Here is a 57671-nt window from a genome sequence, read left to right on the forward strand (position 1 = left end):
GAGTACGCCATCCAGCAGGCGGAGCAGAACTTCACCCGTATCTATGAAGCAGATCCGGACGACTATGTCCATGGCCAGATCGCTGACCTTGCGGAAGTCGCACGCATCCTGCTTCGCACACTCCATCAGAAGCAGGCACTCTTCTCTTCGGATGAGCCATGCATCCTCTATGCGGATGACCTCACACCAAGCGAGACCATTCAGATGGACACGACAAAGATCTTAGGCTTCGTGACGAAGGAAGGCACTCCGACTTCACATACCGCGATCCTCGCCCGTGCGCTCGGCGTCCCTGCGATCGTTGCGACCGGGACGGATGTCGATGCCACCCACGATGGGAAAACCGCTGTCATCGATGGCTTCTCCGGCGTTGTCTATCTCGAACCGACACCGGCTATCCTCTCCGGTATGAAAGAGAAACAGAGCCAGAGCATCCACCTGAAAGAGCTCCTGCAGCAGCTGAAGGGCCTTCCGAGCGAAACGATCGATGGTCACCGCATCGAGGTCGCAGCAAACGTTTCCTCTGCCTCCGACCTTTCTGCCGTCCTCAAGAATGACGCGGAAGGCATCGGTCTCTTCCGCAGCGAATTCATCTACATGGGCCGTGAAACGCTGCCATCAGAGGAAGAGCAGTTTAATATTTATAAACTCGCCATCGAGACCATGGCCGGCAAGCGTGTCATCATCCGTACCCTCGACATCGGCGCAGACAAAGAAGCCTCCGCTTTCCATCTGCCGAAAGAGGATAATCCGGCGCTCGGTCTGCGCGCGATCCGCATCTCCCTGAAGCGTCCTGAGATCTTCAAAGTCCAGCTCCGTGCCATTCTCCGTGCGAGCGCCTATGGCAAAGCGGCCATCATGTTCCCGCTCATTACTTCCGTCTGGGAAGTGTGGAAGGCGAAGGAGATCCTGACGGAAGTCCAGATGGAGCTCGATAAGAAAGGCATCGCTTACGATAAGCAGATGGAGATCGGCATCATGATCGAGACACCGGCTGCTGCACTCATCAGCGACAAGCTCGCGAAAGAAGTCGACTTTTTCTCCATCGGTACGAATGACCTCTCGCAGTACACCTTGGTCGTCGACCGCACCAGCCGCAACCTGACCGATTTCTTCAATCCGCATCATCCTGCCGTCCTGAAGCTCATCCAGATGACGGTAGAAAATGCACACAAAGCCGGCATCTGGGTCGGCATGTGCGGTGAGCTCGGCAGTGATCTCTCCATCACGGAGACCTTCCTTAAAATGGGTGTCGATGAATTCTCCGTCGCCCCCTACTCCGTACTTCCGCTCCGTCAGCAGATCCGCGGGATCGACTTGAGAAAATAGCAGGCACCGGGAACATACGGATCCGATTGGGCTCTGCTATTGGCTCAGTTCCTAGAGACGCAGAGGGCATGGCGCGGCGAAAAAACGCACCGCGAAGATCTCCAATGATCACTTCCGTTCCCTCAACACTTTTTCTCCGTATGCCGCATCAAAAAAGACACACGCGCCAAAATGATATAATCCCCCTAAAGCAGACAAGGTAAATAACCAAACTGCTTTAGGGGGATTTTTTTATGGCCAAATGGTCTGATTTTCGGTATTTGTTTTTCCAAACTTGCTGGCGGCGAACAGCATTTCATGCTGTTTGCGGACGGCAAGTCCACAAGGGATAGACGCACAAGCGTCGCAAGGGGGTGTAGCCACCTTGACGGAACGAAGTGACGAAACATGCTCGATCGAGCAGTTTTCTTCTGCTGACCGGGAATGAAGCTCCGCAGGACGCACTACTCTCGACAGAGAGTATAGAAGTGCGCCCTTTAGTTCCTAAAGGGATTTTATCAGTTCGACAAACTTAAATTTTCAAATTAGTCTTTGCAAATAACCTTTGAACCTTCACCATCAATTACAATTCCCTGACGGTTGTTAATTGGGCATAGATTCAAATCCGAAAACTCAGTCATTATTTTCTCGGTAACTTTTTTAAATGGTGCTGTAAGATAATGCGGAAGAACATAGAAATCAATCAAATCAAGCCCTGCATCATCTTCTTGTGAGTAGTCCTCCGGCTTTTCATCCATTTGTTCAATATATTGGATGGTAGGAGCGCATATAATCGCACCTGCCGATTCACCGATCATCAGTTTCCCCTTTGATAATTCTTTCTTCAACAGCTCATCCGTTCCCGTTTTACGGAGCTGGTCCATAAGGAAGAAAGAATTTCCACCAGTAAAATATATCACGTCCGCATCTTCAAAAACAGATTGTATCGTTGAATAAGCCTCCGTTGAAATATCAATTTCAGTTACGGCTGCTCCCAGTTTATTAAATAGCTTTCGAGCCGAGCCGACATAACCGGTGTAGCCTTCACGAAGCGATGCTGTTGGAATAAATGCGACTTTTTTGTTATCAATTTCTTCTTTTATCAAACTTCCTACACTTGAAAAGTGCGAACATAAAAACAGCTTCATCCATATTCTCCTTTATAAACTTGACAGGGGCTGATCAAAAAGCGAGTGTGTCTTTTTTGATGTATGGAAAATGCTGCGCGGGGAAAGCGCCTGCTGCTTACTTCCCCATCCGTTTCCTGATGTACTCCATCACATAGTACATCGCTTTCTCTGCGGCAGCATAGCGGACACTCTTCCGGGAGCCCAGGAAATGCTCTTCATATACCTCTGTACCATATGCGCCGGAGACGGCGAGGAAGACGGTGCCGGAAGGCTCGCCGCGTTCCCCTCTTCCGGGACCTGCGTAGCCTGTCGTCGAGACTGCAATGTCTGATGCATACAGACGGCGGCTGCCCTCTGCCATCTCTTTTGCCGTTTCTCCGCTGACTGCCGTATAGCGGGAAAGTGTCTCCGAAGAGACCCCCAGCACATTTTCTTTGGCCTCATTCCAGTATGTGACCGCACTTCCTTTGAAATAAGCAGAGCTGCCCGGAAGATCCGTCATCAGCTTTCCGATGAGACCGCCAGTGCAGGACTCGGCAGCGCTTATGGAAAGATGCGTCTTCTCCAGAAGAGCCACGAGGTCTTCCCGCACATGCTGCTCGATGTGATAGTCAGCTACGGGGAGTCGCTTCCTGAGCTCTGTCACCAGCGGCGACATCAGCGCATAGGCCGCCTCTGCCGTTTCCGCTTTCGCCGTCACACGAAGGGCGATATACCCCGGTCGTGCAAGAAGGGCGATGGTGGGATTTTCCTGCGCCAGGATGAGGTCCATGATGGTCTCTTCGATCTCCGCCTCCGTCCTGTCGGGGATCGGCAGGATCATGGAGCGGATCGTCCCCATCTCTCCCAACCGTTTTTTGAGCGAGGGGAGCATGTGTTTTTCTGCCATCCGCTTCATCTCAAAAGGAGGTCCGGGAAGGTGTACCAGAAATTTTCCGTGATGCGAAAGGAGGCAGCCACTGGCAGAGCCGGCTTCATTCCTGAGGAGCTCCGCGCCTTCAGCAAACCACGCCTGGCGCGATAAAGAGGGCAGATAGGGGCGTCCCTTTTCTTTGTAGTACGCGGCAAGACGCACTGCCTCTTCCGGAAAGAGAACATAGGGAAGTCCCAGTACCTCGGCTCCGATCTTTTTCGTGATGTCTCCCTGCGTTGAGCCAAGGCCGCCCGAGGTGATGACAAGATCTGCTCGGGAGAGTGCAGTAGCAAAGGCCGCTCTCATCCGCTCCGGATTATCCCCCACCGTCGTCATAAAGGCAACAGTGAATCCATGTTCATTCATGAGCTCCGCCAGATAACGACTGTTTTCGTTATCAATCTCCCCTAGCAGGAGCTCGGTGCCAGTGGTAATGATTTCAGTGATCATGCATGTTCTCCTTGATGGGCTGCAGGAAGAAAAGGGATCGGGATAAAAGCGACCGGCGGATGGTGACTGGTGGCTTGCATGCTGCTTTCGGGCATCGCCCTGCCTAACTATAGGCGGCGAAGCCGCCACGAGAGCCTTGAACCCATCCACCTGAACCTTGAATCTTTTACTCCTTCACTTCTGCGATCAGATCATACGCATATCCGTCGATGATATGGACATTCACGAAATCGCCCGGCTTGAGATCTCCCGGGTTGTCGATATACACATTCCCATCGACTTCAGGCGCCTGATAGGACGTACGGCCTTTGGCCTGTCTATGTCCCTCGCCATCCTCGATGATTTCCTCGACGAGGACTTCCGCGTCGGTATCAATGAGGCGTTCATTGTTTTCTTCCGAAATTCCGGCCTGGATCGCCATCAGCTGATGATAACGGTCTTCCTTCACCTCTTCATCGATCTGGTCCGTCATGCGCGCCGCAGGCGTACCATCCTGCGGGGAGAATGTAAAGGCCCCCATATCGTCGAATTTGATCTCTCGAATGAAGTCACAGAGCTCCTGAAAATCAGCCTCTGTCTCTCCCGGGAATCCGACCATGAGCGTCGTGCGGATGGTCATGCGCGGTCTGGCAGCGCGGAGCTTCCGAAGAAGAGCATAGATGCTCTCCGAGGAATCGCGGCGGTGCATACGAGTGAGCACGGCATTGCTGATATGCTGCAGCGGGATATCCACGTACTTGCAGATCTTATCTTCGTGCAGGATGACGTCCAGGAGTTCATCATCAAAGTAGGTCGGATAGAGATAGAAAAGACGGATCCACTTCACACCCTCGATCTTGACGAGCTCACGAAGGAGGCTTGCGAGATTCGTCCCGAGGTCGCGTCCGTAGCAGGAAAGATCCTGCGCAATGAGGTTGAATTCACGCACCCCTTCAGCCGCCAGACGTCTCACTTCATGGACGATGGAAGAAATAGGGCGGCTTCTCATCGGCCCGCGTACATAGGGGATGTAGCAGAACGTGCAGCCATTGCTGCAGCCTTCAGCGATCTTCACATAGGCGGTATATTTCGGCGTCAGCGATGCACGCGGGATCAGCTCTTCATTCGCGCAGGGAATGGTGCCGAATTTAAACACCTTTTCTCCGCCATTGGCATAGGATTCATTCACGGCATCCAGAATATCCTGCCAGGAGTCTGTACCGATGAAAATATCGACTTCCGGGATCTCCTTCGCAAGCGCTTCCTTGTACTGCTGTGAGAGGCAGCCGGCAGCCACAAGACGTTCACAGACACCTGTTTTCTTGTATTCCGCTGTTTCCAGAATCGTCTGGATCGACTCTTCCTTGGCCGGATCGATGAATGTGCAGGTATTGATAATGATGACATGCGCTTCTGCCAGATCTTCGGTCAGTTCATAGCCGGCTTTCTCCATGATGCCCACCATCATTTCCGTATCGACCAAGTTCTTCGAGCAGCCCAGGCTGATAAATCCTAATTTCTTCGTCACTTCTTTGTTCCTCCAAATCGTACTTTTTCTCCCCATAGATTCAGCAGATCCTTTCTGCCTTCATCCAGATATCTTTTTTGTAATTCCCAAAAAACGAGTTCATTGCCGGCTGCATCGGGCTCTGCCGCATCATCATTCACATAGATGAAGTAGTTCCCGTTCTTTTCCATGATGCTTTTATATTTCGCCGAGTCCAGAAGCCAGTCTATCAGGCGCTCGCCCCGCTCAGGATGTGCGCTTTCTGCCAGAAGCCCTGTCCCATAGAGGTACCAGGGCGCGCCATCCTCCGGATAAATGATCATGACCGGCATTTTCTCCCGCTTCGTGCGAAGGACTTCATTCAGCCCGGAGATCCCGATGTCGCACTTTCCCATCGCCGCCATACGGGACGGCGTAGAGAGATACTTCCCATATTGTACGAGATGCTGCTGCGCCCTGCCCAAGAGTTCCATCGCATAGTCTGGCCCGAAGTGCTCGATGAGACACATCAGGAGATCCTTCGACATGTCGGCTGCGATGAAGTCCGTCATCGAAAGCTGTGCCTCTTCCCGCGTGAAGACCTCTGCCCACGTATAGGAAAATGGCTTCTGCTTCTTAAGAAAATCCGGATTCACCGCAAACACGATGGGATCCACCCAAAGACCTGTCCAATACGCCTCTTCATCCTTGAAAAGATTCAGCGCGGTATCCGTGCGCGAGGATGAATAGGCTGCGAGCTCTCCGTTCTCTTTCATCCGCATCAGGATATCCTGACTGGTGATCACCACATCCGCTGCCTTTTCCTCAGCGGAGGTCTTCTTTAATAGATCTGCGCCAGATACATAGGAGATCTCTACAGCAAGCCCCTGTTCTTTATAAAAAGCGTCTTTCACCGGATCAAGCACATCCGGTGAAAGATCCGTCAGCACGACGACCTTGCTCACAGGATGCTGTTCCTGGCGCCGCTCTGCTTCCAGATTCTTCGCATAGCAAAGAATCCCCCAAAAAGCACCGCCTGCCAGCAGGAGAAACAGTAAGACGGAGCATAGACGTTTCAAGATGGATCACCTCATTTCGATACAGGCTCTATCAGAGAAGCGGAGGAAACGTGCAGCTGGTCCCCGATCCGCAGTCACAAATATGGCGCTCTTTTCAGAAAACGCCATACTTGTGAAGACCGATTCTCTAGTCCGAAGGCTCTTCCTTCTTCCCGCCTGCAAGAATATCAGAAAGCTGCTCCTTATCGATCAGAATGTCTCTTGGCTTTGCCCCTTCCGCAGGGCCTACGATACCGAGGCGCTCCATGGTATCCATGAGACGGCCGGCCCGGGTATACCCGATGCGGAATCGGCGCTGGAGAGCGGAGACAGAAGCACGCTTCGTATCGAGCACCCATTCCGAAGCCTCCGGCATGAGATCATCCTGCTCTTCGACCATTTCGTCCTCTTTCTCTGTTTTTTCCGGGATAGAAAGATCGATCGGCTCATAGATGACATGGCTTTCCTGACGGATGCATTCCGCCCTGACATAGTTCACCACATCCTCGACCTCTTCGTCCGAGATGAATGCCCCCTGGACACGGACAGTACTGAGCGCTCCCGCCTGCTTGAAGAGCATATCGCCCTTGCCAAGCAGCGATTCTGCACCGCCCTCATCGAGAATGATGCGGGAATTGAGACCCGACTCGACCATGAATGCGATACGGCTCGGAATGTTTGATTTGATCACGCCGGTGATGACATCGGCTGACGGTCTCTGCGTCGCAAGGATCAGATGGATGCCTGCGGCACGCGCCTTCTGCGTCAGACGCTGGATCAGGACTTCGACTTCTTTTGCCGCGACGTTCATGAGGTCGGCAAATTCATCGACGATCAGTAAAATATAGGGCATCTTTTTGTCAGGATACAGCTTATTATACCCTTCGATATTTCGCACCTTCGCCCCGGCAAAGAGCTGGTAACGGGCCTCCATTTCACGGACAGCCCAATTCAATGTGCCCTGCGCCTTCTTCATATCCGTCACGACTTCTGTGCGCAGATGCGGGATGCCATTATAGACAGACAGCTCGACCACCTTTGGGTCGATGAGCATGAGCTTCACCTCATCCGGGCGGCTATGATAAATGATGCTCGTGATGATGGAATTGATGCACACGCTCTTGCCGCTGCCGGTCGAACCTGCGATCAGAAGATGCGGTGCTTTCGCCAGATCGGTCACGACCGTCTTCCCGGTGATGTCCTTGCCCAAGGCCACAAGGATGTGGCCCTTGCCATGCTGAAAGGCATCGCTGGCAAGCACATCATGAAGCGGCACAGAGGCCGCCTTCGTATTCGGGATCTCGATGCCGACCGCAGATTTTCCGGGGATCGGGGCTTCGATGCGGATATGTGTCGCCTCAAGCGCCATGGCGAGCTCATTCGAAAGTCCTTCGATCTTGCTCACACGGACGCCCATTTCCGGCTTGAGCTCGAAACGCGTCACCGTCGGCCCCACGCTGTAGTGAACGACCTTCGCCCGGACTCCGAAGCTGGCAAGCGTCGACTCGATGAGTGCCGCCTTCTGTCCTGCATCGGCCTCTCCCTGTCCCGCATTCGTCCCCGCATGAAGAAGCGAGAGCGGAGGGAACTGATACACCGGCCCCGTTTCCGCAGCTGGTGCGGGATGAGCTGGGTCTGCTGAGACGGGCGCTGGCGGTATCGGGTGAATGTCCTCCTCCGGCTTCTCTTCCCCGGCCAACTCTTCAGCTGGTTCTTCCAGCGGTTCTTCTGCCACTTCATCCTCCGCTTCCGGAAGCGGCGATATCGGCAGCTCTTCCATGTCCTTGACCGGCTCCTCTGGCGTCCACGGCTCTTCCTGTGCTTCTTTATCTGCTTCTGGGGCAGGTTCTTCTATAGGCTCTTCTACGAAAATCGGCGGCTCTTCCGCATCCGGCATCTGCGCAGGGACCGCCATATCTTCTGCCGGCAGTTCCTCATCCGGCGATTCTGCCGCATTTTCTTCATTCTTCTTGTAAATGAACTCCGTCGGCTTATCGTCGAGTACTTCCAGCCTGGCAGCACTTCTCGCAGCATCCAGCGCCGCTTTCTTTTCCCTGAGCCGTGTGGCTGCGGCTTCGATCTTCTCGCCTGTTTTCTTTCCGAGTACCTGCGCCTTCGAGCCCACTTTTTGCGCGCCACGCGAAAGCGACCAGTGCGTCAGCATAAGCACATCGATCACGATGGCCCCGAGGAGCACCAGCGTCGTCCCCCAGTATCCCATCGCATCATGGAAAAAGACGCAGAATCCCGCCCCGACGATCCCGCCATAGGTGAGGATCGACTGGATATCCATTTCTCTTCCAAAAGGAACCAGAAAATGATGCACCGCCATGAAGAGGAGCAGCACCAGCAGGATGACCAGCGCAACGCGCCTGTCCCAGGAAATTCCTTTCGATGTCACGGCATAGCGCCCACCGAAAAACATCATCAAAAGGGCGCAGAAAGGCGCGCCGAATCCGAAGAGGAAATGGCTGCCTTTATTCGTAATATCTCCGAAAAAACCGGTACTGTCGCTAAAAAGACTAAAGAGAATGAAAAGGCCGAAGAGGAAGAGGATCACACCTGTGATCTCATAGCTCTTCTCCTCGCTCTTCTGCACTCTCGTCGTCCGTCTCCGGCTTGCTGTCTTCTTTTTCATGGATAAATGGTTATATCTCCTTTATTAGGTTCAGGGTTAGCCTGTGGGGCGTGCTGCCCTTTGCTTGCATGTGAAAGAGGTTCAGCGGGTTCTGTAGATTCAGAGGGTTCAGCGGGGGTGGTATTTAGTCACCAGTCACTTTAGATTTCTAATCCCTAGCCACTAGCCACTAGTCACTAGCCACTAGTCACTAGTCTACCAGTCACTTACTTCCCTTTCTTCTCGCCCACCAGGCGCGCACCATGTCACCCTCCTGCCCGAGCGGGCGGGGCTTGTAGTACTGGTGTCCTACGAGCTCATCGGGAAGGTACTGCTGCTCTACCCATCCGCCGAAATCGTGAGGATATTTATATCCGATGCCAAGCCCCATCTTCTTCGCTCCGCTGTAGTGCGAGTCCATGAGATGCGCGGGGATGGACCAGTCCTTCCTTGTCTTTTCCTCCCCTTCGGCGGCAAAAATGCCGGAGCAGGCACTATTGCTCTTAGGAGCCAGACAAATATAGAGCACGGCTTCCGCAAGGATGATCTGCGACTCAGGAAAACCGACCATTTCTGCTGCCTGCGCCGCTGATACCGCCACCTGCAGCGCTCGCGGATCTGCCAGACCCACATCTTCCGCTGCGCAGATCATGATGCGCCTTGAAATGAAGGACGTCTTCTCTCCTCCGTCGATCATACGCGCCAGATAGTGCAGCGCTGCATCAGGATCGCTTCCTCGCATGCTCTTAATGAAAGCGGAAACAATATTGTAATGGTAGTCCCCCTGCTTATCATAGCTGGAGATCTGAACACCTGCCACCTCGCCGATCTCCTTCTCTGTCAGAGTGCCTCCATCCGTCAGCATGGATGTCGACTGCTCCAAGAGATTCAGCGCGACGCGCGTATCCCCGGAGGCGTAGGCGGCAATGAGAGCAAGCGCCTCCGGTTTTGCCGTATAGCGATGAATCGCCAGCCCATACTTTTCATCATCGAGCGCACGATGAAGCACCGAGACGATCGCTTCATCAGTAAGTCGCTTCAGATGGATCAGCCGCAGACGGGAGAGCAGCGGCCCGTTGATCTCAAAATAGGGATTCTCCGTCGTCGCACCGATGAGGATGAATGTCCCATCCTCCACATAGGGCAGAAGCACATCCTGCTGCCCCTTATTGAAACGGTGGATTTCATCAATGAAAACGATCGTCCGCCGCTGGTAGTACGAGAGCTCTTCTTTCGCTTTGGAAACAACATCCCGGATCTCTTTGATCCCGCTCGAGGTCGCATTCACCTTGATGAAGCAGCTCTTTGTCATTTCCGCAATGACCGATGCGATCGTCGTCTTCCCACATCCCGGCGGGCCAAAAAGAAGGAGAGATGGGATCGTATCCCGCTCTATCATGCGATAAAGGAAAGACTGCCGTCCAACGGCAGCATCCTGTCCGACGATGTCTTCAAGCCGCCTGGGGCGCATGCGATCCGCCAAGGGGGCATACCGCTTCCCCGCCTCCGGGGACATGTCGAATAAAGAGTCCATATGTATCACATCTTTCAGAATTGAGAGCAGTGAAGCAGCGAAAAGCAGTCAATGCTACCGGTCATCCGTCACTGCTTTCTTGCCAAATCGTATAATACCTTCGCCACCTGATCCGCACTGCCGCTCGGAGCGACGCTGCAGGCATCTGCCATCTTCTTCCGAACGAGCGGGTCACGAAGGATAGCGCGCACCGAGTCTGCAAGTTCTCCCCGCTTCACCCATTCCGCGCAGCCAAGGTTCTTCATATGCATGGCATTCGCACGCTCCTGTCCGGGCAGCGTATTGACCAGCACCATAGGCAGATGCATCACCATCGCCTCTGTACACGTAAGTGCGCCCGGCTTTGTCACAAGGATCTCACTCCTTGCCATCATCTCTGCCACTTTATTTGTATAGCTGTGAAGCTCCACGGGATGCTTTAGCTTCTCGGCAAGAGCAGCCACTTTTTCGTAGAGACTGATATTCTTCCCGGTCACGACGATGAATTTTGAGATCTCTTCCACTTCATCGAGACGAGCGATATTATCCACGACATTGCCGAGCCCGAGACCGCCGCCCATGACGAGTACCGTCCCCTTTTCAAAGGCCTCTCTCTCCTTCGCTTTCTCGTAAAAAGCACGGCGCACCGGGATACCTGTCACACGGATGCGGCTGCCATCGATATCATACGTCTCCAGCAGGTCCTTCAGATCCGGCGTCGCGACACAATACCCGTCAAGATAGCGGTCGATCCAGAGCTGGTGGATATCGAAATCCGTGATCACGCCGAGCAGCGGGATCGAGATCGAGCCCTCCGCCTTCAAAAGGTCTGCTGCCCCTGCCGGGAAAGGATGCGTGAAGATCATCGCATCCGGCTTCGTGGCCATGATGAGATTCTTCATTCTGCGTTTGAAGGAAAGAGACAGCATCTTCTGCGAGAACTGCCCGAAGCGGCTCATCTGCGAATCACTGTAGAGATGGTCATACATCTCCGGAAAGACGTCGATCATTTTGAGATAGCCATCCTTGATGATGTGATCGATGGAGAAAAGATTGCTCGATACGAAGTCAAGGACCTGCACCGAGTCCGATGGATGCGTGCGCTGGATCGCTTCCGCGATGGCACGCGCCGCCTGGCTGTGCCCCGTCCCTATGCTGGCTGTCATGATGTAAAACTTACGAGCGATCTCCATTTCGTCTCTCCCTTTCGTTACTTTTCCACCTTCGATTATAACATAAAAGCGCAAATCAGCGGAGCCGTCACGCATAAGGAAAACCGCTTTCTGACACGCAAAAAGCAATGTGAAATAACGATCATCTCATTTTCGCGTTCCGTCTGCCGCGGGGGACTTGCAGCTCTCATAGGAGTGACCGGGAAACCTTATCCCAGCTGTCTTTCATGCCATAGTCACCCTATCCGCCCCTTTCGGGCACCTTCCCCTAGAGGGGAAGGCTGCGATACGAGAATACCATCATCTAAAAAAGGCGGCGAAGCCGCCACCTCACCCCTGAACCTTGAACCCTGAACCCTGAACCCTGAACCTTGAACCTTGAACCCTAAACCAAATGAAAGCAACGTAAAAAGGAGCTGTGAAGAAATGAGGATTCATTTCTTCACAGCCCCTTCCCGCTATACATATTTCTTGAGCACAGACAAGAGAATGTCTATATGGATCGGTTTTGCCACATGATCATTCATGCCGGCATCCTTTGCCGCCTGCCTGTCTTCTGCGAAAGCATTCGCCGTCATGGCAATGATGGGGATCTGCGATTTCTTCGGATCCTGCAGCTTTCGGATCCGTCTCGTCGCCTCATAGCCATTCATGTGCGGCATCTGGATATCCATAAGAATGAGATCGTAGTATCCGTCTGCTGCCTCGATGAGACGGTCGCAGCAGACCTGTCCGTCTTCTGCACGCTCCACCAAGATCCCCTTCTCTTCCAGAAGCTCGCAGGCGATCTCCGCATTGAGATCATTATCCTCAGCAAGGAGAATGCGTTTCCCAGCCAATGATGCCCCCTGGTCTGACGCCGCCTCTGTTTCTTCCCTTTTGACTTCCGATTCATCGGTCAGATGCAGGGGGAGATCCACGCGGAAGCATGTCCCGCAGCCCTTATGACTCTCGACATGGATCTCGCCTCCCATAAGCTCGATCATGGACTTGACGATGGAAAGTCCCAGTCCGGTCCCGATGACTTGATTCTCTGTAGAAGAGCGCTCTCGAGAAAACTCCTCGAAAATATGAGGCAGGTAATCCTGGCTCATACCGATCCCCGTATCTTGGCAGGTAAAAATATAGCGCGCCCTTTCCGCTTCACTTGGAGTCACTTCGCAAAGCTTGATATGGATCGCCTGCCCTGCCGGCGTATACTTGATGGCATTGCTTACGATGTTTAAGAAGATTTCCTGCACCCTTGTTTTATCGCAAAGGACATAGCGATGCTGGATCTCTACCTCTGATGAAAAATGCAGCTGCTTTTCTTTGATATCCGCCTCAAAGACCGTCTCCACGGACTGCCACATATCCATCAGGTCTTCCGGGGAAAGATTCAGCCGAGCCGTCCCGCTTTCGATACGTGCCATTTCCAGCACCTGATCGATGATCGTCGTCAATAGCGCACTCGACACCTGCATTTTCTTCAGATATTCCCTCGCCTTTTCCGGACGATCCAGATGCTTTTCCAAAAGGCTGGCAAATCCGGCGATGGCATTCATCGGCGTCCGTATGTCGTGGCTCATGTTGAACAAAAAACGAGTTTTTGCCTCATTCGCACTTTTTTCCCGATACGCTGAGCGCTGCAGTTCGGCCGCATGCTCTGTTTCCTGACGTCTTCTCCTCAGAAATTGATAAAAAATCGTAACGATCAAGATGGCGAGAAGCCCTGAGATCCCACCGTCAGCGATCCAGTAGGCGGGCGGAATCCATCCATTCACAGGCATAATGTCAAAATACCATATCGCATTCGGGATCTTGCAAGTCACTGTCAGGCGATCTTTCGGCATACCCGATTGTCCGCTGGCGATTGTCACGGGCTGTCCGTCTTTGTTGTTGTGCGTCCAGATCTCATACAGGAAGGAAGACCTCGATAGTTGGTCCAATCCCGTTTCATTCAAAAATTTCTGCCAGTCAATGACAATGACGACGAATCCCCAAAACGAATGGTGTCCCCTGCCATCCGGGAGGTACACCGGTGTAAAGAGCAGCGCTCCCTGCCCACCCTGCTTCAGCGTATAGGGGCCTCCCAGCGTATACTTCCCGGTCTCCTTTGCCCGAAGTGCATCATAATATCTTTCATGCTGTGTCAAAAGATTCAGCGACAGCGCCTTCTCGTTCCCCTGCATAGGGTAGATATCGTTGACTACCCCATTCGGCGCCAGCTCATAAGCCTTGACCACACCGTCTTCATTGGGAAATGCCTTTGCCGTTTCAGAGAATGCATCCTGATCCGGCTCACCCCCGGCGAGGATCCGATTGGCCATGAAATCGGAGATCTGCACATACTTCTCAAGCTGCATCTCCACACGGCTTGCTGTGATTTTCGCTGTATACATCGCCATATCTTTCTGTTCTTTTTCCATATAACGGAGTATCAGCGAGCCTGCCGCAAAGCAAAAAAGAAAAGAAATCACACCCATGAGCACGCAATAGATTTTGATCCGTGCTTCCGTTTTATGCTTTCCTTTATGCTTTTCCTCATGGTTTTTCTTCATCATTTGACCGTTCCTTTGTAAGATTCTTAACTTCCGTCCTCGATCGCATCAACTTTCTTTTAATTTTACACTTTCAACCGATGACTTTCAATATCATCGGGCGCACCGTCTTGAGGAAAAGCAGCCCGCATATCATCCTTTTTCATTTTTGGATATAACCAACGTCACATATTTTGCAAATCAAAAGGCGATGTGAAATAACGATCATCTCATTTTCGCGTTCCATCTGCCGCAGGGGACTTGCAGCTCTCATAGGAGTGACCGGGAAACCTTATCCCAGCTGTCTTTCATGACATAGTCACCCTATCCGCCCCTGCGGGCACCTTCCCCTAGAGGGGAAGGCTGCGATACGAGAATATCATCTTCTAAAAAAGGCGGCGAAGCTGCCACCTGAACCTTGAACCCTGAACCTTGAACCCTGAACCTTGAACCTTGAACCTTGAACCTTGAACCCTGAACCTTGAACCTTGAACCTTGAACCTTGAACCAAATGAAAGCAAAGTAAAAAGGAGCTGTGAAGAAATGAGGATTCATTTCTTCACAGCTCCTTTTTCTGTACCATCTTATTTCTTAGCTGCTTTCTTAGCTCTGGTCTTTTTAGCCGGTTTTACATTGACTTTTTCTTTCAGCTGTTTGGAAACGCGGAAAGCCGGAGTCTTGGAAGCCGGGATCTTGATGACTTCCTGTGTGGACGGATTATGACCTTCACGAGCTTTACGTTCACGGACTTCGAAAGTACCAAAGCCGATCAGCTGGACCTTTTCACCTTTGGCAAGAGCACCGGATACGACATCGATGACAGCCTTGACTGCTTTTTCGGCATCTTTCTTGGTCATTTCTGCTTCCTGAGCGACAGCAGTGATGAGTTCTGTTTTGTTCATAACTAAACATCCTCCTTTAATAATGATGGCTTTTGCCAACAAAGAAGAGTGGTGCACAGGGCACACCGCTTCTCAGCTCCAATGGGCTAGGGGAGCGCTGATGTATCCGTCTTTCGGCAGAAATCCTGCCACAAGACCTGAGCCTCCTCGGGCGAGATGTCCATCAGGCTCTTCCCTCTCTGGAAAAGGCCCTTTTCAAAGGCTCTCAGCTGATCCATGACATATCTGGCGTAGCGATGGAGAGCCAGTTCAGGTTCTACCCCTTCTGCATGTATTACACGGTCTAACGCAAAAAGGAAACGCCCCACCGAAAGCTCTTTATCAACAGCTCCCTTCCCGTCTATGGCTACCTTGATCTCTTCAGCACAAGACGCAGAAAGTGCGCCATCCTCGAGGGCTTCTGTCAGTCCATGGGAACCAACTTTCCTTTGAATTATACATGCTAAAAGCAGACTTGGCAAGTCTTTTGAGACGCCGGAAAGCAGATATTTTCGGTTTTTTTCCAATCTTTTCCGTGTTTCCCAATCTCCAAGGAGCTTTTTCGTCTCCTCCACCGTGATTTTCTCGAAAACGAAGGGGTGCCGGCGGATCATTTTCTCATTGATGCCGTCCACGACATCCTGCATGGTGAAGAAGCCTTCCTTCTCCGCGAGGCGCGCATGAAAGACGATCTGCAGCAGCACATCGCCCAGCTCCTCTTTCAGGTTCACCATATCATCCTTGTCGATCGCATCGATCACTTCATAGACCTCCTGCAGGAAATAGGTTCGAAGCGATCTATGATCCTGCGCGCGATCCCAGGGACAGCCGCCGGGTGCCAGCAGCATATCCATCGTCTCCTCGAGCGGAGACAGTGTGAACGGCGCAGGTCCCTTCCCTCTCGCTTTGCGGCTGTCGAAAAGGAAGAGGAATGGCTCCTTCCCAAGGTCATGCCGGAATTCATCCATGGTAAGCCTATGAATACGGCCTTCCGAAGAAAGGAGGATGAGTGCGCTCTCCTTCTCATACAGCATAGAAAGCCTCGATGACAGAATGGCCTTCTCCTCTTCTGTCACATCCTTTAAGATGAGAAGATGCGGCAGCGTAAGAGAGATCGATGCGGCCTCTTCCCCGCCTGCTATGGTGAACGCTTCATCCTCATGAAGCAACCCCTTCCTAGAAAGGAACGTGAGTATTTGTTGTATAGTCATTGGCATCACCTCGCTTGTATCTTTGCTGTCATTATAGCATAAAATGACCGGCTCTATTTCGATGGATCAGGAAAGAGGCTTCACAGGGATCCCGTCACTTTTTCCGGTCAAGCGCCCTTCGTCCAAAATAAAAATCCGTCCGTGACAGATCGTCATAGACGGATTTTTATGGATTAAGCGTTTTTAGCTGCTTCGCAGATCTGGGTGAAGCCAGCCGGATCGCTGATAGCGAGTTCGGAGAGCATCTTACGGTTCACTTCGATACCAGCACGGGTCAGGCCAGCGATGAGCTTGCTGTAGGTCAGGCCGTTCTGACGAGCTGCTGCATTGATACGAACGATCCAGAGCTTACGGAATTCTCTCTTCTTGGATCTACGGTCTCTTCTAGCATAGTAGAGAGCCTTCATGACCAGTTCGTTTGCTTTTCTGAACTGGGTGTGACGAGCACCTCTGTAGCCCTTAGCCAGTTTCAGAATCTTCTTATGTCTTGCATGAGCGGTAACGCCGCTTTTTACTCTTGCCATTCTCTTATATCCTCCTTATTAGCCGTTTGGAAGCAATCTTGCTACACGTTTGTAATCAGACTTGGAAACCAGTGCTGCTTTTCTGAAGTTTCTCTTTCTCTTCGGGGACTTCTTTTCGAGAATGTGGCTCTTGAATGCTTTGTTTCTCTTGAACTGACCGGATCCGGTTTCAGTAAAACGTTTTGCCGCAGCGCGACGGGTTTTCATTTTCGGCATTTTGTACTCTCCTTTGTTATGCTTTTGGGGCAACGATCATTGTCATGTTGCGCCCTTCTAATTTCGGTGGCTTTTCGCGAACAACGGTATCACCCAGTTCTTTAGCGAAACGGTCGAGAACATCCTGTCCAAGTTCTGGATGGGTCATTTCTCTGCCACGGAACATGATGGTCACTTTGACTTTGTTTCCATCACCTAAGAAACGCTGCGCATTCTTCAGTTTGACAAAGAAATCATGGTCTTCGATATTTGGACGAAGCTTGACTTCTTTGATCTGGAATACCTTCTGTTTCTTCTTGGCTTCTTTATCACGTTTCTGCTGTTCATATCTGTATTTGCCATAGTTCATGATACGGCATACGGGTGGACGGCCATTGGGCGCCACCTCGACGAGATCAAGTCCTTTTTCTTCCGCCATGCGAATCGCTTCATGGAGCGTCATGATCCCCAATTGTTCATTTGCATCGCTGACAACACGCACCTCTCTGGCGCGGATCTGTTCATTGATGCGAAGTTCCTTACCTATTCTTTTCACCTCCGAAATAGAAATCATTGCAAGTGTAAAGGCGGACAGCATCTGCCGTCCGCCTTGAGTTCATACGTAAACCTTAGTAGCCTGCGCCATGTAAGGTGAGAAGCGGATGACTTCTGCTTGCAATCAATTACAAGGGATATGATACTACAGAAATCGATCCAAGTCAAGAGGAAAAATGCAGAAGAGGAAGAGGGCATGCGGGATCAAAGCCTCTCAGGTGCTTATCACACGCACCCCTCTTTGCCCCATAGCCCCAGCAGAAACTGCCGTGCTTCTTTCGCTGTGAAATCCACGGCCCTCTCTATGGAGCTGCCCGGATCCATTATTTTTTCTTCTTCTCGTCCTTCTTCCGTCCCTTCTCTTTCTTTTCTTTTTCTTTCTTCGGCTTCTTGACCTTATGGTGTACGTCTTTTCCCGCCTTTTCGCCTTTGACATCACCCGCAGCCTCGATGGCCTTTCTGTCTTCTTCGGCTTCTTCGGCGGCAAGACGACCAGACTCTGCATCTGCTGCTTCCTGCTTGGCCGTCATCGCTTCCGCGTGCTCCCGATCCACGTCGCCTTCGCTCATTCTGGGCAGGACGACAGTGACGGTCGTGCCTTCCCCTTCGATGCTTTCGATAGAGAGCATGCCTTTGTGCTTTTCTACGATATGCTTGCAGATAGCAAGTCCCAGTCCGCTGCCGCCGGTCGCTTTGTTCCGGCTCTCTTCGGCGCGGTAGAAGCGCTCAAAGACGCGTCCCTGCTTATCCTTCGGGATACCGATGCCTGTATCCGATACCGTAAGGATCATCTTGTCTTCCCCCTCCGGTGAAAGGCGTGCGTATACATCCCCGCCTTCATGGTTGTATTTCACCGCATTATCCAGGAGATTCATGATAAGCTCAGAGAGAAGCGCTGCATTGCCATAGGTATAAAGCGGGTCTGTATCCACGTGCACCTTGACATGCTTGGCATCTGCCTGTGGAGAAATGAGATCAGCTGCATACCGCACCAAGCTGTCTACAGAGACGGTCTTCCATGTGATGGTGGTCTCTGTCTCCTCGATCTTGGAAAGATGCATGATGGTATCGATCAGTGTCAACATTCGCTGGGATTCATTCACGATGCGGCTGCCGAAGAGCCGCACTTCCTCGGGCTTCTGGTACATGCCATTGGCAATCATTTCTGCGAACCCGCTGATAGAGGTCAGCGGTGTCTTCAGCTCATGCGAAACATTGGCAGAGAATTCGCGGCGCATTTTTTCAGCCATATAAGAAGCCGTCATATCACGAAGTACGATGAGAAGACCGGATTCTCCGTCGGTGAGTACGATCCGATTCATGACCATACGGAAGGGCTTGTCAAAAAGGTACATGGTGTACTCCTGCTTCCCCTCGCTGTGGTAGGCTTTGCCGATGACGCGAAGCCAGTCCTCATCATGATAAAGGCTCGCTATACGGCGGAAGCGCTTGTTTTCGTTCGGATGGAAAATATCTTCGATCGTCTTATTGTAATCGATGATCTCCCGGCTGCCATTCAGAAGGATGATGCCGTCTGTGATGGTATCGACCACGATGCGGATCGTATTTCTTTCCTCTTCGATATCCTCCATATAGTTTTCGATATCATTGTGCTGCTCTTCGACCTTACGGATGAGAGGACGCAGTTCCTTATATTCCGGCGGCAGCTCGTCCACCTTTTCCCCCTTCATGATACGCTGCACGAGATCGCCCAAGAGATGGAAGGGTTTCAAAATGCTTTCTGTCTCCCGTTCCGCAGCAGCCAGACAGCCCACGGTGAAGACCAGGAGGAAGATGAAGATCTCCGGCAAGTAGGAGGAGTAGCCTTTGTAATTCACCATGCGTCCGCTTGAAAGTCTGAGCACTGTACCGTCATCTGCTTTGACGGCATAATAGCTCTTCGGCTTGTCAAAGGAGTCCTTATGCACTTCGTGGCCGCTCCCCGTCGCAAATGCCGCCTTCACTTCGCCGCTTGCCTTGTAATCCTCCTCCTTTTGGTCACTGTCATAGATGACAGTGCCATCGGTATCGAGCCAGACGATGTGAATGGCACGCTCATTGTCTTTGAAGACCCAGTCCAGATACTCGATGCTGCTCTCTTCCTTGTCCTTGGAGATCGCACCGGAAAGCACATGCGCCGTGCGCCCGAGCTCCGCACTGATCTGCTCCTGCATGCCCTGGTAATATAAGATGGCCGAGAGTATGAATGTCACGACCACGGATATAATGCCCATAAAGAGCAAACTTTTATAAATTCTTCCTCTCATGTGTTTCTCCTACGTGAGTTGTATTAGTAGAAATATAAAATAGAGCAGCATAGCCGCCTATGCATGACTCCATAGGTAATAGGTTATAAATCAGGGATTAGGGGATTAGGGATTAGGGATTAGGGGCCTTGAGTGACTTGTGACTGGTGACTAGTGACTGGAATGCCAGCTCATGGCATCGCCATGATTTATACTTCGCGGCGCTTCCATATTTTTATGCGCCGCACCACCATTTCGCATTTCTCATTTCTAATTTCTCATTCAATCGAGGCTTTCATCCGCAATCCAAGGGCGCTCCGCCCCAAGGGCTAACCCCAAGCCTCTTCCCTATTTTCTATCCCCCAGCCTGTAGCCCACGCCACGGACCGTGCGAATGAGAGAGCCTTCCTCCCCAAGCTTCTGACGAAGGCTCATGATGTGCATATCGATGGTACGGCTCTCCATTTCAAAAGGACAATCCCATACCGATTGCATGATCTGATCGCGGGACAGGACGATGCCCTTGTTCAGCAGGAGATAACAGAGTAGGTCGAATTCTTTGAGAGTCAGCTGGACCTCTTTTCCGCCTGCTGTGACGACGTGCTGCTCCTGATCCACGACGATATGACCGTAAGAGAGCAGCTTCTTATTCGGCTCCGTCGATTTTTTGGCTCGGCGAAGGACCGAACGAATCCGCGAGAGCAGCTCCATGATGCCGAAAGGCTTCGTCACATAGTCATCCGCTCCACAGTCAAGCCCTTTTACGATATCGAACTCACTTGTTTTCGCCGTCATCATGATGATCGGGACCGTCTGCATGGCTCCGCTCCCCGGCGCTCTCATTTTCTTCAGAATGGTCAGCCCATCCTCGCCCGGAAGCATGATATCAAGGAGCAGCATATCAGGTATATTTTTCTGCAGCGCATCATACAGCGCATTGGCATCACCAAAGCCTTCGACCTTGTACCCCTGCCCCCGGAGTGCATAACTCACCAACTCGCGAATACTTTCATCATCTTCTACACAGTAAATTAAAGGCATGATTTGTCTCCTGTTTCATGATCGAAAACATTCAATTTTAGCAATAGGCATCAATGAGAAATTAGAAATGCGAAATGAGAAATGGTAGTACGGCGCACAAATTATATAGCGCCGAAACGAATGGAGGAAACACCGATTAAATCGTTGTCTGATTTGGCTCTTGTATTTTCATACAAAGCAAGGAATAGGGGGCGCGAATAGCGAGCTATTTAAGGAGGGTTATGACGAATCATTGCATGAAAATACATACCAAATCAGATTCTGCGATTTAATCAGCGTTTCCTTAATTATCTTACCCCATGCGGCGCCCTATTATTTTTTTGCGCCGCTCCTTCATTTCTCATTTCTCATTTCTAATTATTATGCTATCCAAAAGCCGGCACGCCAGAGACCTTGATCGTCTCTGACCCGCCGGTGAAGTATTCCTTATTATTTTATCATATGAAATCAACCAAAGTTACCGGAAATGTAACGAATCGTTCGTTCTTTCTGCGGATTCTCGAAAATCTGTCTGGTTTCGCCGTATTCGACCATTTCACCAAGATAGAAGAAGGCTGTTTTGTCAGCGATACGCTGTGCCTGCTGCATGTTATGGGTGACCATGATGACCGTGTAGCGTTCCTTGAGCTTGACAGCGAGTTCTTCGATATGCGCTGTAGAGATCGGATCGAGGGCAGAGGTCGCTTCATCCATCAAGAGAACATCCGGCTCTACGGCAAGGGCTCTGGCGATGCAAAGACGCTGCTGCTGACCGCCGGAGAGCCCGAGGGCAGACTTATGCAGGCGATCTTTCAGTTCGTCCCAGATGGCAGCCTGACGCAGGCTGCTTTCTACGATCTCATCCAGATCTGCTTTCTTGGTGATGCCTTTCAGGCGTGGACCATAAGCGACATTATCATAGACGCTCTTCGGGAATGGATTCGGCTGCTGAAAAACCATGCCGACATGACGGCGAAGAACGATCGGATCGATATCTTTGTACGCATCAACACCAGCCAGAAGAATCTCCCCTTCTACGCGACAGGATGGGATGAGGTCATTCATGCGGTTCAGCGAGCGCAGGAACGTCGATTTCCCGCAGCCGGACGGCCCGATGAGTGCGGTGATCTGATTCTTTTCAATGCGAAGATTGATGCCCTTCAGTGCCTGAAAAGAGCCGTAGTACAGATCGACATTTTTGCAGTCGAAGCTGATATTGTTATAGACCGAGATGGCTGTTGAGCCAGCAGGAGCCGGGACAGCGACTGAGTTTCCATTATAATACATTATGCATGTTCTCCTTCTGTTTTCTTGGTAATGTAGTGACTGATGAGGCGGGCGCCTATGCTGAATGAGAGCACCATGAGCATCAAAACAGCAGAAGCTGCAGCTGCCGTATCAGCGGCAGATCCGCCGACGCCCTCGGTGCGGGACGCCCAGACCTGCAGGGACAACGTCTCACCCGGGCGGAATGGATTCAGCGGGCAAACAGGCGAGGTGATATCCCACACCTGCCAGCTGATATCCGTACTCATGCCTGCGGTATAAAGGAGCGCAGCAGCTTCGCCGAAGCCTCGGCCGGCTGCAAGGATAATGCCGGTCACGATCGGTCCGATGGCCGCCGGCAGCATGACCTTCCAGATGGTCTCGAAGTGGGTCGCCCCCAGTGCAAGGCTGCCTTCTTTGAAGCCATGCGGCAGTGCTTTCAGTGCATCGTAGGTGGTCGCAGTGATAAGCGGCAGAGACAGGACGGACACCGCCAAAGCGCCTGCGAAGAGGTTCCACTGGGATCCGACCATGATGATAAAGACCAGGTAGCCAAAAAGGCCAACCACGATCGAAGGGAGAGAGGATAATGTCTCGATGGCGATGCGAAGAGCATGGAGGATGCGGCCTTCCGGTGCATATTCCGCCATGTACACACCGGCAAAGATACCGATCGGTACAGAAATCACAAGAGAGAGGAAAACGAGATAAACGGTGTTGAAAAACTGATTTCCAATGCCGTTTGCATCAAAAGAGAAAATCTCAGGACGGAAGGCTTTGATGCCGCCCCAGACTACATACATCGTGAAGGCAATGAGAAGCAGGACGAAGGCACCGGACACCACATAGAAGACAGCCGTCGCGAGATGATCGGACATATGCGTCCTCTTCAGTGAGCCGCTCACATGGCGAAGCTCATCCGCCGAAAGGGAAGAATTCGAATTCATCAGATTTTCTCCTTTCTGGCAGCGATCAGATGAATGATCAGAATGAAAAGAAGGGAAACGACAAAGAGCAGGAGTGCCATGGACCACAGGGCTGCATTGAACTCGCCGCCGTCCATAGCGCCGCCCATATCGGAGGCGATCGCAGACGTCAGATTGTTCGTCGGGTCAAGCAGGCTCTTCGGGAATGCGCGCATCTTCCCGATGACCATGGAAACAGCGAGTGCTTCGCCAAAAGCTCTGGCCAAGCCGAGTACGATAGCAGTCAGGATGCCCGACATCGCAGCGGGGAGAAGCACTTTATAAATCATCTGCCAGCGGGTAGAGCCAAGACCATAGGCACCTTCGATATACTTCTGATTCACGCTGCGGATGGCATCTGCGGAGACGGAAGTGATCGTCGGATAGATCATGACGGAAAGCACGATCGCTGCCGCCAGCACCGACTGCCCGTGAGAGCGGTCAAATACCTTCTGGATGAGCGGTACCAAAACGACCAGCCCGACCCAGCCGTAAACAACAGACGGAATCCCGACGAAGATCTCTACCGCAGGACGAATGATCTTTTCTCCGATCTTAGGAGAAATCTGTGTCATGAAGATCGCCGTGGAAAGGCTAAAAGGGATGGCAATGACCAGTGCGACCGCGCAGGTCAGGATAGAGCCCCAGATGTAGATCGCCGCACCGATCTGTCCACCGCCGACTTCGGTATCCGTCGGTTTCCAAACCGGAGAGAAGAGAAACTCACTCATAGAGTGATGAAACTGTGTAAACGAAAGCATGCCTTTCGCCAAGAGGAAGCAACCGATGGCGATCGTCAGGACGACCAGGAATCCGCCGCAGAGAGTCGAGAGGCTTTTGCCAAAATATTCTCTTCGAAACATATGCTGGTTCGTACTACTGCCCTCCATATTGACTCCTTTTTCAAAAATCGGGACCATGGATCATTCTCCTTGATAGAAACGGGAAAGGGACTGCTCAAAGCAGCCACTTTCCCCGTCTTCTGTAAGCGTTATTGCAAAATCGCATTTAATTTGTTTGGACAAAGGGCTGAGCTTAGCAGTCAGGCATTGCAGGTGACTGGTGACTAGTGACTAGTGACTGGTAGCTAGGGATTAGTAGCTAGGAATTAGGTTTGCGATACGAGAAAACCGCTAGTTTCAAACCTCCGCGGCGCTTCCATATTTTTATGCGCCGCACCAGCACTCCTCACTCCTCACTCCTCACTCCTAACTGGCGAGCAAAGCTTTCATCCACAATCAGTGGACAAGCCGCCCCACGGGCTACCCCCCCCATTTATTTCTTCATCTTAGAGGAAACTCCGTAGCCCTGTTTTTCGATCTCTACGCCATATTCATCAGAGAGAATGTAGTCGAGGAAGGCTTTGACCGCGCCGGTCGGTTCGCCCTTGGTGTACATATGTTCATAGCCCCAGACTTTGTAAGTGCCATTGTAGGTGTTTTCCAGAGTCGGTGCCACGCCGTCGATCGCAAGAGCTGCTACGTCTTTGTTATTGACAAGGTATGGAAGAGCGACATAGCCGATAGCCCCCTTGGTCTGTGCGACGCTCTGGATCAGTGTACCGCTGTCATCGGTTTCCAGAGATTTGTTGGATGCTTCTTCCTGACCAGCCAGTGCCAGTTCCGTGAAGAGAGCACGGGTGCCGGAGGTGGTCGGACGGGTGACAAGGACGATCGGTTCATCCGGGCCGCCTACCTCTTTCCAGTTGGTGACTTTGGCTGTGAAGACATCCTGCAGCTGCTGGGAGGTCAGGCTCTTCACTTTGTCAGCGATATCTTTATTGATGATGGCAGCAACAGTCATGGTGCAGACCTTATGGTCTACGAGGCCTTTGGCTTTTTCAGCCGGCAGCTTCTTTTCAGCCGGTACATCGGAATTGCCGATGTTGACAGAGCCTTCAGCGACCTGCTTCAGACCCGTACCGGAGCCGCCTGCATTCAGAGTCAGAGATACTTCCGGATTCTTGCTCTTGAACTTAGCAGCTGCATCCTTTACAAGCGGAAGCAGTGCGGAAGAACCGGAAGAAGTGACCTGTCCTGTGACCTTCGCACCGGAAGCAGCACCGCTCTTTGCCGGCTCACTGTTTCCGCCGCAGCCTGCTGCTGCGATCAAAGCGGTAGAAGCCAGTGCCAGTGCCATCATTTTTTTGAGTTTCATTTTGTGTCCTCCTTAGAGACATACCTTTTATTTTTGTTTTCTCTTGCGTTGATAGTTGTAGTCTAAAGGATGGATGTAAAAAGGAAAGGATGAGTGGTGTACAAGTCTAGTTTAGATTGTAAATGGAATGTAAATCCCAAGTTCAACGGGTTCAACGGAGAAGGTGGCGGCTTTCGCCGCATATTTATATGAGGCGATGCCCGAAGGCCGGACGTTTGCATCCCTGTCCACTCTTGCTGAAAACTTTTTTAAAAATCAAAAAACTGTTCAGCATAGTGAAAAGTTTTTCCATTTTGGGAAATTTGTTCACTATACTGAACAGTTTGATCCATCGATCTATTTCTCATCCAATGATTGCATGAGAAGAAAATCTTTGAGTTTCACATGACGCACGGTACTGGTCGAATAATCAAAATCATCATTTGTGATGAGGATTTTTTCTCGCGCATTATCAAGTCCCGCAAACGCCCCCATCTCTCTGTCATACGCTTTCTCTTCCGCCACCGTGTATGCCACCTGGATGAGATACTCCCTCTGCCCTTTGTCTGCGATGAAGTCGATTTCCTGTCCCCTGTTATTATATACATACACTTCATAACCCATATAGATAAGCTCGTTATACACCACATTCTCCAGATTATGCGTCACATCATAGCGTCCAAACGGCTGATGAATCGTATTGAAGGCCACATCTTCATCATATAACTTTTCAAAAAAGTCCAGTTTCTTCTTTGCTTTCAGAGAATACTGTGAGACTTGGCGAATCGCATATGCCTCCTCCAGATACCCCAAGTACTTCATGACCGTGTTGACAGAAATCTGTACTTTCTGACTGCGCAGATATTTTGAAATCGAATTGGCACTGAAGATACGCCCATTCGAAACCATGATGTACTCGACCAACCGCCGGAACACTTCCGCCTTGCGGATTTGATATCGATTCATAATATCATTCAAGACAATCGTCCGGTGCAGATCCTCCAAGTATCGCAGCATGGCTTCTTTCTCCCGAAATTCCAGACGCTTCGGAAATCCTCCATAAATAAGGTACTCACTGATCGGCGCCTCTTCTCCGAGTTCTTTGGCATACGCTGCTATCTCTTTGTACACGAAGGGCCGTATGCAGAACGCCACATATCGCCCCGACAATTCCTTGGTGAATTCTTTCGACAACAATTTGGAATTACTGCCCGTAACAAAGAGCGAAATTTCCTCCAGACGCAGCGTGCGACAGGCTAGATTCCAATCCTTGACCAACTGCACCTCATCCAGAAACACATAGCACTTGCCCTCCTTTCGTCGGACCAGCACATAGGAAATCAAGCTGTCTGCATCAGGAATCTCCCGCAGCAGCCGCGTGTTTTCGAAATTTAGAGAAAGAACCTGCCGTCCCGCTTGCTCCAGCTCCTCTTTGATCTGACTCAATATGACCGATTTCCCGGAGCGGCGAATCCCTGTGATGATCTTGATCAGATCACTGTCATAGAATGGACGGATCTGGGAAATGTAATGTTCTCGTAGTATCATCTGTCTCACCTCTTTTGGTTCATTATACTGAAAAGTTTTCCAAAAATCAAAAAACTGTTCAGTATAGTGAAAGGTTTTTCCATTTTTGGAAATTTGTTCACTATACTGAACAGTTTGAACATGGAGCGGAAAGGATGCACACCTATGCTGCATCCTTAAGGAAACACAGATGAAGCCGCACAATCCGGTGCCATCCGTATTTTCTTACTTCGTTTGTGTTGTCCCCATATAAATGTATTTTCCCCCATGCTCAGCCTTCACTTCCTCGTACCTTTTCTGTGCTTCCTCATAGGTGCTGTAGGTGCCTAATACGTTTGCCGCAGGCTTTTCATATTCGCTCGGTGCCTGCGCTAAAGCATTGTTATTAAAGGCCCAATTTCTACCGATCTGATTCACAAAAGCTCGATTTTCAAGTACGTAGTACTTCTCCGTCAATGGATCATAGCGATAGGAAAGAACGGTTTCCTTGCTATAAGGGTTATTCCCCTCGGCATGCAACTCAGCGGATTTCAGATCTTCCGTCGTCCAATACAATCCGCCACCTTCAGTTCCCAACTTTCCTTGATTTTCGCCATTATAAAATGTCCACATGGTCGCACCCAATTCCGTGGCCAGCTTCCCGATCGTGCTGTCCGTCTTGTCTTCATCCGTGAGCCAACCAGACTGAATCATCCCACGCTTATAACTCATTCCCGATGTCGTATTTCCTGAGTTATAAGCATCCTTGCTTTGCACTTCACGAAGACGCTTCAAGATCTCATCCCAATTCAGGTTCACTCCCTGTTTCTTTGCCGTCTCCATAAGGCTCGATGCATTTCCGAACACATTCTTGATCGAGTCTGCGACTCCTGTCTGGGAGTAGATCCCCCATCCGATACCGATGATGATCGCGAGCATCAGCGCATACTCGACAAGATCCTGCCCCTTCTGCGAATTTTTGTAAAATGTGAACACGGTTTTCATCCTCCTTTATTGTCTATATTTTAGCAAAAAGAGGATAAGAAAATCAATGCGCCCCTAGTTGCTCTCACGATCAAAAACCGCCCTGCTTTGGCAGAGCGGTTTTTTCAAGCGCTATGTATTTATCTTATTCGATAACCATGAGGAGGTCGCCGGATTCGATGCGCTGACCAGCCTTGACATGGATCTCACTCACGATACCATCCATCGGCGCGGTGATGGTGGTTTCCATCTTCATCGCTTCGGTGACGATGACGGGGTCGCCCTTCTTGACAGAGGAGCCTTTTTCGACGAGGAGTTTTACCACGGAGCCGGAGAGTGTCGCACCGACTTCGCCCGGTACGTCCTTGTCCGCTTTTCTAGAGGTATTCGCAGACTCTGCCACATGAGCGTCGTGGATCTTGATCTCGCGCGGCATGCCGTTCAGCTCGAACTGAAGCTCTCTGTTGCCTTCCAAGTCTGGTTTTGTGACATTATCAAGGCGAACAAGGAGCATCTTGCCTTCATCGATGTTGATGCGGATTTCTTCACCGACTTTCATGCCGAAGAAATAGGTCGGCGTATCAAGGAGAGAGAGGTCGCCATACTTATGATAGCGATCCATGTAGTCGGAGAAGACTTTCGGATAGATGCAGTAGGAGGAAACATCTTCTTCGCGGGTCGGGATGTGCTTCTCTTTCATTTCCATCTTGACTTCTTCAAAGTCGACATTCTCCGGCTGGCTTTCGAGGTGCGGCTTCTGTCCGCGCAGGATGATCTGCTGGAGTTTTTCCGGGAAGCCGCCATACGGGATGCCGAGCTTGCCGTCGAAGAAGTCGACAACGGACTGCGGGAAGTCGAGGGTATCTCCCTTTTCATAGATATCCTTCTCGGTCAGATGGTTCTGTACCATGAAGAGGGTCATATCGCCGACGACCTTGGAGGACGGAGTGACCTTGATGATATCGCCGAACATCATATTGACCTTCGCATACATGCGGCAGACTTCCGGCCACTGGGCTCCGAGACCGACAGCCGTTGCCTGCTGGCGCAGGTTCGAGTACTGTCCGCCAGGCATTTCATGCTGGTAAAGGGTCGTATTCGGATTCGTCATCTTGGAGTCGACACCTGCATAGTACGGACGGACACCCTGCCAGTAGCGGTCGATGGTCTCAAGCGCATCGATATCCAGCTGCGGCTGGCGCGGGTTATTCTGCAGTGCGTAGTACATGGAGGTCATGGACGGCTGGCTGGTACCGCCAGAGAGTGCGCCGGTCGCAACGTCTAAGATATCGACGCCTGCATCGACGGCTTTGGCATAGGAGTACAGGGTGCATCCGCCGCCTTCATGGCTATGGAGATGGATCGGGAGATCGACAGCATCTTTCAGCGCAGAGATCAGGGCATAGGCAGCTTCCGGCTTGAGGAGACCTGCCATATCTTTGATGGCGATGATATTCGCACCGGCATCCTGCATCTGTTTCGCAAGGTCGGTGTAGTATTTCAGGGAGTACTTCTGGCGGTTCGGATCCATGATATCGCCGGTGTAGCAGAAGCAGGCTTCAGCGAGCTTTTCTTTCTTGCGGACTTCGTCGATGGTGACGGTCATATGGCTGAGCTGGTTCAGGCAGTCGAAGATACGGAAGACGTCGACACCATTGTCAGCCGCCTGATCGATGAAGTGACGGATCACATTTTCCGGATAGTTGGTATAGCCGACGGTATTCGCACCGCGGGTCAGCATCTGGAAGAGGATGTTCGGTGCGGCTTTTCTCATCTGGCGAAGGCGTTCCCACGGGCTTTCATCAAGGAAACGATAAGCCACGTCGAAGGTCGCGCCGCCCCAGTTCTCGAAGGAGAAGAGCTGCGGGACATGGACCGCCGTATAATGGATGGCATTCATGATGTCATGGGTCCTGACGCGGGTCGCGAGCAGAGACTGGTGCGCATCACGGTACGTGGTATCCATGAACATGACTTCCTTCTGGTCCATGACCCACTTGGAGAATTTCTCCGGTCCCATTTCATCGAGCAGCTGACGGGTACCCTTCGGTGCTTCGATCTTGTCTGCATCGAGCAGCGGAAGCGGATTGAAATCCGGCTTTTCCTGATGGCCGGCGCCGGCATAGCCATTGACGGTGATGTCTCCGATGTAGGAGAGCAGCTTCGTGCCGCGGTCGGAAATCATATCCGGTTCCTGCAGGAGCCACGGGTTTCTGTCGATGTAGTTGACATCGCAGAGCCCTTCCTGGAAATCACGGGTACGAAGCATGTTCTGCAGGAAATAGATATTCGTCTTCACACCGGAAATGCGGAATTCTTCCATGCAGCGGAGCATCTTGTGGATGGTGTCCTTCGGATGAAGGGCATGCGCGGTGACTTTGACGAGGAGAGAATCATAGTACGGGGTGATGACGGCACCGGTGTAAGCCGTGCCGGCATCGAGACGGATGCCAGGTCCGCCGCCGGAACGATAGGCGATGATCTTACCGGTATCCGGCATGAAATTGTTCTGCGGATCTTCCGTGGTGATACGGCACTGGATCGCAACGCCTTTGTACCAGATCTCATCCTGCTGGCCAATGGCGATCTCCGGCCCGTCAAGAGCATAGCCCTCAGCGATGAGGATCTGGCTCTTTACGATATCCACATTGGTGATCATTTCCGTGACGGTGTGTTCGACCTGGACACGCGGATTGACTTCGATGAAATAGAAGTGCTCTTCATCCTGATCGACCAGGAATTCGACCGTGCCGGCATTCACATAGTGGACATTCTTCATCAATTTGACAGCTGCATCGCAGATGTTCTTTCTGAGTGCCTTCGGAAGAGACCACGCCGGCGCCATTTCGATGACCTTCTGGTGACGGCGCTGGATGGAGCAGTCACGTTCGAAGAGATGCACCACATTGCCGTGCTCATCCCCCATGACCTGTACTTCGATATGCTTCGGGTTCATGATGCAGCGTTCGACATAGACCTCATCATCACCGAAAGCCATCTTCGCTTCGGAACGCGCACGGTTGTACGCTTCTTCCAGATCTTCCATGCGGTCGACATTTCTCATGCCGCGTCCGCCGCCGCCGTTGACAGCCTTGATCATGACCGGGAATCCGTAGGTTTCTGCGAAAGCCTTCACTTCATCAAAGCTGTGAACCGCGCCCTTGGTCCCCGGGATCATCGGGATCTGCGCTTTTTCTGCCTGAATGCGGGCATTCACCTTGTCACCGAACATGATGAGATGTTCGACCTTCGGACCGATGAAAATGATGCCTTCTTCTTCGCAGCGCTGAGCGAGCTTCGCATTTTCAGCAAGGAAGCCGTAGCCCGGATGAATGGCATCGACGTCATGCTCCTTACAGATACGGATGATATCTTCGATGTCAAGGTATGCGTCGATCGGCTTATCCCCTTCACCGACCAAGTAGGCTTCGTCCGCACGGTTTCTGTGCAGGGACAGGATATCTTCTTTCGAATAGATAGCTACGGTGCGGATGCCCATTTCACTGCAGGCTCGGAATACGCGGATCGCGATCTCGCCGCGGTTGGCTACCAGTACTTTATGGATTCGTCTCATGAGATTCTCCCTCTCAATAAAATAGAATAAACGCGATGATCGCGTCATTCTGATGCGCTTTTAGCGTTTGATAGTACTATTTTAACCAGTGAAAGGTGCAAAATCAATAGCCTGTATGAATTGGTATCAATCATGGTTTTAATAAATGATATGAATAGATAGGTATTGATACAATATTCATTATGTATCATGCTTATCATAATCGCAGATTTATTGTTTAGGGTTTAGGGGTTCAGGGTTCAGGTTGATGGGTTCAGGGTTGTGGTGGCAGCTTCGCTGCAAAATATATATTTGCGGCGAAGCCGCCACCACCATTTCTAATTTCTCATTTCTCAATCAAACGAGGTTTTCAAATGGAATCAAAGGGCGACCCGCCCCCATGACTACCCCCCCGAACCCTGAACCCTGAACCCCGAACCCATTATCTTCCACAATATTTTCTGAAATCACAGAACCGGCACGCCGTCGGAAGCTCGTTCTTTTTCATTTCACAGCGACGCGCAAAATCACGCGCCAGGATCCGCCTCGACGTCTTGTCGAATTCCTCCATCCGTTTCTCCACGCGTTCTTTGCTCATAGGAAAAACAACGCATGGATCCTTACCATCACTGGTGAAGTACAGGACGAGCTTTTCCACGGAGCGGCCGAGTTTCGTTTCGACGAGGTAGGCATATACCTCGAGCTGGCTCAGGTATTTCTCCATCAGGGGACTGTCCATCGGCGGTTTCTTTCCTGTCTTGAAGTCTATGACCCGTACCTGATCCCCATTTCCCGAGAGAAGATCGATGGTGCCGTTCAGAATGTAGTCATCTTTGACCAGCTCAAGAGGGCATTCGGCAGCAAGCGCATCCTCCCAGTTCCCTTTACGGAAATCCACATATCCACGAATCTCTGAAAAGGCCTGCTTCAGTTTTGCCTCAGGGAGCCAGCTATTTTCTTTATCAGACAGGGAAATGTAATTCGCCATCATCCAGCCGTAGATCACAGAGGGCGTTACGCGATCGGCCTCTCCGCGAAGGGCAGCGCGGTGGATATCCTCGATCGTTTCATGGACAAGCTCGCCGTACATGGCATGGCTCCCCTGCGTGCCTGCGAAACGGTAGACGCGATGCCAGAGATACTTCATCGGACATTCTTCATAAAGGGCGATCTGCGACGTGAAGGCGAAACGCGGCTTACATACATTCCGCCCCACCGGACGGCATCGAAGATGCTGGTAGTCTGCAGTCTCCGCATCGTACTCAGGAAGCTGCTCCATGACAGGACGGAAAACCTCGGATATCTCATTTTTCCCCAGTGGAGACGCGAGGACGAGGAGTGTCTCTGCACGCGAAAAAGCCGTGTAGTATTTCCGCCAGAAGTCGAAGTCCTTCGTATCGTTCAGCGGCTCGCAGGGCTTTCTCCCTGCGGCCGTCTCCACCACACGGGTGATCAGGTCGCTTTCTGCCTGCCAGCGTGGATAGTCCTCGAGCGATGGCACGATCACGACCGGATACTCCAGCCCCTTTGACTGGTGGATGTTCAGAAAAGACACCGAACCGGAAGGCGCATAGCGCTCCTCATCTTCGTACTCATTGACGCCATTTTCAAACCAAAGCCGAAGATAGCGGGAGAAGAAGAGCTGCACATCCGCTATCGTTTCCTCGCCATGCCCATGATTTTCCGGCAGGAAGAATCCGAAGCGCTGGATGAGGCGCGTAATGGCAGAGAGATTTCTTGCCTCATTCGACTCACCCTTCACAGCGCCATCCAAGAGCCCTGAAAAAGGCTCGAATGCAAATATTTGATAAACCAGGTGCAAAAAGGAGAAAGGAAGCTTCTTTTCATAAGAAATGAAGCTTTTCGTCCGGTCGATCCAGTCTTTCAGTGCCTTATGCTCCGGCCGCGCAAGCATCATGTTCGCGACACCCATGCAGGCCATGTACAGCTCGAGAATCCCCTTCGTCTCCTGCATCTCCGTCTCATTTTCCATCGCATCTGTGAACTCAGGAAACAGCAGGAGAAGCGCGCCGATCAGCCACTTCACTTCTTTTCGTTCAAAGAACCTGCCCGCCCTCGGTGCATAAGATGAGATGCCCCTTCGCGAAAGCTGGCTCTGCAGCACGAGGGAATTCGGATTCTTCACCGAGGAGCAGAGCACCGCCACCTGATTGTAGTCGGAGATCTGCCCCCGCTTCTTTAGTCCTTCGATGAAATCAGCGACCCTCGTATAGCACTCCGTCCGGCTTCTTCCCGTGATGCGAAGGACCGGCGTCCCCTTCTCCGCAGAAGCAGCCTTGATCTCCCCTTTCAGATAGCGATAGAAGCGCCCATCGGGCCCCCGCCACTTCGTCTGCCGTTTCATCCATGCGATGCAGAAGCCGACAATTCCCGGATGCGAACGATAATTCGTATCCAGCTTGCATGTATGGCATGTCTCATAGGTCTTCGAAAATCCCAGAATATTTCCGATGGACGCCCCGCGGAAGCGATAAATGCTCTGGTCATCATCCCCCACCACGAAGATCTGCTGCGAAGAGCCTCCCAGAAGACGGATGAGCTGCTCTTGGATGAAATTCGTATCCTGATACTCATCAATCATGATGTACCGGATCCGTTTCTGCAGCTGGTCAATGATCTCCGGATAGGAAGAAAGAAGCGCATATGTCTCCTTCTGCAGGCGGGAGAAATCAATGAAATGCCTTTCCTCTTCGAGGCGCGTGTACTTCATCATCATCCGTGCGAGCACTTCTATGCGTCCGCCCAGTTGATTCCCGCATGTCCGCCGCATCTCTTCCGGCAAGAGCAGCTCCTCGGAGAGACCATTCACATAGCGGCAGATCGTCTGGCACTGGCGCCATGGAGAAATACCGATCAGCTTCCCCTGCTTCAGATAGGAATCCTGTACCACACGGCGGAAATCCGGGATCGCCGCAAATTCCGAAAGATGCTCATACACCAGGTACTGCTGCTCAAACTGGTCCACTGCCAGATAATTCTTCGGAAGATGGGTATACTCCTGAAACTCTTTCAGGATCTTTCGGCAAATGTGATGGAAGGTACCGATGTACATCTCATGCAGATTCACCTCGATGCCCGCCTTCGACAGCACATCCGTGAGACGCGTCGTCAGCTCCTTCGATGCTTTCTGTGTGTACGTGACCAGCATGATCTCTTCCGGCTTCACCCTCTTCTCGCGGATGAGGTAAAGTACGCGCTGAATGATGGTATAGGTCTTTCCCGTCCCTGGTCCCGCAATCAAAAGCGTGGGACCTTCGGAGTGGATAGCAGCTTTTTGTGATTCATTCATAGAGAGGGCTCCTTTGGGAAATAGTGACTGGGGACTAGGGACTAGGGACAACAGGTATAATGGGTTTTAAGGGTTCAGGGTTCAGGGTTCTAAGGGGATAGTGCGGCACATTTCGTCATCCTGAGCGGAGAAAAACGTCGTGTGTTAAGGAAACGCTGTTTCAATCGCAGAATCAGATTTCATATGGATTTTTATACATAGTGTCGTCGACATTCTCCTTACATAGCTCGGTATTCGCGCCCCCTGTCTCCTCGCTCTGTATAAAAATCCAAGAATGAAATCTGATAACGATTTGATCAGTGTTTCCTTAAAAATGGCTTATCTGAAACAGGAGAACTGAGTCGAAGGATCTAAGCGCCGCGGAGTATACTTAGCCTTCCCCTCTAGGGGAAGGTGCCCCGAAGGGGCGGATAGGGTGACTATGGTATGAAAGATCAATGATCGGATATCTAATAGTTCCTAATCCCTAGCTACCAGTCACTAGTCACTCATTCTTGCTCTCAAACTTCAAGGTTAGCCCAAGGGGCGTGCTGTACCTTGATCGGGGATGAAAGAGGGTGGCGGGTTCTAAAGGTTCTCAGGGGATAGTGCGGCGCATTGAACCTCTTGAACCCATCTCCCTTGTCACCCTTCACTTTCACTACGTCCCACCACCGTGAGGATTCCCAGCACGGGCAGGCAGAGGACATAGGCGAAGGAATAGCGGAAAACGGAGGAGGCCGGCGTGGAGAGGAGGAGAGTGGCTGTATTCACTAGAAGCGGCAAAAGCGCCCAGAGATATTCCTTTTTCCCCTGTCTGATCCAGACGAGCCCCAGAAAGAGCGCGACCCAGAGCGAAAGCCCTGTCCCGATGAAATGGCTTCCCTCATACGAGACATTCGCAAGCCCCGCCTTGAGCCAAAGCGGCAAAGGGAAATCCCCTGTCGCCATGCGGTCATTGTCTGCCGGCTTCATGTCTTTCGTATTCTCATCCGAAAGCGCCCAGCCGAAGCGCGACTGCACGTCATACTCGAAGGGATCCAGATTCCAAAGGGCATATGTCTCCGTCAGCCAGCCTTCGACATAAATCCGCGGATTTCTCAAACCGGTATCCACCCATGCCGACAGGAATTCTTTTTTCTGCCCATTCAGCCAGTTTCTATGGAAATGGTCATGCCACTTTACAAAGTCCACGGTATAGGGTGAGTATTCTTTCTTCCACTCTTCTTCGGTGAGAAGATTTTCCATCAGCGTTTTCGTTTCCTCGCTTCGCTCACCGCCAAGTACCATCGTCCGCCCCAGCTGCTGGAGCGGGATCGCCATAGACTCCTGAAAGAGCGGCTCCCAGTGATGGGTGCGCTGGATGACCTGGGCGGGGACGATGGCGATCAACGCAAAAATCATAAAAAAGAAGAGGATCTCCTTCCGCTTCTCCAGAAAAAAGAGAGCAAGGGATACCAACAGCGCGACAAGGAGGCCATTGCTGCGAAGCAGCATCGCAAGAAGCGCCGCAGCAAGGATCCAAAGAGACGCCCTCCCCCAGGGCTCCCCTTCCGCGCGCCGAAGGAAGAGCCATACGAAAAAGAGCAGCCCCAGCGAGAAAAGGCCATCGCGCACTGCCGCGATACTATAATTTCCCACCATCGGAAAAAAGAGAAAGTACCCGTACAGCCCCCATCCGGCAAGATCATGCACACGTCCCTTCACCCAGAAGGCAAAGGCGGTAAGCCCATAGGAGATCAAAAGAAGCTGCAGCAGAGAAAAGAAGAAGATGACCGGCTCCCGACTCCCCAGCACCGCCTTTCCCCAGCCCGCACCATAGCCGTATATCACCGAATACAGCCAGGGAAACTGCACGCTTGCATAGAGAGGATTCTCCATCATGAAGACCGTATCATTCATTCCCGGCGCCGGATAAAACGAGAGAAGGAAGGGCAGCTGCCAAAGCACCATCAGAAGGAATGCAGGAAGAAACCATGTCCGATCTGCTGCTATTCTCCTCGAACAAGAAAAGCCGGAAAGCCGATCGACCACTTTGGGCAGTAAAAGAGAAAAGAACGCCGTCCCCAGAAGAAGGATCGGCACGTCCCAAAAGTCCAGCAGCGCGCGCCCTGCCTCTTTGAGCTCTCCTGCCCGATCCAGACAGTCTATCTTCACCGTGTACCAGAGCGCAGCCGCCAAGAAGAAAGAAAAGCATATATATAGGTAAGAAAAGCGTGTCCGAAACAGTTTCATAAAAAGCTCCTAGATTGTAAACGTGTTCGCTCCGCGGAGCCTCTCCCCATGCATCAAGAAAGAAAGTGTGGCTCGAATGAGGAATGAGTGTCTAGGGATTAGTGGTTAGAAGTCTCAAGTCACTAGTGACTGGTGACTAGTGACTTGAATGTCAGCTCATGGCATCGCCATTATTTATACTCTGCAGCGCTTCTATATTCTTATGCGCCGCACCATCATTTCGCATTTCTCATTTCTAATTTCTCATTCAAGCGAGATTTTCAAATGTAATCAAAGGAACGGCACGCCCCAAGGGCTAACCCTGAACCCGCAGCCATTCCTCTTTTCCCTCATTATATCACGCGACCATTCCGCCTATGCTACAATATGGCGAATCTCATGATTTCTTATACATAAAGAAGACCCTTTATGAATAGAGAAGAACGAGTCAGAGCCGCCCTTGCCGGCAAAGAAGTCGACCGCGTACCGGTCGCTGCCTGGATGCACCTCTCCGCATTCGACCAGGATCCGATCTCCCTTGCCGAGGCAGAAGTCGATCTCACAGAAAAATATGACTTCGACTATATCAAGATGATGACGAAGCTATGTATAAAAATCCATATGGAATCTGATTCTGCGATTGAATCAGCGTTTCCTTAACACACGACGTTTTTCTCCGCTCAGGATGACGAAATGTGCCGCACCCCCCGCTGAACCCTCTGAACCTTGAACCTCACCTAAAAACCGCTGTCCGAAACCATTCGGACAGCGGTTTTTTCTATTCGTGATTCAATTTCCCTTTCAGGTCATGGTCAGTCATCGCGCAGACGCAGGAATCAGACCAGACATTCTCTGCTGTCTCGATCATGTCGATGATCGTATAGATCGGAAGGATGAGCCCCATGATGCCGATCGGTGCGCCGATACCGCTCATGAGGGAAAGCGTCAGGAAGTAGCATCCCATCGGTACGCCTGCATTGCCGACAGCTGCGAGTACTGCGACGATGAGCCATGTGAGCATGGTCGTCATCGAAAGCTCGATCCCCGCATTCTGCATGACGAAGAGCGAAGTGATCAGTATGAAGGCTGCGCATCCGTTCATGTTGATGGTCGTGCAGATCGGAAGTACAAAGCGGGAAACAGCTGGATCCGCTTTGAGATTCTTCTCCGCCGAGGCAAGCGTCACCGGCAGTGTGCCCGCAGAGCTCTTGGTGAAGAGAGCGACTGCAATGGCAGGAGACATTTTCTTGAAAACATCGATCGGATTCAGTCCACGAGCCAGAAGGAAGAGCGGCAGGACAAGGAAGAACTGGATACCGTTACTTGCCATGATGACGAGCGTGTATTTCCCGAGCGCCCCTACGATGACCCCTGCTTCGATCTGGGCGGAGAGCTGCCCTGCAAAAGCCAGAATGCCGACAGGAAGAATGGCGAGAAGCGCTTTGATCAGCGTAAAGAGAAGCTCCTGAAAACCAAGGATGCCCTTCAGGAGGACTTCGCGATTCTCCGTCTTCGGCATGAAGGCAAGCCCGAGGCCAAAGGAAGCTGCGATCAGCATGACAGCAAGTACATTGCCGGACAGGAATGGCTGCAGAATGTTATTCGGAATGACATTCAAGATATGGTCATAGTATGTGACCGTTCCCAGCTTCTGCGGCACGCTCGAAGCTCCTGCACTCGCCAGATCCGTCGGCAGATTTCCCGGTGTCACCCAGAGATACATCGCAAGCCCGATACCTGCCGCAAAGACGGTAGTGAGAAGCGTGTAGACGACCGCGTGTGCAAAAATGCGACCGGTTTCCTTCTTGCCGCCGAGTGCAGCCAGTGTCGTGATGACAGCGAGCGCGATCGTCGGTACCGCGATGAACTGGAACAAACGGGTGAATACCGTCGCGATAAAATTAAAGAGCTCATTCAAAGGCTTGATCCCGAGCCAGCCCAGAGCGGCGCCCACGACCAATGCCAGGATCCAGAGAATAAACTGCCGTCCCTGCTTTTTTGTCTGGTGCTCTTTCAGCACGCTCTGTGCTAAGTTTTTGACATCCTCATTTTTATTCATATCATTTCCTCCTATCATTTCCTACTATTCCTACTATGGCGATCAATAAAAAGAGTTCAGCAGCAGATTCTATGGATGCAGCAAGGCTCGCGAAACATTGCCGCATCGGGCAAGATCTTCATTTCAAACAATAAAAAAAGCCCTTCCTCCCCCATGGGACGAAAGACTCGTGATTCTCACCCAATTTCACCGTTGCGTCACCGCATCGGCCTCTTTAAGTCCAAACAGACTCTGATCCTGTAACGGGAATCCCCGGGAGAGCCTACTTCTTTTCGGTCTCCTGGCTCTGAAACGCACTTCAGCAAAGTTTCTCTGCCCGCTTGCACTGTCCGGACTCGCTAAGAGAAGAAATCCCTGCGTACTCTTTTTCTTCATCGCTTATTGGACATACTATAGCATAGATAAAGGAATGTGTCAAACCTCTGTAAGAAAAATAAGAGAATACAGTGCCCCGGTCTCTATGTCCCCTAACAGGGCAATGCTATTAAGTTAAGCGGCAGAACATTCTTGGCTCCCCATCGGGGGAGCTGCCCGGAGGGCTGAGGGGGCAGCACTACGGTATATTGGGCATTGTTCGATAGCCACTGGCATGCCCCATCTCACTGCGCTCGAAATGGCGTCTCACTGGATTTTAGCGTCGCTTCGCTCCTAAAAATCCAGTTCGCTTGCACATATTGCCTTCGGCACTTCCCCCAAAGGGGGAAGCAAGACGTTACGTAGTTAACGATTTCCTTAACTTAATAGCATTACCCAAAGGGGAAGGCTACGATACGAGAATGCCGCTTTTCTCGCATCGTCAGAGCGAATACAGGATACGTGGAGAAAAACAATATCGACGAAACAAAGCCTTCCCCGCGTGGGGAAGGTGGCGAGCGAAGCGAGCCGGATAGGGTTCTAGCGGTATGAAAAAGAGCGGGAAAGATCGTCTCAAGTCGACGATATACGAAAGCCCCCTATCCACCGCTGACGCGGTCCCCCTTCCCCAATGGGGAAGGCTATTAAGTTAAGCGGCAGAACGTTCTTGGCTCCCCATCGGGGGAGCTGCCCGGAGGGCTGAGGGGGCAGCACTACGGTATACCCAACATTGTTCGATGGCCGCTGGCATGCCCCATCTCGCTGCGCTCGAAATGGCGTCTCACTGGATTTTAGCGTCGCTTCGCTCCTAAAAATCCAGTTCGCTTGCACATATTGCCTTCGGCACTTCCCCCAAAGGGAAAGTCATTACGACGCTAACAATTTCCTTAACTTAATAGCATTACTCGGCAGATGCGCTCTTTTTTCGATCTGCCATTTTATACTCTTCCCAACTTTCCTCCACTTGTGGTAAGATATGAAAAATAATTTCTTTATTTTTTAGAAAGGAGACGTTCCCTCATGGGTATGCTCAAAGAATTCAAAGACTTTGCTCTCCGCGGCAATGTAGTAGACATGGCAGTCGGTGTAGTCATCGGCGCTGCATTCGGAAAGATCGTTTCTTCTCTGGTCAGCCATGTCATCATGCCTCCTCTGGGCTACCTTCTGGGTGGTATCGATTTCTCCAACCTTTTCATCCCTCTGAGCGATACCCCGGTCTCCACGCTCGCCGAAGCAAAAGAGCTCGGCGTCCCAGTCATCGCATACGGAGAATTCCTGAATGCAGTCATTGATTTCCTGATCATTGCTTTCGTCCTCTTTATCGCCATCAAGCAGATCAACCACTTCTTCCCGAAAGCTCCGCCAAAGGAAATTAGAAAGTGCCCCTACTGCAAAGAAGCGATCGCAGATGATGCGACCCGCTGCCCGCACTGCACAGCACAGCTCTGAGACGCCTCTTTCGCCAGCAAAGGCGGTGTGACAAAAACCTGTATGTTTTGTCACACCGCCTTTTTACATTCGCTTTCCCCATGAGACGCCTAAAGCCTCCCCGAAGGGAGGCTTTTTAGAGGTGTTTGGAGTTGTTGAGAAAGATTTGTAACAATGAGTGGAATCATCACGGCCAATGGTGATTTCCTTTTGTTTACGATTCTATATTACCTCACATCGTCTTTATTGTCAAGTATTGTTTATTGTTTTCATGAACAATAATTAACAATCATCCTTCATAAACTTCAAATTCATCCTTTCCGGCGCCGCAGACCGGGCATACATAGTCTGCCGGCAAATCTTCAAACTTGGTTCCCGGGGCGATGCCATTGTCCGGATCACCTTTGGCTTCATCGTAAATCCATCCGCATACAGTGCATACATACTTTTTCATAGTCGTTCCCTCCTTTGGGAAAACTCACAGGGAGGCCGCATGTCGGCTTCCCTGTAGAAAGGAAATGTCGGTGCGACCGCAGCTTGTGATCTTACAAGAGTGAAATCCTAGGGAAACGCTGATTCTGACAACGATTTACTCAGTGTTTCCCTCGAGCGATCGGATCCGTATTTCCCTTCTTTCTACATTTACATCTCTCTATATAGTATTATATCACAATATTTAAATAGTTCAATATCGAATGATACGTTTTTTCACTCGCCCAAAATCATCTGCTCATCCCCCATTGACCAAAAGGTCCCGACCTTATATAATAGGTATCGCAAGCCATGCGAGCGTGGCGGAATTGGTAGACGCACAGGATTTAGGATCCTGCGCCTTGTGCATGGGGGTTCGAGTCCCTTCGCTCGCACCAAAAAAAGCACTGTGGATCTCACAGTGCTTTTTTATTGGCAGTCACCTTTTTCACTAAAGCCGATCTCTCAGAAATTTACCATCTTCCCATAGTAAGCACATTCGAGGATCTTTGCCATAGCCTCCGCATCTGCCTCACGCGGGTTCTCCGGAGTGCAGGCATCGAGGACGGCATTCTTAGCGATGGCATCCTTCTTGGCAAGGTACAGCTCCTCTGGCACCCCATAGTCTTTGAGTGTCAGCGGGATGTCCATCTTCTGATTCAGTTTCTGGATAGCTTCCTCATAGGAAATGACAAGCTGTGCATCTGTGCGTCCCGGAAGGCCGGCCACGCGAGCGAGATCGGCATAGCGCGAAAGACAGGCTTTCTTGTTGAACTGGATGACATACGGCATCAAGATGGCATTCGCACAACCATGCGGGACATGGAAGACGGCACCGATCTTATGCGCCAGAGAATGTGTGATCCCCAGAAGTCCGTTTGAGAAGGCCATGCCGGCAAGGCACTGCGCGATATGCATTTTGCCTCTGGCTTCCTTGTCTCCATGATACGACTCTACGATGTTGTCAAAAATATCGGAGACAGCTTGCTTGGAGAGCGGTTCCGTGAAGCCATTCGCAAACTTTGACACATAGGCCTCAGTCGCATGTGTCAGCGCATCCATGCCTGTATGCGCGGTGAGCTTCTTCGGCATGGTGAACGGGATGTCGAGGTCGAGGATGGCAAGATCCGGCGTCAGGTTGAAATCAGCGAGCGGATACTTGATGCCTGTCGAGTAGTCGGTGATGACAGAGAAAGCCGTGACTTCTGTCGCAGTCCCCGATGTGGATGGGATAGCGACGAAGATCGCCTTCTGACGAAGCGGCGGCAAAGAGAATGGCTTTTTGATCTCATCGAATGTCAGATTCGGATATTCATAGAAGACCCACATGGCCTTGGCTGCATCGATCGGTGAACCTCCGCCGATCGCCACGATCACGTCCGGTTGGAATTCTTCCATCAGCTTCGCACCCTTCTGCACTTCTTCGATGGATGGATCCGGTGTGATGCCTTCGAGCGTATAGGTGGCAAGTCCTGCGTCCTTCAGCACCTTTTCAGTCTTCTGAAGGAAACCGCCTGCCCGCATGGAATGACCACCGGTGCAAATGAAAGCTTTCTTGTGACCCTTCAGCAAAGACAGCTCATCAATGGCTCCATGACCACAATAAATATCTCTAGGTAATGTGAAACGGAACATAGTGACTCCTCCTTTTGGCATAGAATCATACGAAAGAATGTGTGATCAGGATTTCTTGATCGAAGAAATCCTGATCTGTCCTTCTTCTTATAGTATACACCTTTTTATGCAAACCGGAACATGTATGCTTATTCTATATGAAAAAGTCATTGGAAATGAGTTAAAATCATAAATATGGAGGCCTATCTCCCTCTGTATGTGGACTGCTTCCTTATGAGCACGCCGATGCCCAGCTCCCTAGCCACAGCCTTTTTTATCGGGTATAATATAAGGGAAACGCTGATTAAATAGCAGAGCCGGATTTCATATGGATTTTTATACATAGCTTCGTCATCATCTTCCTTAAATAGCTCGCTATTCGCGTCAGATGATTCCTTGCTCTGTATAAAAATCCAAGAATGAAATCAGACAACGATTGAATCAGTGTTTCCCTAAGAAACGCCGATTCGATCGCTCATCAGATGGGATCCGTGTTTCCTACGAAAAGTGAAAGGAATCAAAACCTCTTATGGAAGATACAAAGAATAAAGTTTTTGTCCACGATCATGGCGATGGACATGTCCACACCCATGTGATCGGGCAAACCCATGACGGACATCATCCCAATCACAGCCATACGCATGACCCGCAAAAAATCAAAGCAATCATGAATCGGATATCCAGATCCATCGGCCATATGGAGTCGATCAAGAAGATGCTCGAGAACCAACGGGACTGCGCCGATGTCCTGATCCAGCTCGCCGCAGTGCGTGCGGAGATCAATAATACCGGCAAGCTCCTCCTGAAGGAGCATATGGAGCACTGCATCGTGGAAGCGGTGCAGGAGAATGACCAAGAGGCCATCACGCGCATGAATCAGGCGATCGATATGTTCATGAAATAATATATGGAGCACAAAAAGGGGCTGTGAAATAACGATCATCTCATTTTCGCGTTCAATCTGCCGCGGGGAACTTGCAGCTCTCATAGGAGTGACCGGGAAACCTTATCCCAGCTGTCTTTCATGCCATAGTCACCCTATCCGCCCCTGCGGGGCACCTTCCCCTAGAGGGGAAGGCTGCGATACGAGAATACCATCTTCTAAAAAAAGGCGGCGAAGCCGCCACGAGAGCCCTGAACCTTGAACCCTGAACCAAATGAAAGCAAAGTAAAAAGGGGCTGTGAAGAAATGAGAATTCATTTCTCCACAGCCCCTTTTTTATTATTCCGCATCTTCCGGCAGTTCTGCGTTGGTGTACACTTCCTGTACATCATCGAGTTCTTCCAGTTCATCGGTGAGGTGCTGCATGGTCTGAGCAGCATCGCCTTCGAGCTTGACATAGTTGTCTGGAACCATAGCCAGTTCGGAAGCTTCCGCTTCGATGCCTTCTTTTTCGAGGGCTTCGGAGACGGTGAGGAAGTTTTCCGGAGAGGTCGTGATTTCATAGCTGTCTTCGCCGGTAGTGACATCGTCAGCGCCCGCATCGAGAGCGATCATCATGACGGTGTCTTCATCGGCTGCGTCTTTGGCTACAATGATAGAGCCTTTTTTCTTGAACATCCAGCCTACGCATCCCGGTGTGCCTACAGAGCCGCCGTGATGGGTGAATGCATGACGGATATCTGCGGCTGCACGGTTTCTGTTATCGGTATTGCATTCGACGATGACAGCTGCACCTCCCGGGCCGTAGCCTTCGTAGGTGACTTCATCGAAGCCTGCACCGCTGGCAGCACCGACGCCTTTAGCAATGGCACGCTGGATATTTTCCTTCGGTACATTGTTCTGTTTAGCCTTGGTGAGGGCCAGCTTCAGACGCATGTTGCCGACGGGATCACCGCCGCCCATGCGGGCTGCGATGGTAATTTCCTTGGAGATTTTAGTGGTGATCCTTGCGCGAATGGCATCAGTCTTGCCTTTCTTGCGCTTAATATTTTCCCACTTAGAATGTCCGGACATAGTACGTTATTCCTCCTTTTGATTCCACCATGGTTCGCCCAGAAGGCGGTCGAGGATGATGGCTACGGCGCTGCGCACGCACAGATGGTTGTACGTACCCGCCCCGTAGATGGGTTCCACGATGTAGTCGAACTGTTTCATCATTTCCTTGGTCATGCCAAAGCCTGTACCAAAGAGAATGAAGATCGGCGTATCTTCTTCGTGGATCTTCCTGCGCATTTCTGTGTAGGAAACAGTATTTGGATAGACCCGGGCGTCCGTGGTCACGATGGCCGGTTTTTGGCCTGTCTCTTTTTCGATCCAGGCGATGGCATCCTCCAGGGTCGGGACCAGTTCCGTTTCCTCGAAGGCTTCCTTCCGGTTGATATTGTAATGCACGCCGCCGCCGGTTTTCCAGTGGTTCATGATGCGGCTCGCCATTTCACGCTGTGCGTCGACAGGATGCACGATGAAGTAGCGCTTCACATCATAGGTTTTTGCCGTTCTGGCTATGTCATGGAGGTCATAGTTGGTCAGAGCTGTAGTGACGACTTCCATGTGCTTATTATAAATGGGATAGTGGATGAGCCCGATATACACAGGTGCCATTACTTCTCCTCCTCTTCTATTTCTCGCATGAGCTTCTGATCGGTCTTGGTCAGTGTGAGCTTCTCTAAGAGATCCGGGCGGCACTTCAAGGTGCGCCTCAGTGCTTCTTTTCTGCGCCATTTCGCAATGTTTGCATGATGGCCGGAGAGCAGCACATCCGGCACTTTCCAGCCGTTGTAATCAGCCGGCTTGGTGTACTGCGGATACTCGAGGATCGGCTCATAGAAAGAATCGCTCTGTGCGCTTCCCGCATCGCCTAAGACGCCGGGCACCATGCGGGCCACGGCATCTGCGATGACCATCGCACCGAGTTCGCCGCCCGTCAGGACATAGTCGCCGATGGAGATAAGCTCATCCGCAAGATGCTCTTCGACGCGGTGATCGACGCCTTCGTAGTGCCCGCAGATGAGCACCAGATGGTCATAGTCGCGATACAGCTGTTTTGCTTTGTCCTGCGTGAAGGGCATGCCGGCCGGCGACAGGAAGATCACACGGTCACGCGGCCCTTTTTCCGGCAGCACATGACGGGCGGCATCAAAAAGAGGCTGGCACATCATCAGCATCCCAGCCCCACCTCCACAGATCGTGTCATCGACTTGTCCATGCCGGCTCTTGGTGAAATCTCTGGGATTCGTCACTGCCATCTCCATGAGGCCGCCTTCCAGAGCACGTTTGATCATGCTCTGATGGAAGAAGGCTTCTATGAATTCCGGAAATAGCGATAAGATATCGATTTTCATGGACTTACTCCCATTCCAAAAGCTTGACTGTCATGGTGCCGCCTGCAGGGTCTACATGAAGGATACAGGGCGGGATCGCAGGGATCAGGGTCTCCTTTCCCTCTTCGGAAATGACGCTGTACACGTTATTTGCCTTGGTCTCGATAATCTCCTTCAGGATACCGACAGGCTCACCCTCTTCAGTCACGACCTTAAGTCCTAAAAGCTCGTGGTAGTAGTAGGTGCCGTCTGTCCGCTTTGGCAGCGCCGAGGCAGGCACTTCGACTTCCATGCCACGCATGAGCTCGGTCTGGTTTCTGTCTTCTACGCCTTCCACATGGAGAATATAGATATTCTTGTGCGGACGGCAGGACATGAGCCGATATTTTTCCCCCCCGATCCAGAGATACTCCAGCGAGCGGATCACTTCCGGCCGATCGATATCGGGGAACATACGCAAATCACCCCGCACACCATGCGGGGCTACGATTCGGCCGATGAGTACCTTGACATCGGATTTCATATCATTCACGGAAAGCAATAATCTTACCGTCTTCAACCAGGATTTCCCCGCCTACGATGTTGTTCATATCGTCACCGACATGAATGGTCACGAGACGGTTGATCGGTGCGCGGTTGAGTTCTGCACCGATAGCCAGCTTTTCCAGGTGTTCTTTATCGTTCGTCAGCTTTTCCTTCACCTGCTGCATCTGCGCCTTCTGGGCTTCGAAGGAAGCACGGAGCTGGGAAGCTGCTTGGATATTGACTTTAGCCTGTTCAGCAATGCGGCCGTTTGCCTGAAATTCAAGCTGAGCCATGTCATGTTCGACACGCGACAGGTTCGTATTGATTTCATTCAGCAAAGTGGTCTTCAGTGCCTCTGTCAGCTTGGACTTCACAGCGACAGGGACAAGGATCTGCATTTCATCCATAGGGCACCCCTTAGATAATATCGACAGCGACCTTGCGATTTTCACGCAGGGCCCCTGCTTTGACTACGGTGCGGATGGCATTCGCAATCCGGCCTTTTCTACCGATCACTTTGCCCATGTCTTCAGGAGCGACGTGGACCTGGTAGATTTCCAGGCTGCCTTTCTGAAGAATGGTGACGGTGACGGCATCAGGATTTTTGACAAGAGCCTTAACCAGTGTTTCCACCAATTCCTTCATCTTGCGTCCTCCTTATTTCTTTGCTTCTGCAAACTTAGCGAGGATGCCGTTCTTTCTCAGAATGGAACGAACAGTGTCGGTCGGCTGTGCGCCTTTTCCAAGCCAGGACAGAACCTTTTCTTCATCGATCTTTACCGGAGCGTCCAGTTTAGCCGGGTCGTACCAGCCGATGGTATCGGTCGGTGCGCCGTTTCTAGCTGCTTTGGAGTCGATAACGATAATGCGGTAGAATGGATTCTTCTTAGCGCCCATACGGGTCAGACGAATTTTTAACATTGATATTTCACCTCCTTGAAATGATCTCGATTATTTACGGAACATCCCTGAGAGACCGCCAAGGCCGCCCAGTTTGGATGGATTTAACTTTTTCGGGTTCATACCCTTCATTTTCTTCATGGTCTTCTGCATATCAGCGAACTGCTTCATCATGCGGTTCACATCCTGGATCTTGACGCCGGCGCCTTGCGCGATACGCTTGCGGCGGCTGCCATTCAGGATCTTCACATTCGCACGCTCTTGCGGAGTCATGGAGAGGATGATGGCTTCGATGTGCTTCACTTCTTTGCCATCAAGGTCGATGTCCTTCAGCTGGTCTTTGAATTTGCCCATGCCCGGAAGCATCCCGAGGATGCTCTGGAAGGATCCCAGCTTTCTCACCTGTTTCAGCTGGTTCAGGAAATCGTCAAGGGTGAATTCCCCTTTACGCACCTTCGCCGCTGCGTCTTTCATGGATTCTTCATCCATATTTCTCTGGGCTGTCTCAATCAGCGTAGCGAGGTCGCCCAGGTCGAGGATACGGCCGGCCATACGGTCCGGATAGAAATCCTCAAGGCCGCCGTCGAGTTTTTCGGACACACCGATCATCTTGATCGGCTTGCCGGTGACGGTCTTGATAGAGAGCGCTGCACCGCCTCTGGCGTCGCCATCCATCTTCGTCAGGATGGTGCCGTCGATGCCCAGATTTTCATCGAAGGCTTTGGCAGTATTCACGGCGTCCTGACCGGTCATGGAGTCAAGGACGAGAAGGATCTCATGCGGATGGACCTCTGCTTTGATGTTGCGAAGCTCGGCCATCAGCTTTTCATCGATCGTGAGTCGGCCTGCGGTATCGAGGATGACGACATCACGGTTGTATGCCTTGGCCGTATCGATCGCGTACTGCGCGATGTGGACCGGATCCACATTCGGCGGCATGCGGTAGACCGGGACATCCGTCTGCTCGCCCAAGACTTCGAGCTGCTTAATTGCTGCCGGACGATAGACATCGCAGGCTGCCATCATCGGACGGTGGCCTTTTTTCTTGAACATCAGAGCCAGCTTGCCGGCAGTCGTCGTCTTGCCGGCGCCCTGCAGGCCGACCAGCATGATGATCGTCATACCGGAGGAAGACAGAGTGATCTTGCTCTGTGTCCCGCCCAAAAGCTCTGTCAGCTCGTCTTTGACGATCTTGATGACCGTCTGGTCAGGCTTCAGGCTGCCGAAGACTTCTTCCCCCATCGCCTTTTCACGGACGTGAGCGATGAAATCTTTCGCCACCTTGAAATTGACATCGGCTTCCAAAAGCGCGCGGCGGACCTCACGAAGCGCCCCATCAATGTCACTTTCGGAAAGCTTGCCCTTCCCGCGGAGATCCTTGAACGCAGACTGCAGCTTGTCTCCTAAATTTTCAAATGGCATCCGGTCACCTTCATTCTGTCATCACTTTCAAAAGACTCTCTGCCTCTCCCCGCTCTGCCTGGGGAATGAAATGCAGCAGCCGTAAGGCAGCCTTCTCTCTCTTCTTGCGAAGGGAGCAGGTGTGAAGCGCCGCCTCATAGGAAAGCAGCTGCTCTTCTCCATGACGCATCGCATCATGGACCGCCTGACGGGAAATATGGAAATAGTCAGCAATCTCAGCGAGCGTGAGATTTTCATTATAGTATAAGTCGAGGCAATCCTTCTGCCTCTTCGTCAGGAGCTCTCCGTAACAATCAAGGAGCTCTCCCTTCTCTACGATGTTTTCAATAGACATAGTTCATCACCACAACGGATGTTATTATACAGGAGAAAAATGCTCTTGTCAAGGGGTTTTGCTTGACAAGGCTTTTTGAGGTTCGTGGTTCAGGGTTCAGGGTTGTGGTGGCGGCTTCGCCGCAAAAAAGAAAGCCAACCCCGCCTCGCTGCGCTCGGCAGCCCCTTCCAAGGGAAGGGGCTAGCGTGGACACTCCCTCCTTCCTATGGAAGGAGGTGCCCCGAAGGGGCGGAGGTTGGATGGGGAAAGCGGGATGAAAAAGAGCGGGGGAGATCGTCTCAAGCAGGCAATTTACGAAAGTACCCGAGCGCCGCTGACGCGGTCCCCCTTCCCCCATGGGGAGGCTGCGATACGAGAATACCGCTTCCCCCATAACGTCAAAGCGAATACACGCATATTCTGATGTCTCCTAGTCTAATCTCTAGTCACTCATCTCTGCTTTCAAACTTCGGGGTTCACCCATTCCATGACAAAAGCGGCACTGCATGACTCGCAGTGCCGCTTGTATTTATAAAAACGCTGATTAAATCCGTGTTTCCTTATTTCTCCATTTTCACGCCGGCCTTCTTCAATGCTTTGAATGTATAGTCGAGAATGTTGTACAGTGTCTCGCCGTCTTCTGCGGTGAGCTTCTTCGGATCGATCCGTTTCATATCCTTGTAGTAGAAGGCGAGCTTCTCACCGATGGCTTCAATGACTTCGGCTTGGTTCTCCTTTGTTGTATCCTTCTCTTCGACGGCACCCGCCTGGACTTTGAAGAGTTCTTCCTGAAGGCGCGCATTCTCGTCTTCCAACGACTCGATGGTGAGCTTCAGTCCTTCATTGTCATCGCGTTCCTGCGACAGGTTCATCTGCAGACTTTCCACAGTGCCTTTCAGCACCAGGATCAGCTGCCGTGCCACTTCCATGGCTTCCAAAGTATTTGCGTTCTGCATGCGTATCGCCTCCCGAGAAAAAGGGTCCATCCGGTGCAGCAGGGTCAAAAGAGCCGACGTCTGAAAACAGATTGTTTCAGAACGACGGGAAAGCCCGACGAACCTCTTACGCCGCTGTCCATGATGGCTCAGACTTCATTTCCTTTATTCTACCACAACTCTGTCTGTCTACTGTAAACTTTTCACAAATTTTTGGACATGTTCTCGATAGGCAGGGCCGTTGGCCGCCATTTCCATCGTGTGACCGGCGCCTTGGAAAAGATAGAGCTCCTTTCTGGGACTGCCGGCTTCAGAGAAGAGGTCTTCTGCTGCGCCGTAGGGGATGAGCGTGTCGGATTTCCCGTGGAGGATGAGAAGCGGTGAACGCGCCTTTGCGGACTGCGTCAGGGGATCGAGGTCACGGAGAAGTTTCCTGTCATGCACGAAGAGCGCCGCCTGAAAGAATGGATTCAAGACATCCATGCCGAGCACCAAACGATCATCGCCTGTGTAGCGCATGATCTTTTCACGGCCGAGCTCCATCAAGCTCGCGTACGAGCTGTCTGCGACATAGAACTTCATTGCCGAGCCCTCTTTGCTGCCGCTGTAGAGGAGCGCCATCGCTGCACCCAGAGAGATCCCATGGATGCCGATCTGCATCGAGGGGTCTTTCGCTTTCAGGAAATCGACCCACGCATTCAGGTCTTCGATATCATGCACGCCCCAGTCAGGATACTCGCCTCCGCTCTCGCCATGTCCGCGCAGATCGACCATCAGGACGGAGTAGCCCATCTCACGGTAGATATCCGCATATGGCACGCACATGGAACGGTTCTGGTACAGACCGTGCAGCAGGATGACGGCGCGGTGGTTTCGATTTCCACTTTCGATGTACGAGCCTTTGAGTCGTGTACCGTCCTCTGATGGCACCGTCACCGACTGCCAGCCGTAACGATTCTCCATCGCATGAATCTGCGAAAGATCCCGCCGGTGATTCTCGATCCCCAGGATCTGATCCCAAGGCGCATGAAAAAGCTCTTCATACGCCATATTTCCAGCAAATCCTCCCGCCAAAAGCAGCAAAAGCAGTGCTGTATAAAGCAAGCCTTTGAAAAGACTAAAAAGACAACCCATACCTATCCCTCGATCAAGCAGCGCCCGTCAACCATCACACATCAGCACGGGAAAAAGATCTCGTGCCATCTCTCTAAGAAGCAACACCCTTCATGCCCCTTTCCCGTCTATGGAACAGCTATAAGTATAGCACACTCTCCAAGAGGGTGTGCTGTCTTCCGCGGCCTATCCCCCTAACGGGCGGTTTCTCATTCGTCCCGGATCCTTCCCTTAGCCACATTCGGTGCAAGGATTCTCTCCTTTGCATAACTCCAAAGAACGCGGGAGCCCTTCGGCGTCAACTCATTTCTTTTATAGATCTTGGAAAGCGATACACCGAACTGCTGCCATGCTTTTCCATCCGTGTAGTCATTCAGCATCATCGGCTGGATATTATCCATCGTGTGAGCAAAGCGCGCCTCTGCCGTCTCACCAGCCTCAAACTCCTGCCAAAGATCATAGAGCTTTCTGCCCTTCTCCTTCGGCAGCATCCCAAAGATACGCGCCGCCCCTTTCTCTTCCTTTGCGTGCTGCTCTTCCTTCGACACGCCGCTGTAGGCATACGTATCCCCCGCATCGATCTCCACGAGGTCATGAATGAGCAGCATCGTCACCGTCTTCAAGACGTCGATGGGCTCATTGCTATACTCAGAAAGAAGCACCGTCATCAGCGCCATGTGCCAGGCGTGCTCCGCATCGTTCTCCCAGCGCACCGCACCTGTCACATACGTCTTCCTCTCGATCAGCTTCTCCTTGTCGATCTCACGGAAGAAATCGAAAAGCGCGTCTAATTCTTTCATTTTTTCATCCATAGCTCGTCCTCTTTGGTATAATGGAATGTGTTAAATGATAGTTTAATGTTTTTTGGGGGTAGCCCTAGAAATCAGGGGTGAGTGACTGGTGACTAAAAATTAGCAGCTAGGGATTAGTGGCTAGGGATTAGGTTTTCGATACGAGAAAACCGCTAATTTTAAATCTCCGCGGCGCTTAGGGAAACACTGATTAAATCGTTGTCTGACTTGGCTCTTGTACTTTCATGCAAGGTGAGGAATAAGCCGCCGCGAATAGCGAGCTATTTAAGGAGAATGTCGACGACACTATGTATAAAAATCCATATGAAATCTGATTCTGCGATTGAAACAGCGTTTCCTTAACACACGACGTTTTTCTCCGCTCAGGATGACGAAATGCGCCGCACCGCCCTCGCACTACCTATAGAACCTGCTGAACCTTTTTCGCACGTAATCAAGGGGCACCACGCCCCACGGGCTAACCCTGAACCCTGAACCCTCCCCCCATTATACCAAAAGGAGTCTCCCTTGCGTCCCAGTCTATATACCTTTCTCCGCTTTACGGCCACCGGGCTTGCTATCTTCGCCCTCATCTACGGGCTGCACCTTGCCGTGACAGGCGAAGTCTTCCCGCCATGGAACGACGTGTCCATCTTCTTCACCTGCGTGACACTGTCCCTCCTCTTCACCTTCTACCGCCCCGCATTCCAGCAGCTGCCGCTCCTTTTCTTCGCCCTTTCCGCGATCTCCGTCCGCTTTCTGACAGGTCTCCTCACCCCTTCATGGGATCTCTACGGCTGCCTCTCCTTCTCAGTCGCCACATGGGGCATCCTCGCACTTCTTTCGCCGCCTGCACGCTTTGCGAGAGAGAGAGCCTGCTATGTCTTCCTCGCCGGCTTTCTCATGACGCTCCCCGCCCTCGTGACATGGAGCTGCTACTTCCTGACAGGCAGCTTTCCGCAGCCCGAAACACTTCTCGCACTTCTGCAGACCAATGTCAGTGAAGCCGCCGGATACCTCTCCGGACACCTCTCCCTTCCCTTTTTGCTATGCCTTCCGCTCTACTTTGGCGCGCTCTTCCTGATCTCCGAAAAAAGCAGCACAGGTGAGCTCTTCTCCCGCCCTTCTCTCCTTCCGCGACTTGCCCTCCTCCTCGTCGCCCCCGTCAACCTTGCCCTTTCCTACAGCAATCCCATCACCACGCCATGGATCGGCATCAAGGACTACATGAAAGCCTACGCCGACTTTGAGCAGAAATCCAAAGAACGCACAAGCCGTCTCACGAACCTCACCATTTCCTCAGCTCCCGGCCTCTACGTCCTTGCCATCGGCGAATCTGAGAACAGTGAGCACATGAATGTCTATGGCTACCCGCGCCCGACCACCCCCTGGCTTTCCTCTCGCAGAAACGACCCGCACTTTCTTTTCTTTGATGACGCCTACAGCTGCTACGTGCAGACCGTCCCTGCACTCTCCTATGCTCTGACCGCGAAGAACCAGTACAACGACATTTCCCTCGCAGACGCTCCCTCCCTCATCGAAACCGCCAAAGCCGCCGGATTCCATACCGTATGGATCAGCAACCAGGTCCGCTTCAGCGCCTGGGATACCCCGACCACCATCATCGCCTCCGAAGCCGACGAGCAGCACTGGCGAAACAGTCACCTCGGCACCACCGCCGACCTTGACGTCTACGACGATGCCCTCGCCGAAGAGCTCACAAGCATGAAGAGCAGCGAGAAGACTCTCGTCATCCTTCATTATATGGGAAGCCACATGCCCTACGCCTACCACCATCCCAAAAGCTACGAGAAGATCCGCAGCGACGACCCCTATCGCGACCAATATGACGATACCATCCTCTTCCACGACTACGTGATGGAAAAGCTGTATGAGACACTCTCTGCCCGCCCCGACTTCCAGACCCTCCTCTACTTTTCCGACCACGGCGAAGGCATCGACCTGCACCTCGACCACAATCCCGCCACCTACGTCCCCGCCATGACCTACATTCCCTTCTACATGGCCTTCTCCGACACCTACCTCTCCTCTCACCAGAAGCTCATAGGAAATCTTGCCGCCCGCCAAAAGAGCCGCTGGACCAATGACCTCGTCTTCGACACCCAGCTCGCCCTGATGGGCATCCGTCTCCCCGATCTCTACGAGCCGGAGAATGACATCACCTCCGATCACTATGACGATACACCGGATCGGTTTAAGACCCTCTTTGGGACAAGAGCGATCACGGCCAAGTAAAAGAAGGCGATGTGAAATAACGATCATCTCATTTTCGCGTTCCATCTGCCGCGGGGGACTTGCATCTCTCATAGGAGTGACCGGGAAAACCTTATCCCAGCTGTCTTTCATGCCATAGTCACCCTATCCGCCCCTGCGGGGCACCTTCCCCTAGAGGGGAAGGCTATTAAGTTAAGCGGCAGAACGTTCTTGGCTCCCCATCGGGGGAGCTGCCCGAAGGGCTTGTACAAGCGAACTGGATTTTTAGGAGTGAAGCGACGCAAAAATCCAGTGAGACGCCATTTCGAACGAAGTGAGATGAGGGGACTACGTAGCGGTATTGCATGAAAGTGTTGGAATATCGATAGCATCGGACTATTCAACATAGCACGCTATACCGCTTTTCTCCCTCCTTCCTTTGGAAGGAGGGGCCCCGAAGGGGCGGAGGTTGGCTGCGTAAAGCGGTATTTTCACACACGGGGATGCCAACCCCGCCTCGCTTCGCTCGTCTGCCCCTTCCAGAGGAAGGGGCGAGGATGATTCTTGATCGGGCATCGCCCCATATATAATTGCGGCGAAGCCGCCCCCTCAACCCTGAACCTTGAACCTTGAACCAAATGAAAGCAAAGTAAAAAGGGGCTGTGAAGAAATGGGAATTCATTTCTTCACAGCCCCTTTTTACTTACTCAAAATTCCGAATGCGTGCCCCGCACGACCTCGATGCCATTCTCCAGGAAGATACCTGCAAGTGCTTCGATCTCCCGGCACAGCTCCTGATCTCCCCCATCATGACAGCAGCAGATCCCGAGGTGGACCGCATCCGGATGCAGCTTTACGATCCTCTCCACCTTTTCTTGGAGCCCCTTGTCATTTTCCATGGTATGCCCGCAGCCGCTGCACCGCATGAAAGCCTCGATCTCCAGCGGCTCCTTCCCGTAGCGCACAAAGGCCCTCGTCCGCTGGTTGAACGCCTGAAAGCAAGCCGCCCCCGTGCAGACACGGCTTGCCTTAAGACATGTTAAAATCACGATTCGTTTCATCATCGGTCTCCTTCCAATGGCGCGGAATGTACATGATATTCATGCGACCCGTTTGTTCATCATAATGGATCTCACTATCGACATCATAGAGCGCTTTGATGAAATCCACCGTCAAGAGCTCATGAGGCGTACCAACGCCCACCACTTTCCCCTGCCGTATCGCGATCAGACGATCACAGTACATCGCTGCTATGTTCAGATCATGCACCGCTGCAACCACCGTATGTCCCAGCCCCTTGACGATGTCCATGATCCCCAGCTGGTACTTGATATCGAGATGATTCGTCGGTTCATCGAGGACCAGACATTCCGTCTGCTGCGTGAGCGCCCGTGCAAGGATGACGCGCTGCTGCTCACCCCCGGAGAGCGTCGAAAAATTACGTGCTTCAAAGCCTGAGAGCCCGACGATAGAGAGCGATTCATGGGCGAGGCGATAGTCCTCCGCATTGTCCCTGTCCATCATCTTCTTGTGCGGCGAGCGCCCCATCAGCACCACATCAAGCACGGAAAAATCAAAATTATAATAATTGTGCTGTGCCACCACCGCCAGCTTCAGTGCCGACTCACGATATGACATCTCATCTAAGAGCTTTCCGTCAAAGCGAATCGTCCCCTCCGTCGGCTTCTGTACACGATACACGCATTTCAGAAAAGTGCTCTTTCCGCTGCCATTAGGCCCTATGATCCCCAGAAACTCCTTTGGATGAAGGGTAAGGTCGATCCCCTTCAGGATCTCTTTCTTCCCGATGAAATACTTCACCGCTTCTGCCAGGATCTCCATCAGTCGCTCCCTCCGAATCCATATGTTTTCTTAATCATCAGATAAATGAAGCTTGGCGCACCGATCATGGAAATCAGAATACCGATCGGAAGCTCCGTATGCGGGATAATCACGCGGCAAAGACCATCCGCCACGACAAGGAAGATCGCTCCCACAAGCGCTGCGACAGGAAGCAGTCTCTTGTGATCTGGTCCCGTGAACATGCGGATGACATGCGGGACAATCAGACCGACAAAGCCGATCATCCCAGCCGAGTACACCGCAAAACCTACGATAAGAGAAGAAATCAGAAGATACCACTGCCGGTACGCGTGAAGATCTGTCCCCATCGTGATCGCTGACTCATCGCCAAGAAGCATCAGATTCAGCACACGGCTCTGCGTCCAGAAAAAAAGGATCGAAGCCATGATGATCGGCGCGATCACCGCGAGCTCTCCCCACTGCGCCCCTGCAAGACTTCCCATCATCCAGTACGCGATCGTCTGCATTCCCTCCTTATTATTGGCAAAGTACACAATAAAGCTGGAAAACGCCCCGCACACCGCCGATAATGCCATACCGGCCAAAAGCAGCTTCATCGAGTTCGACCGGCCGCCTAGATTAGAAATAAAGAGTACCGCCAGCGAAATCACAAAAGCTCCGATAAAAGCAGCGATACCGACAAAATTCGGTCCCAGCGCTGCCCCGACTCCCAGAAGGATCGCGGAGGTCGCGCCAAGTGACGCGCCCGAAGAGATCCCCAGAATGTACGGATCCGCCAAAGGATTCTTCACGATCGCCTGCATGATGACCCCGCAGGACGCAAGCCCTGCTCCGACAAGTGCTGCCAAGACGAGCCGCGGCAGGCGAAGAAGCCATACGATGTCATGGACCGGCCCCTGTCCCGTCGCCTCGATCGGCCGTCCGCTCGTGAACTGATCCAGCACCGCCGCGTAGATCTCTTCCAGCGGCAGCTTCACCGTCCCGATGCTGAGCGCCCAGAAAAGCGAGAGCACCAGAAGCACGGCCAAGAGCAGCAGGAACGCGGCAAAGCCGATTTCTTTCAAACCATTTTTCATATCTTATTCCTCCGGGTAGAGCCCTTTTCCAATAATCTGTATCCCATCATACGTCCGCACGCCTGCGCTGTAGATGGCGTAAAGAGGAAGCGGATAAATGCGCTTCTCCTTCACACAGGTGAGCCCCTGCAGCGCCTGATCCTGATACAGCCGTTCTACGATCTGATCCATCTGATCATACGCATTCTCGCAGACCACCATGAAAAGCGCCTCGGGATCCATCTCGATCAGCTGCTCCTTGCTGATCGTACGCATACCGACACCAAGAAGCTCCCCGCCCATAGACGTAAGGATATTTCCTGCAAGCGAGCGTTCTCCGTAGACCGTGATATCCTTTCCGAGATACTCAATGATAAGCCCCCGCGGATGATGTCCCATTTTTTGCGCCTTCTCTTCCGCACGCTCGATCTCATCCTGCATCTTAGAGACCAGCACTCGAGCCTTCTCCTCCCGGTTAAAAATCTTCCCGAGATTCAAGATATCCTGATACTCATAGTCGATCGTATGTACTTGAATCTTTGACGAAGACCCGGGAGCTATGTATGTCCCGACACCACGACCTTCCCAGAAATCCGTCCCACGGAGCGTCTTCTTATCGAAAGACGATGCCCAGCCCACGATGAGATCCGGATCCTGCAGCATCACCGTCTCCATGTCCAGTTTTTCCATACTCGTATA

At 51.8% G+C, this 57671-nt stretch carries 48 protein-coding genes, 1 tRNA gene and 1 other annotated feature (2 of these 50 running past the window's edge); of the genes, 6 read left to right on the forward strand and 43 right to left on the reverse strand.

Annotation, left to right across the window (positions count from 1 at the left end; genetic code table 11):
* Positions 1-1329 carry the 3' portion of a phosphoenolpyruvate--protein phosphotransferase gene (gene ptsP / locus ACGG9R_RS07335; protein WP_390153358.1) on the forward strand. Its footprint begins 300 nt before the window's first position, so 1329 of the gene's 1629 nt are visible here — the last part of the coding sequence; the start codon falls outside the window, past its left edge; it ends in the stop codon at positions 1327-1329.
* Positions 1330-1853: 524 nt separating this feature from the next.
* On the opposite strand, the gene ACGG9R_RS07340 is transcribed toward ptsP, so the two are convergent.
* The 24 genes from ACGG9R_RS07340 to ACGG9R_RS07455 form a co-directional block, all read right to left on the reverse strand.
* Positions 1854-2456, reverse strand: a complete 603-nt coding sequence (locus ACGG9R_RS07340; protein ID WP_390153360.1) for a Type 1 glutamine amidotransferase-like domain-containing protein — start codon at positions 2454-2456, stop codon at positions 1854-1856.
* 97 nt (positions 2457-2553) lie between these two features.
* Complete coding sequence (locus ACGG9R_RS07345) at positions 2554-3801, reverse strand: competence/damage-inducible protein A (RefSeq protein ID WP_390153363.1); 1248 nt, start codon at positions 3799-3801, stop codon at positions 2554-2556.
* 166 nt (positions 3802-3967) lie between these two features.
* Positions 3968-5308, reverse strand: coding sequence for a 30S ribosomal protein S12 methylthiotransferase RimO (gene rimO / locus ACGG9R_RS07350; protein WP_390155121.1), 1341 nt, complete (start codon positions 5306-5308; stop codon positions 3968-3970).
* Positions 5305-6345: an ABC transporter substrate-binding protein gene (locus ACGG9R_RS07355; protein WP_390153366.1), complete on the reverse strand. Its 1041-nt coding sequence runs from the start codon at positions 6343-6345 to the stop codon at positions 5305-5307. Before ACGG9R_RS07355 ends, rimO begins: the two co-directional genes overlap by 4 nt.
* A gap of 127 nt (positions 6346-6472) precedes the next feature.
* Positions 6473-8962, reverse strand: a complete 2490-nt coding sequence (locus ACGG9R_RS07360) for a DNA translocase FtsK 4TM domain-containing protein (protein WP_390153369.1) — start codon at positions 8960-8962, stop codon at positions 6473-6475.
* Between the two features lie 202 nt (positions 8963-9164).
* Positions 9165-10475: a replication-associated recombination protein A gene (locus ACGG9R_RS07365; protein WP_390153372.1), complete on the reverse strand. Its 1311-nt coding sequence runs from the start codon at positions 10473-10475 to the stop codon at positions 9165-9167.
* Between the two features lie 68 nt (positions 10476-10543).
* Positions 10544-11647 (reverse strand): glycosyltransferase, encoded by a 1104-nt coding sequence (locus tag ACGG9R_RS07370; protein WP_390153375.1) that lies wholly within the window; start codon positions 11645-11647, stop codon positions 10544-10546.
* Between the two features lie 437 nt (positions 11648-12084).
* Positions 12085-14169 (reverse strand): ATP-binding protein, encoded by a 2085-nt coding sequence (locus ACGG9R_RS07375; RefSeq protein ID WP_390153378.1) that lies wholly within the window; start codon positions 14167-14169, stop codon positions 12085-12087.
* Positions 14170-14729: 560 nt separating this feature from the next.
* Positions 14730-15047: an HU family DNA-binding protein gene (locus tag ACGG9R_RS07380; RefSeq protein ID WP_022106365.1), complete on the reverse strand. Its 318-nt coding sequence runs from the start codon at positions 15045-15047 to the stop codon at positions 14730-14732.
* An 86-nt stretch (positions 15048-15133) separates the two neighbouring features.
* Positions 15134-16237 carry a YabN family protein gene (locus tag ACGG9R_RS07385; protein WP_390153381.1) on the reverse strand — a complete coding sequence of 368 codons (1104 nt, stop codon included), beginning with the start codon at positions 16235-16237 and terminating at the stop codon, positions 15134-15136.
* A 173-nt stretch (positions 16238-16410) separates the two neighbouring features.
* Positions 16411-16761: a 50S ribosomal protein L20 gene (gene rplT, locus ACGG9R_RS07390; RefSeq protein WP_390153384.1), complete on the reverse strand. Its 351-nt coding sequence runs from the start codon at positions 16759-16761 to the stop codon at positions 16411-16413.
* 18 nt (positions 16762-16779) lie between these two features.
* Entirely contained in the window at positions 16780-16977 is a 198-nt protein-coding gene (gene rpmI / locus ACGG9R_RS07395; protein ID WP_008858952.1) for a 50S ribosomal protein L35, read from the reverse strand.
* 16 nt (positions 16978-16993) lie between these two features.
* Positions 16994-17530, reverse strand: coding sequence for a translation initiation factor IF-3 (gene infC, locus ACGG9R_RS07400; protein ID WP_390155124.1), 537 nt, complete (start codon positions 17528-17530; stop codon positions 16994-16996).
* A gap of 304 nt (positions 17531-17834) precedes the next feature.
* The gene (locus ACGG9R_RS07405) at positions 17835-19745 is read right to left on the reverse strand and encodes a sensor histidine kinase (protein ID WP_390153387.1); all 1911 of its coding nucleotides are present in this window, start codon (positions 19743-19745) and stop codon (positions 17835-17837) included.
* A gap of 360 nt (positions 19746-20105) precedes the next feature.
* Complete coding sequence (locus ACGG9R_RS07410) at positions 20106-20798, reverse strand: response regulator transcription factor (protein ID WP_390153390.1); 693 nt, start codon at positions 20796-20798, stop codon at positions 20106-20108.
* 447 nt (positions 20799-21245) lie between these two features.
* Positions 21246-22064, reverse strand: a complete 819-nt coding sequence (gene pstB / locus ACGG9R_RS07415; RefSeq protein WP_022106358.1) for a phosphate ABC transporter ATP-binding protein PstB — start codon at positions 22062-22064, stop codon at positions 21246-21248.
* Positions 22064-22990, reverse strand: coding sequence for a phosphate ABC transporter permease PstA (pstA, locus tag ACGG9R_RS07420; RefSeq protein WP_390153394.1), 927 nt, complete (start codon positions 22988-22990; stop codon positions 22064-22066). Before pstA ends, pstB begins: the two co-directional genes overlap by 1 nt.
* Positions 22990-23898, reverse strand: coding sequence for a phosphate ABC transporter permease subunit PstC (gene pstC, locus ACGG9R_RS07425; RefSeq protein WP_390155127.1), 909 nt, complete (start codon positions 23896-23898; stop codon positions 22990-22992). The genes pstA and pstC overlap by 1 nt, the downstream gene beginning before the upstream one ends.
* A gap of 385 nt (positions 23899-24283) precedes the next feature.
* A complete protein-coding gene (locus ACGG9R_RS07430; protein WP_390153397.1) occupies positions 24284-25165 on the reverse strand; it encodes a phosphate ABC transporter substrate-binding protein PstS family protein in 882 nt (293 codons plus the stop codon).
* 336 nt (positions 25166-25501) lie between these two features.
* Positions 25502-26692, reverse strand: a complete 1191-nt coding sequence (locus ACGG9R_RS07435; RefSeq protein ID WP_390153400.1) for an ATP-binding protein — start codon at positions 26690-26692, stop codon at positions 25502-25504.
* Between the two features lie 204 nt (positions 26693-26896).
* A complete protein-coding gene (locus ACGG9R_RS07440; protein WP_390153403.1) occupies positions 26897-27646 on the reverse strand; it encodes a hypothetical protein in 750 nt (249 codons plus the stop codon).
* Between the two features lie 133 nt (positions 27647-27779).
* Positions 27780-31208 (reverse strand): pyruvate carboxylase, encoded by a 3429-nt coding sequence (locus tag ACGG9R_RS07445; protein WP_390153406.1) that lies wholly within the window; start codon positions 31206-31208, stop codon positions 27780-27782.
* A 421-nt stretch (positions 31209-31629) separates the two neighbouring features.
* Entirely contained in the window at positions 31630-34497 is a 2868-nt protein-coding gene (locus tag ACGG9R_RS07450; RefSeq protein ID WP_390153408.1) for an ATP-dependent helicase, read from the reverse strand.
* A 624-nt stretch (positions 34498-35121) separates the two neighbouring features.
* Entirely contained in the window at positions 35122-36711 is a 1590-nt protein-coding gene (locus tag ACGG9R_RS07455; protein WP_390153411.1) for a DUF6020 family protein, read from the reverse strand.
* A gap of 408 nt (positions 36712-37119) precedes the next feature.
* Here ACGG9R_RS07455 and ACGG9R_RS07460 point away from each other — a divergent pair, with 408 nt between their 5' ends.
* The gene (locus ACGG9R_RS07460) at positions 37120-37350 is read left to right on the forward strand and encodes a hypothetical protein (RefSeq protein WP_390153414.1); all 231 of its coding nucleotides are present in this window, start codon (positions 37120-37122) and stop codon (positions 37348-37350) included.
* A 118-nt stretch (positions 37351-37468) separates the two neighbouring features.
* Here the strand turns inward: ACGG9R_RS07460 and ACGG9R_RS07465 are convergent, their stop codons facing one another.
* Complete coding sequence (locus tag ACGG9R_RS07465; protein ID WP_390153417.1) at positions 37469-38749, reverse strand: dicarboxylate/amino acid:cation symporter; 1281 nt, start codon at positions 38747-38749, stop codon at positions 37469-37471.
* Between the two features lie 151 nt (positions 38750-38900).
* Positions 38901-39133: a binding site (T-box leader), on the reverse strand.
* Between the two features lie 990 nt (positions 39134-40123).
* Here ACGG9R_RS07465 and mscL point away from each other — a divergent pair.
* A complete protein-coding gene (gene mscL, locus ACGG9R_RS07470) occupies positions 40124-40552 on the forward strand; it encodes a large-conductance mechanosensitive channel protein MscL (protein WP_390153420.1) in 429 nt (142 codons plus the stop codon).
* 268 nt (positions 40553-40820) lie between these two features.
* Here the strand turns inward: mscL and rd are convergent, their stop codons facing one another.
* Positions 40821-40985, reverse strand: coding sequence for a rubredoxin (rd, locus tag ACGG9R_RS07475; RefSeq protein ID WP_022106238.1), 165 nt, complete (start codon positions 40983-40985; stop codon positions 40821-40823).
* Positions 40986-41316: 331 nt separating this feature from the next.
* Here rd and ACGG9R_RS07480 point away from each other — a divergent pair.
* Positions 41317-41400: transfer RNA gene (locus ACGG9R_RS07480), tRNA-Leu, on the forward strand.
* A gap of 67 nt (positions 41401-41467) precedes the next feature.
* Here ACGG9R_RS07480 and ACGG9R_RS07485 read toward each other — a convergent pair.
* On the reverse strand, positions 41468-42637 hold the full coding sequence (locus tag ACGG9R_RS07485; RefSeq protein ID WP_390153424.1) for an iron-containing alcohol dehydrogenase: 1170 nt from the start codon (positions 42635-42637) through the stop codon (positions 41468-41470).
* 508 nt (positions 42638-43145) lie between these two features.
* Between ACGG9R_RS07485 and ACGG9R_RS07490 the strand changes: the two genes are divergently transcribed.
* Entirely contained in the window at positions 43146-43520 is a 375-nt protein-coding gene (locus ACGG9R_RS07490; protein ID WP_390153427.1) for a metal-sensing transcriptional repressor, read from the forward strand.
* A 318-nt stretch (positions 43521-43838) separates the two neighbouring features.
* Here the strand turns inward: ACGG9R_RS07490 and ACGG9R_RS07495 are convergent, their stop codons facing one another.
* The 12 genes from ACGG9R_RS07495 to ACGG9R_RS07550 all read right to left on the reverse strand — a co-directional run bounded on the left by ACGG9R_RS07495 (position 43839) and on the right by ACGG9R_RS07550 (position 51900).
* Positions 43839-44573 carry a YebC/PmpR family DNA-binding transcriptional regulator gene (locus ACGG9R_RS07495; RefSeq protein WP_390153430.1) on the reverse strand — a complete coding sequence of 245 codons (735 nt, stop codon included), beginning with the start codon at positions 44571-44573 and terminating at the stop codon, positions 43839-43841.
* Between the two features lie 6 nt (positions 44574-44579).
* Positions 44580-45161, reverse strand: a complete 582-nt coding sequence (locus ACGG9R_RS07500) for an RNA methyltransferase (protein WP_390153433.1) — start codon at positions 45159-45161, stop codon at positions 44580-44582.
* The gene (gene trmD / locus ACGG9R_RS07505; RefSeq protein WP_390153436.1) at positions 45161-45901 is read right to left on the reverse strand and encodes a tRNA (guanosine(37)-N1)-methyltransferase TrmD; all 741 of its coding nucleotides are present in this window, start codon (positions 45899-45901) and stop codon (positions 45161-45163) included. Before trmD ends, ACGG9R_RS07500 begins: the two co-directional genes overlap by 1 nt.
* 4 nt (positions 45902-45905) lie before the next feature.
* A complete protein-coding gene (gene rimM / locus ACGG9R_RS07510) occupies positions 45906-46439 on the reverse strand; it encodes a ribosome maturation factor RimM (protein ID WP_390153439.1) in 534 nt (177 codons plus the stop codon).
* Positions 46405-46812, reverse strand: a complete 408-nt coding sequence (locus ACGG9R_RS07515; RefSeq protein ID WP_022106323.1) for a YlqD family protein — start codon at positions 46810-46812, stop codon at positions 46405-46407. Before ACGG9R_RS07515 ends, rimM begins: the two co-directional genes overlap by 35 nt.
* A gap of 10 nt (positions 46813-46822) precedes the next feature.
* Positions 46823-47050 carry a KH domain-containing protein gene (locus ACGG9R_RS07520; protein ID WP_022106324.1) on the reverse strand — a complete coding sequence of 76 codons (228 nt, stop codon included), beginning with the start codon at positions 47048-47050 and terminating at the stop codon, positions 46823-46825.
* Positions 47051-47062: 12 nt separating this feature from the next.
* Positions 47063-47326: a 30S ribosomal protein S16 gene (gene rpsP / locus ACGG9R_RS07525; RefSeq protein ID WP_022106325.1), complete on the reverse strand. Its 264-nt coding sequence runs from the start codon at positions 47324-47326 to the stop codon at positions 47063-47065.
* A 30-nt stretch (positions 47327-47356) separates the two neighbouring features.
* Entirely contained in the window at positions 47357-48727 is a 1371-nt protein-coding gene (gene ffh, locus ACGG9R_RS07530) for a signal recognition particle protein (protein WP_390153443.1), read from the reverse strand.
* Positions 48728-48737: 10 nt separating this feature from the next.
* Positions 48738-49061, reverse strand: a complete 324-nt coding sequence (gene ylxM, locus ACGG9R_RS07535; protein ID WP_022106327.1) for a YlxM family DNA-binding protein — start codon at positions 49059-49061, stop codon at positions 48738-48740.
* A 539-nt stretch (positions 49062-49600) separates the two neighbouring features.
* Positions 49601-49996, reverse strand: a complete 396-nt coding sequence (locus ACGG9R_RS07540) for a hypothetical protein (protein WP_390153446.1) — start codon at positions 49994-49996, stop codon at positions 49601-49603.
* Between the two features lie 168 nt (positions 49997-50164).
* Complete coding sequence (locus ACGG9R_RS07545) at positions 50165-51109, reverse strand: alpha/beta hydrolase (RefSeq protein WP_390153449.1); 945 nt, start codon at positions 51107-51109, stop codon at positions 50165-50167.
* Between the two features lie 188 nt (positions 51110-51297).
* A complete protein-coding gene (locus ACGG9R_RS07550) occupies positions 51298-51900 on the reverse strand; it encodes an HD domain-containing protein (RefSeq protein ID WP_390153452.1) in 603 nt (200 codons plus the stop codon).
* Positions 51901-52407: 507 nt separating this feature from the next.
* Between ACGG9R_RS07550 and ACGG9R_RS07555 the strand changes: the two genes are divergently transcribed.
* Entirely contained in the window at positions 52408-54135 is a 1728-nt protein-coding gene (locus tag ACGG9R_RS07555) for a phosphoethanolamine transferase (protein WP_390153455.1), read from the forward strand.
* Between the two features lie 665 nt (positions 54136-54800).
* On the opposite strand, the gene ACGG9R_RS07560 is transcribed toward ACGG9R_RS07555, so the two are convergent.
* The 4 genes in view from ACGG9R_RS07560 to ACGG9R_RS07575 are tightly spaced (at most 3 nt apart) and all read right to left on the reverse strand, a layout consistent with a single transcriptional unit that may run on beyond the window.
* Positions 54801-55154: a CGGC domain-containing protein gene (locus ACGG9R_RS07560; protein WP_390153458.1), complete on the reverse strand. Its 354-nt coding sequence runs from the start codon at positions 55152-55154 to the stop codon at positions 54801-54803.
* Positions 55123-55935 carry an ABC transporter ATP-binding protein gene (locus tag ACGG9R_RS07565; RefSeq protein WP_390153460.1) on the reverse strand — a complete coding sequence of 271 codons (813 nt, stop codon included), beginning with the start codon at positions 55933-55935 and terminating at the stop codon, positions 55123-55125. The genes ACGG9R_RS07560 and ACGG9R_RS07565 overlap by 32 nt, the downstream gene beginning before the upstream one ends.
* Complete coding sequence (locus ACGG9R_RS07570; protein WP_390153463.1) at positions 55935-56993, reverse strand: FecCD family ABC transporter permease; 1059 nt, start codon at positions 56991-56993, stop codon at positions 55935-55937. The genes ACGG9R_RS07565 and ACGG9R_RS07570 overlap by 1 nt, the downstream gene beginning before the upstream one ends.
* 3 nt (positions 56994-56996) lie before the next feature.
* Positions 56997-57671, reverse strand: partial view of an ABC transporter substrate-binding protein gene (locus ACGG9R_RS07575; protein WP_390153466.1) — the 3' portion only. Its footprint extends 327 nt past the window's final position; 675 of the gene's 1002 nt are visible here — the last part of the coding sequence; its start codon lies beyond the right edge, outside the window; the stop codon is at positions 56997-56999.

It is taken from the genome of Dialister sp. i34-0019-2H8, assembly GCF_042846925.1.
Lineage (GTDB): Bacteria > Bacillota > Negativicutes > Veillonellales > Dialisteraceae > Dialister.

Bases quoted from the DNA above. Each gene is read 5' to 3' on its own strand.
- trmD (WP_390153436.1), bottom strand. From the start codon at position 45,901: ATGAAAATCGATATCTTATCGCTATTTCCGGAATTCATAGAAGCCTTC.
- infC (WP_390155124.1), bottom strand. From the start codon at position 17,530: ATGATTTCTATTTCGGAGGTGAAAAGAATAGGTAAGGAACTTCGCATC.
- ACGG9R_RS07370 (WP_390153375.1), bottom strand. From the start codon at position 11,647: ATGGAGATCGCTCGTAAGTTTTACATCATGACAGCCAGCATAGGGACG.
- ffh (WP_390153443.1), bottom strand. From the start codon at position 48,727: ATGCCATTTGAAAATTTAGGAGACAAGCTGCAGTCTGCGTTCAAGGAT.
- ACGG9R_RS07545 (WP_390153449.1), bottom strand. From the start codon at position 51,109: ATGGGTTGTCTTTTTAGTCTTTTCAAAGGCTTGCTTTATACAGCACTG.
- pstC (WP_390155127.1), bottom strand. From the start codon at position 23,898: ATGGAGGGCAGTAGTACGAACCAGCATATGTTTCGAAGAGAATATTTT.
- ACGG9R_RS07410 (WP_390153390.1), bottom strand. From the start codon at position 20,798: ATGCCTTTAATTTACTGTGTAGAAGATGATGAAAGTATTCGCGAGTTG.
- mscL (WP_390153420.1), top strand. From the start codon at position 40,124: ATGGGTATGCTCAAAGAATTCAAAGACTTTGCTCTCCGCGGCAATGTA.
- ACGG9R_RS07495 (WP_390153430.1), bottom strand. From the start codon at position 44,573: ATGTCCGGACATTCTAAGTGGGAAAATATTAAGCGCAAGAAAGGCAAG.
- ACGG9R_RS07430 (WP_390153397.1), bottom strand. From the start codon at position 25,165: ATGAAACTCAAAAAAATGATGGCACTGGCACTGGCTTCTACCGCTTTG.
- pstA (WP_390153394.1), bottom strand. From the start codon at position 22,990: ATGAATTCGAATTCTTCCCTTTCGGCGGATGAGCTTCGCCATGTGAGC.
- rpsP (WP_022106325.1), bottom strand. From the start codon at position 47,326: ATGTTAAAAATTCGTCTGACCCGTATGGGCGCTAAGAAGAATCCATTC.
- ACGG9R_RS07445 (WP_390153406.1), bottom strand. From the start codon at position 31,208: ATGAGACGAATCCATAAAGTACTGGTAGCCAACCGCGGCGAGATCGCG.
- rplT (WP_390153384.1), bottom strand. From the start codon at position 16,761: ATGGCAAGAGTAAAAAGCGGCGTTACCGCTCATGCAAGACATAAGAAG.
- ACGG9R_RS07550 (WP_390153452.1), bottom strand. From the start codon at position 51,900: ATGGATGAAAAAATGAAAGAATTAGACGCGCTTTTCGATTTCTTCCGT.
- ACGG9R_RS07345 (WP_390153363.1), bottom strand. From the start codon at position 3,801: ATGATCACTGAAATCATTACCACTGGCACCGAGCTCCTGCTAGGGGAG.
- ACGG9R_RS07340 (WP_390153360.1), bottom strand. From the start codon at position 2,456: ATGAAGCTGTTTTTATGTTCGCACTTTTCAAGTGTAGGAAGTTTGATA.
- ACGG9R_RS07570 (WP_390153463.1), bottom strand. From the start codon at position 56,993: ATGAAAAATGGTTTGAAAGAAATCGGCTTTGCCGCGTTCCTGCTGCTC.
- ACGG9R_RS07540 (WP_390153446.1), bottom strand. From the start codon at position 49,996: ATGCAGAACGCAAATACTTTGGAAGCCATGGAAGTGGCACGGCAGCTG.
- ACGG9R_RS07465 (WP_390153417.1), bottom strand. From the start codon at position 38,749: ATGAATAAAAATGAGGATGTCAAAAACTTAGCACAGAGCGTGCTGAAA.
- ACGG9R_RS07485 (WP_390153424.1), bottom strand. From the start codon at position 42,637: ATGTTCCGTTTCACATTACCTAGAGATATTTATTGTGGTCATGGAGCC.
- rd (WP_022106238.1), bottom strand. From the start codon at position 40,985: ATGAAAAAGTATGTATGCACTGTATGCGGATGGATTTACGATGAAGCC.
- ACGG9R_RS07450 (WP_390153408.1), bottom strand. From the start codon at position 34,497: ATGAATGAATCACAAAAAGCTGCTATCCACTCCGAAGGTCCCACGCTT.
- ACGG9R_RS07460 (WP_390153414.1), top strand. From the start codon at position 37,120: ATGAATAGAGAAGAACGAGTCAGAGCCGCCCTTGCCGGCAAAGAAGTC.
- ACGG9R_RS07360 (WP_390153369.1), bottom strand. From the start codon at position 8,962: ATGAAAAAGAAGACAGCAAGCCGGAGACGGACGACGAGAGTGCAGAAG.
- ACGG9R_RS07455 (WP_390153411.1), bottom strand. From the start codon at position 36,711: ATGAAACTGTTTCGGACACGCTTTTCTTACCTATATATATGCTTTTCT.
- ylxM (WP_022106327.1), bottom strand. From the start codon at position 49,061: ATGTCTATTGAAAACATCGTAGAGAAGGGAGAGCTCCTTGATTGTTAC.
- ACGG9R_RS07500 (WP_390153433.1), bottom strand. From the start codon at position 45,161: ATGGCACCTGTGTATATCGGGCTCATCCACTATCCCATTTATAATAAG.
- rpmI (WP_008858952.1), bottom strand. From the start codon at position 16,977: ATGCCGAAAATGAAAACCCGTCGCGCTGCGGCAAAACGTTTTACTGAA.
- ACGG9R_RS07380 (WP_022106365.1), bottom strand. From the start codon at position 15,047: ATGAACAAAACAGAACTCATCACTGCTGTCGCTCAGGAAGCAGAAATG.
- ACGG9R_RS07520 (WP_022106324.1), bottom strand. From the start codon at position 47,050: ATGAAGGAATTGGTGGAAACACTGGTTAAGGCTCTTGTCAAAAATCCT.
- ACGG9R_RS07365 (WP_390153372.1), bottom strand. From the start codon at position 10,475: ATGGACTCTTTATTCGACATGTCCCCGGAGGCGGGGAAGCGGTATGCC.
- ACGG9R_RS07385 (WP_390153381.1), bottom strand. From the start codon at position 16,237: ATGACTATACAACAAATACTCACGTTCCTTTCTAGGAAGGGGTTGCTT.
- ACGG9R_RS07375 (WP_390153378.1), bottom strand. From the start codon at position 14,169: ATGATGAAGAAAAACCATGAGGAAAAGCATAAAGGAAAGCATAAAACG.
- ACGG9R_RS07490 (WP_390153427.1), top strand. From the start codon at position 43,146: ATGGAAGATACAAAGAATAAAGTTTTTGTCCACGATCATGGCGATGGA.
- pstB (WP_022106358.1), bottom strand. From the start codon at position 22,064: ATGTATTATAATGGAAACTCAGTCGCTGTCCCGGCTCCTGCTGGCTCA.
- ACGG9R_RS07515 (WP_022106323.1), bottom strand. From the start codon at position 46,812: ATGGATGAAATGCAGATCCTTGTCCCTGTCGCTGTGAAGTCCAAGCTG.
- ACGG9R_RS07565 (WP_390153460.1), bottom strand. From the start codon at position 55,935: ATGGAGATCCTGGCAGAAGCGGTGAAGTATTTCATCGGGAAGAAAGAG.
- ACGG9R_RS07405 (WP_390153387.1), bottom strand. From the start codon at position 19,745: ATGGGCATTATATCCGTGGTCGTGACATTCATACTCTCGGCCATCTTA.
- ACGG9R_RS07435 (WP_390153400.1), bottom strand. From the start codon at position 26,692: ATGATACTACGAGAACATTACATTTCCCAGATCCGTCCATTCTATGAC.
- ACGG9R_RS07560 (WP_390153458.1), bottom strand. From the start codon at position 55,154: ATGAAACGAATCGTGATTTTAACATGTCTTAAGGCAAGCCGTGTCTGC.